The organism is Samsonia erythrinae, from assembly GCF_004342665.1.
GTDB lineage: Bacteria > Pseudomonadota > Gammaproteobacteria > Enterobacterales > Enterobacteriaceae > Samsonia > Samsonia erythrinae.
On the sequence record NZ_SMBY01000016.1, the window covers coordinates 1 to 57671 of the forward strand.

A 57671-nucleotide genomic window follows, 5' to 3' on the forward strand; every position below is an offset into this window, starting at 1 on the left:
GGCTTTGAGTTTCTTCTCGTCCATATTCTGCCTGTCTCCGCTATTGGCGTGAACATATCAAAAACAGGCAATTACACAATTTAAATTACAGTCTCCATCACGTCAGTCCTTCATTTACTGTGTTCGCTGAGGTAAATAAGGTTCCAGCAGCGTTAGCAGCATCTGTAATGCCCCCTGATTTTGGTGCAACACTTCTACCGCGTGTCGACCATAGTAGAGGCGATAGTCTTCGTCAGCGAGTAGTTTCCCTACTTCTTTTCCAAGTGTGTCTGCATCCGTCACGGTAATCAGCCCGTCAGCCTGAGCTAGCTTGTTGCAGATGTCTTTGAAATTGAAAGTGTGTGGCCCCATCAATACTGGAATCGCATGCGCTGCCGCTTCTAACGGATTATGTCCGCCTCGTTCAACCAGACTCCCGCCGACAAAAGCCAGATCGGCGATGCCGTACAACAGCATCAGCTCACCCATGGTATCTCCGATGACCACTTGAGTGTTTGCAGAAGGCAGTTCGCCACTGCTGCGTAGCGTGTAGGTGAATCCCAGATTTTCTGTCAATGCCTGCGTGGTGGAGAAACGTTCCGGGTGGCGGGGCACAAGAATCAGTAATAAGTCAGGATAAGTGGCCAGTAACTGCCGGTGAGCGGCCAGAACGATCGCTTCTTCACCTTCGTGCGTACTGGTGGCTATCCAGACCGGGCGATGCGGCGCCCATTGCCGGCGTAACGTCACGGCTCGGGCTGCCAGCTCCGGCGTCACGGAAATATCAAATTTGAGACTGCCTGTCACTTTCAGGCTGGAGCGCTTCAGGCCCAGATCGATAAATCGATTCCCATCTTCCTGATTTTGTGCAGCGACGAGGGTGATTCGCTGCAGGATATGCCGCATTAACTTCCCGATCTTTTTATAACCTGCGGCGGAGCGTTCCGACAGCCGGGCATTTGCAATGACCAGTGGAATCTCACGTTTATGCAACTCAGCGATCAGATTGGGCCATAATTCGGTTTCCATAATGATGACGATCTTCGGCCGCACCTGATCAAAGAAACGTTTCAGAGCGCAGGGTAAATCGTAGGGCAGATAAACGTGATCGACGGTATCGCCAAAAGCGGAGCGCACACGCTCGGACCCCGTTGGCGTCATGGTGGTAACGGTGATCGGCAAATTGGGGTAACGATGGCGCAGTGCTCTGACCAAAGGGATGGCAGCCAGCGTTTCGCCTACCGATACGGAATGCAGCATGATGCCATCAGGATTCACCTTCTCTGCACAAAAACCGTAGCGTTCACCCCAGCGCCGACGATAGGCTGGCGCCTTGCGGCCACGAAGCCACAGACGAAGCCAAATCAACGGCTGGATGAGGTACAGAATGAAGGTGTAGAGAGTTTGTAACATAATATCTACTATTATTAGTTATCGCTGGGGTAATTTTATCGGGTTCGTGGGGATAAGGCTATGGTTTGTTATATAAAGACTTTTATCAAAATATAGAATACGATTTTATATTTTTTTTCTGTATTAACTTCATTTTTATTTTATTGAAAAAACGATTTTTTTTCATTTTAAAAGGGAAGCTCTTTTTTATTTCTTTTTTTTTGCCACTATTTTTTTTAATTATTGATTCAGAAAATCTTAAATCACCGATCTCTGATTGAATAGAATGATCGCTAAGGTCTATACAATGAGGAATGACACCACGTAAGTTTATTATTCCATATTCTTTGAAAAGAAACCAATGATCTGCAATAGACCATGCTGGATAAAGGAATTTATATAAACTATGAGCGGCTGAGTTGTTTATGACATATCCGTGAGCAAGCGTTCCTGTCAGTCCATCGTATATATTATAAATTTTGTTAATTTGCTTTTTTTTGATATCAATGTATTTTGATATTGGAGACAATAATGTCACAGTAGGCTCCAACTCCTCTTCCTTTCCTAGGAAATTTACGACATCGACAATACCTTGACCTAGTAGAGCGTCATCTTCCAATATTAATGCTATTTTAATGTTTTCATCTATCATTTTTTTGTAGATAAAAATATGACTTAATGCACATCCTAATTCACCTGGTGTATTTAAAAGAGATATGGGAGCGAGGTGTTTTTTTTTATCCTCTTCTGTAAGAGCGCTTCCTCTTATTGCAGGGAAAAATTCAAAGTCAATATTTAAATCAGAACACTGTTTTATCATGTGCTCTCTTCTTTGGTGATTTTCTTTTAGATTGATAATAAATGTTTTCATAAATACACCAAAATAACTTAAGGTTAATGAAATATTCCCACAGGAACAATTTTTATAAAATAGATAATCTCTCTTACCAGTTGGTTATTCTTTTTTTTAATCGAAAATACTCCCTTATTATTTTCCCACGAATGCTCTTTTTCATGTAATACTTTAAGGCGTAGATTTTGTGGCTTTCATCTGCGGCTCTTATAATATATTTTTTATAATCGATGGGTTCAATTCCTGAAACTATTTCTATGGATAAATCAACAAAGCAGTCAATGAGATATTTTTTGCGAGACTCAAAAAGATGAAGGAAGGAGTTATTGTATATTGTAAATAATCCATAGATATATTTATCACCTAATAACCATTTTGGTACCGCTGAGTGAGAGGGATACGCCATTTCTATGTTAATACCTTTTTGTGCCGCAATTGATGTCATACGGCCTCCAACATCGAAATTCTCATCTGCTTGCAGTGATGGGCATCCTAACGATTGCCAGGTTTTAGCTTTGATTGCACAGAACATAGGAGCTGCATATATATAACGATAATCGATATGGTTGGCTGATTGAGCACATCCAAAAATACCACCATTATCTGCTATAGCTATCGCTTTTTGTACGGCTTCTAAGTTCAGTGGAATACAATCAATATCGACGATAATGATAATTTCATTTTCTTCTGCTGAATTTAAAACCTCTTCAATCCATAACCCATGATCCATACCATGACGATGATGTTGTTCAATTTTAAATCCAAATGATTCAAAAACTTTTCGTTGTGCATCAACTAATCTGAGATCTATATTATCCCAATAAAAAGAATATATTTTTATATTCTCATTTTTAAATTTATTTGATTTTTTCAACTGCTATCCTCTAAATATTATTAGATTTCATAGCTAAATCTTCATGTATTTTATTTCTTTATTAAGTAATTTAATCTACTGATTATCGATGATATTAATTTCCTCTTTCTGAATTCATGTTTTGATTTTTTCTTCCATTGTAGTGGCGTGTTTGCACCAATAAGGGGGATGTCACACCAGGTTGACTGGTTGTAAGCATGAGTGAAATAAATTGTAGAAGGATATTGACCCCATTCATTCCAGGGTTTCGTCGTGCCGACATAATGGATAAAAACACTTTCATCGTTAATTATTTCTTTGTAATCTTGGTGTGTTTTATCTTTCAGTTCACTTTTGATGCTGTAGATACAGTTGAATTTACGAGGTAGAATATAATTTTCATTTATAAGTAAAATATTTAATGCATCTTGATCTGGGTATTTTAAGTTTTTATTTTTTAATATGAATGAAATAACTTTATATGTTAGTTTTTTTAGATTCCAGTTTTTTAAATTCACTAACATAACACCAGAGTTAAAATAAACCCCATTAAGTTCTGGGGTATTTAATCTTTCAACTGCTTTTGGCTGCATTTCTTCTATATCTGGAACAACAGCACAGGTGTAACTATCCAGATTTAAATCATGGAGTTCATTGATACTTCCTTTACATATTATATCTGCATCGAGATATAATAATTTTTCAATGTCTTTTCCGAGATAATCGAATGCAATGAGACGATAGTAAGCTGAATACGGCCAGTTTTTGGTAGGGAGTTTTTCTAGTGGTTTATTATCAATATGATATATTGTGATATCAATATGAAATCTCTCTGCCATTCTTTTAAATCTGAGCGTTTTTTCATTATCAATACTATCAGTAAAAATATGTAGATAAATAGTAATATTGTTATTTATTAATAATGATGTAGAGGAAATAGCCGCTCCAAATAAGAAGTTATCATCAACGCCGTATGCTACGTGTAATTTTTTTTCTTCTAAACGTTCTTTTTCAGAGTAATGTAAATCTATTTTATTTTTTACGATATTCTCTTTAAAGTACATGGTATTTTAATACCTTAATAGTTAAATGTTTTTCTTATAAAATAGTGAAGATAACTCTTTAAACCGGAGATTATTTCCCCATTATGGAGATTATGTTTTGCACGATAGCGTAGTTGGCTTGTGGAATGTGCTTTTAATAAATTACAGCCTGACCAGGGAGAGTTTTGTTTTGCTTCTTGAAAAAAATTTGAGCAAATATAATTACGGGCCCAATCATGCCACGGCTTAGTTGGTCCTATATAATGAATTAAAATAGCGTTTTGTAAAATTGAAAGTTTATTATTTTTTGTTTTTTTCAACTCGTAATTTATGCTATATTGTGCATTATAAACCTTTCCTAAGAAAACAGTCCTTTCCACTAAAAGGATGTTTAGTATGTCCTGATCTAGAAAAGATATTTTTCTCTGGATTTCATCATTTGAAAGAAGCCTCATGGCCGAGGTGCTAATATCTTCTTTCCCCCACTGAGTAATGTTTATAAGTAGAAAACCAGCATTAAAATAGCCGTTACTTATTTTTTCATCGTCTAATGCTGTCGCACGTTTATCCCACCACTCTTTTTCGCCTTCAGTCACCACAGCAGCAATATGATCCCCTAGCTGAAAATCAGCTAAAGAAGATAGTTTACCTTTACAGATTATATCTGCGTCTAAATAAAGTAGAGTTTCTAACTCTCCATAGAAAAAATCAGCAATGATAAATCTGAAATATGTCGCGTAGGACCAGTTTTTTGTACTGGGAAGTGATTTTAATTCTTCACAATTAACAATATAAATTATAATTTGAGTATTATACTGTTGGCATAATTCTTTAAATTCGGTTATGTCTTTTTTGGTGAACTCATCAGTAAAAATATGAAATGTAAATTCCATATCCTTGTTATTCATTAAAATTGAGGCGATGGATATCCCGCAACCAAATATAAAGTTTTTATCGATGCCGTAAGAAATATGAAAAGTGCTATGGTTCTTAGGTAATGTTCCAGACTCATTGAGTACGGTCTTACTATTTATAACTGAATTTTTATTAAAATACATATTTAGGCACTCTTATCTAGGGGAGTGTTTTTATGGTGAAGAGAAATATTTATGGTGAATTTTTTATAGTAAGTTTCGTCATAAAACGTTTCTATAGATGATTTTATCTGTGCTGCTGAAGGCATGGGATCCTGTTCGACAATCGCTTGCAGTGCATTACGAAGGGAATCGACGGAGCCCGTCGGATAAAGTTGCCCATTTACGCCATTTTTGATGATATCCGCAGGTCCGGCGGGACAATCACTACTGACACAATAGATGCCATAAGACATGGCTTCGGCTAAAACCATTCCAAATCCTTCAAAGGAAGAGGTTAATAATAGAGCAGTTACGGCAGGTATATACTGTTGAACATATTCCCATGGTTTTTCTTGCCACCCGTGCCAGTGTAAATGATCCGTAATACCCAGTTGTTGCGCGTAGGACTGGCACACGTTGGCATCGGAACCATCACCGATAAAATGGCATTCCCAATCGCCGTCCAGCCCAGAAAAAGCATCCAACATATCTTTGAGACGCTTCTGCCCCTCAAACTTCAGACGCCCTATATAGATAAACACGGCTTTTTTCGCTGGACGCGGGATGGTGATGCTCTGTGGCGTAACCGGGTTGAAAACAACAGAAATGCGATCGGAAGGCACGCCACGTTTTATTAATTGCTGCTTAATACCGGAACTGATGGCCAGATGGTGATCTGCCACTAATACCTGTTCTGAATGCTTTTTATGGTCAAGCGAGTAGTGCATCCAGGAAATCAGCGGTACTGTTTTTTTACTCCTCCGAATCGCCTGTGCCGCGATGCGGCAAGAGGGGGAGTCAAAGGCGATAACCGTATCGGGTTGGTCTTGCTTTATAAAGCGTGCCAATGCGCTGGCATGACTCAGACGGCGAAGAAACGAGATCTTAATAGGTGAGCGATAGCAAACGTAGCGTTTCCCCGCCAGCCATGTTTTATCCATGCGGTCATCGCGACATAGAAAATATAAGGTGTAACTGTTTTTGGCTTCGCGATCTTCTTCCAGAAAGCGGGTCACTTTTTTCAGTACGGTTTCAATACCGCCGAATCCGGATGTGGCTTCACCAACAAAAAGTATATTCATAGAATAGTATGGGCTCAGGTTATAACGCTTTGCGTTCCGTTCTCTCGCGAATTTTTTCTGCTTTAATGTTTGCTTCACGAAATAGGGGGTGTTCCTGACGCAGCGTGGTGCGCAACGATTGACGATCAAAGTAGATCTTCAGGAAATACAGACGATCTTTTGCCGTCAAACCAATATTCAAAGTCGAAAAATAAAGGCCGATAAGATCCTTATTCCGCCAGCGCAGGGGAACGCGCTCGCGGATTTGTGCCCGGTGTAAGTCAATCACTGAAATTTTAAATTGTGTATCCGCTGGCTGATACGGCAAGTGCAGTAAAAAATGACAAATATAACAATCCCGGTGATTGACGCCGCCCGCGTGCATGTCACGTACCATTTCCGCAACGCGACGGATCAGACGGCGTTTCTCTTTTATCGTCGGGGGATTATCTAACCAGGCTGCGCAGTAATCTTCCAGGCTGATCGTCGGATTGAGATCTTCCGTAATAATGAAGGAATGGCGGCGCAGCGGGTTGATGCCCCGTTGCCCGAAACCGACCCCTTTCATTGTATCCACCCCTAATTCTGTCAGGCGGTGGATCGCTTTCCATTCTCGATCGGCACCGAGCACGGGGAGTCTGAATGACACTAAATTTTTCAGCGCTTCTTTGAGCGCTGTGCCACGATGTATTTTGATAAAATAGGAATGTTCTTTCAGCGTAAAACGTAACGTGCGACGGCTTTCCAATGCGCGAAATACTTCGCCGTCCAATTTTTCCACCTCAACGAAGGGATCTTTATTTTTCCACAAAGAGGTGAAGGGTTCGCGTAATTCGATCATATTTGCTCACCTGTAATCAGGGCAGCGGCTTTTTCTGGCAGGCTGTAAATATCCGCGGTATCGGCAAAATGGCGAGCATTCTTCGCCCATTGCGATAGCGTATCCGGCTGGCTCAGCGTATCGTGCAAGGCACCGTTCAGTGTGTTTTGGCTGAAGGGCGAAGGGATAACGCGTCCGGCCTGTGCTTTATCAATATAAAAGGCGTAACCGCAGACGTCGGTGACAAATACCGGTAGTCCTGCTGCGATGGCCTCAAGTAAGACGATGCCGGCAGCCTCCTGATGGGCCGGGTGCATTAACAAATCCGCCGCGGCCATAAAATCGGGAATATCATTGCGCCCCGCGAAAAAGCGCACCTGTTTCCCTATCCCCTGTTTTTCCGCAACAGAGTGGAAATAGTCAGGTTTATCCTGGCCGACCACCAGAAAAACCAGATTTTCACGTAAGTGCGCTGGCAAGCTGGCAATGGCTATAATGCTGCGCTCCACGCCCTTGCGTTTAAAATCGGAGCCGACCTGAAGCAGGACGATAGCATTGTCGTCGATGCCTTGCGCACGGCGAAAGATTTGTCGAACGTCAGGTGCTTGGCAGTCGTATTTTCTGTCGAGGGCGATGCCCGGTGGCAGAATAAAAAAGCGCTCGTCTTGTGTGTTGTAGTGCTTTTTGAAATCTGCGATTTGGCGCTGCGTTAGCATGAGCATTTTTGTACTGCTATCACGCTTGAATACGGCTTTTTCAAAGGCGGCATAGTGCTTATATCGTGGTGTCAGGCGATAAAAAAAACCTTTCTCCCGCTCGACTTTTTCCGCGTAACACACGTCGGCAGCGTAATAAAAATCCAGTCCCGGCATTTTATTAAAACCGACCACGCGATCGACAGGATGTTGTTGGAGGTGATGTTGAACCCATTGACTATAACGTTGATTACGTAGGTTATTGCTCATGCCTGATACGGGAACGAAAATAATCTCAAGGTTATCTGGCTGTTCACCTTGCCATGACAAGACATAAACGCGGACATGGTGCCCTAGCTTTACGCAAGCCTGCGCAATACTGTAAAAGTCGCGTTGCAGTCCACCGAAAGGGAAATACTTATACAGGCAGATGGCAATATTCATTGCGCTTCCTCGTGTGCAGAACGACCTGCCAATAGGCTATTTACCGCTTGAATGACGTCTTGTGCAGGGATGCAGGAAAGGTATTTTTGATTTCTATCGAGATTTTTTCTTTCCGGCATCGGCTGATAGTCTCCGGCCCAAATCACAACGCTGTTATCAGACCATGGTCGCCATTTTTTATGGTCCGTCGGCCCAAATAAACACACCAGCGGCGTATCGAGTGCGGCAGCCATATGCATTGGTGCAGAATCAACACCGATGTAAAGCGCGGCGTTATCAATAAGCGCAGCCAGTTCTAAAAAACTGGTTTTACCCGCTAATAAGGTATTCGGTTGATGAGTGCATTGGGCGCAAATATCTTGTACAACCTTGAGATCTTCCTGAGAAGGGCCACAAGTTAGAACAACGTCTAACCCTCTCTCTTTCAAATAATCAATGACGACTGCAAACTTGTCGGTATCCCAGCATTTGAAACCCTGCCTTGCCGTTGGCTGGATGACGATGTAGGTTTGTTGGCGTAGTTGTGGGGCAATGCTGAATACATGTTCCGCATCCTCCATATTGTAATAGAGCGACATGCGATCTTTGGGCTGGGCATCAGAAAGGCCGAGTGGGGCAAGTATCGAGCGATTTTGCTCAATGATGTGTAGTCCTTGTGGACTGACGCAATCACTGAAAAATAAACGCCATATTTTGCCTTTAAAACTATTCCCGCGATCGAGAGTAATGCTACGCCCACCTAATGATTTAACTAACAACGCAATAGGCCACTGGTCAGCAAGATTAACGATCAGATCGTAATTGTTTTTCTTAAGCGTTTTTTGCATCGCTGCGAAATCTTTGATCTTTTCCGATAGCGTTGCTGTTTTTCTCTTGAGCCCGTAAAGATGGTGTATTTCTGGATTGGCAGAGAGAATCGGCATCGTATCCTGATACAGTAATACGTCGATTTTAGCGTCAGGATAATTGGCTTTCAGCGTGCTGATGAGCGGAGTAGTCAGCAGCATATCGCCATGAAAGCGTAATTTTATAATTAAAATTCCTGATGGGTTTTTATGAACCATTTTCACAGTAATCTCTTTCTTATTTTTTATCCATTAATAAATAACATGTTTAATTTTCATGATGCTTTTTTTGTTTGGCTAAGGTGATGCTAAGACAAAAAATAATAATCCATATGGCAGTCGGACTTTTCCCATAAAAAATCACATCGCTTAGCCCATAAATTATTAGAGAAAGTGACAATGCCGTGACAGCATAATCTTTTATAATAAATAGAGAAAAATAGAACAAAGAATAATAAAAAAATAAAATAATTATACCGCCGAAGATCCCCTTTAGTGAAAGGGACTCAATGAAATCATTATGTAAATGGATGCCTGTGTACGGACTTGCTCCAGCAAGTGAAGGATCTTTTTCAATTTGCTCTTTTATATTGATCTCTCTTGACTCTGCAGATTGTCCCATCGGGGCATTTAGAAAACTGTATACGCCACTTTTATACATAGCTAAGCGCGCACCAACAGAAGAAGAACTGTTTTGTTGATTGTATTTTTGAAGATCAGAAAGAAGTTCTTCGGTTCTTGATGACACTGTTTTGTTGCATAGAATCAAACTAAAAAATGTAACTGCTATAAAAATAGATATTAATTTGTAGTCAATTTTTTTATCTTTAAGAATGAACGGGAAAAGAGTGATAATATTTAGTACTGGATAGGCGAGAATAGCTGCACGAGTTCCAGTTGTTACTATTAATATAAAAAAGACACTATGGTTTAGAAAATAGAAGAGTAATTTTTTTCTACCGGAGTTTAATAAAATTAACTGAGATAACAGAATCCCTATAAAACTTAATATATAAGCAGAACTGGTGGCTACGTTGTTTGAGATAGTAAATCTGGCAGCCTCTGTAAAAGTAGAATAATAATATATTATAAGTATAGCAGGGATGCTGTAAATTAAAACATACATTTTCCTAAAAATTGTTTCCTTTAATGAGGAAGTTATGGTGAATAAAAAAATTGATGACCCAAGGAATAATATCTTTGTAACATTATGATAGGAGTAATATAAGCCTATTAACTCACTACTCTCAGAGCGATATGTTTTTTCCCATATAAAATTTATCGTACTTAATAAAATAATACTTAGAGGTAGTATGATCCTTGCTTGTTTTAAATTATCTATTTTGACTATAAATAAAATAGACAAAAGGGTAATTATACCAATGGTATTAAATATTTTAACAGATAGCTTAAGATCAAAAATCATCGTAATTAACGAAGTAATAAGACCTATGTATACAATTATGGAGAGAATTTCTTTTTTATTTGAATTGTGTAATATATTCATATTTTCTAATGGTTTTTTATTTTACTCTGACACCAACATTTGGCATGCCCCGGATTATATAAATGTATATATACCCTGAATAATTCGAGTTGCGTGAAGGCGGCAACCGAGCGAATCACTAGGAGCTTACTCAGGTAAGTGACTGGAGTGAGTAAGGGCAGCCAGCGCTCAAGCAGCTTGAAGTATGACGGGGTAGCTGCCACTCATTATTTTGTCCACAATATCATGTGCAATGTTAATAATTTCTATATGTGAACATAGTTTACTTCAATGTGTCATACCGTCTTTTAGGTTTGGATAAGCTATCGCGGGATTTTAATTAGAATGCTTAAGCAAACATTCAATAATTTTTTGAATACCATAAAGGTACATTGTATGAGAAATTAGCGTAACTCCTCCGTGATTGTGGTAGAAATCATATTTTTTATATTAAAATCAGGGTGTTATTTATTTTTTCGCAATGCTACCGCCCCTGGCTCGACAGCTACCAGTTAACTGCACTGCTCCGTATGGCTTGCCCAATGGCTTGGGTCTGCCAATTTTCCCGCTATGGTACTAAAACCCGTCCCCCTCTCACAGAGGGAAATATCCGCGTCACACGCTTATTATAACAGGGTTAATCTGTCAGCCATTTCCCGGTCAGGGTTGTGCCAAGGCAAAATGTCATCAGCCACGCAATCAGCATGTCTCGCGAATAGAGAATGACATCGCTAAGCCCATACATCAGCAAAGCAAAAAGCAATGCGGCGGAAAGATGGCTTCGTAGAACGAAAAATGAAAAATAAAATAAGGCGGCGTAGAACAATATGAGCAATATCGCACCCGGCAGCCCTTTCAGGGAAAAGGCATCAATCACTTCATTATGAAGATGGACATTCAGATATTCCACGGCGCCTGCTAAGTTCGGTTTTTGTTCCGCTTGTGCCACGATCCGTTCGGCACGCTGTTCGGCAGATTGTCCGAGCAGCGCTTCTTCTCCTGCCTCAACACCGGATTGGTACATCGCGATCCGAGCACCGACTGATGTTCTGCTGTTGTTCATGCTGTAGCTGTGTACGTCGTTGATCAGGTCGTTGATTCGCTGATGAATCGTCTCCTGAAAAAGGAATGAACATAAAAGAAGCGTGGCGGCTGAACCGATGAATGCTTTGATGAACAAACGCTTATTGTGCCTGACTTCTGACAATAAAATCTTTGCGCCAACAATAGGATAGACGAATATGGCTGCCCGGGTTTCCGTCAGGAGGATCGCGGCAGTCACGAATAGAAAATGCCCCAGATAGAGGTAATACTTGTAGGATGAATCAAGCTTCAGCAGCGCCTGTGCGCTTAACGCACCCAGAAAGGTAAGAAAATAGGCCGCGCTGGTCGCGGTACCAAATACCAATCCGATACGGTGTACCCCACTGAACAAGGACTGGTAGAACGCATAGCCCAGTACCACCACACAGATGACGATAATGTAAAAGGGCGGCTGCTTTTGCTTTTTTTGCGAGACATGCAGGGCTGTCAGCAGGATGAATGCGCCCAGAATACCCGCATGTGCGGATGTTCTGTAGGCGTTATACACGTAAGGGAAAAGGCTATCGGGTTGATAATAGTGGTGATACCAAATGAGATTGGTTAAGCCGATAGCCAGCAGGCAAAGAGGTATCAATAATAGCCGTTTAGCAGCGATTACGGCTCTCAGGTGTGTCACCACATAGAAAACGGATAGCGAACCGGTGAGATAAAAAAGCCATCCGGCAAGAATGCTACTAAATGGCATGACGGCTAATGTGAGTAAACAGCCCGGGAAGACGGCTTTAAGCGCGACAGCCGAGCTGATGCTGGGCGTTTTGCCCAGTTCGTACCTTAATTCATTAAGCATGTATTTATTCATTAAGCATGTATTTGTTCACAGTCGGGAGCGATATCACTCGCCTGATGCAGATAATTCTATCAGCTTCTCTAATTTCTGATGGACGAGGCTAGCGGGAATCGTCTCCATTTTCTGGCTTTCAGACATTTCCACCACCTGATTCATTCCGTAGCCACCAATCAACCCGGGGTCGGTTGGCCCGTATAAGGTGATGTTCGGGCGATCGAGCGCCGCCGTCAGGTGGCTGAGCCCGGTATCGACGGAAACAACGGCGCTGGCGCCCGCGAGGACCTCGGCGACCTGTTGCAGCGTGAGGCGCGGCAAGACGTCAACGTGCGGAAAGCCTTCCGCCAGCCGCAACGCGCGCTGATGCTCATGTTCCGTGCCCCAGGGGAGCTTGATGCGTAATCCACGCGGTGCCAATAGGGCAATCAGTTCCCGCCAGTGTGCTTCCGGCCAGTGTTTCTCATCACGGGTTGTGGCGTGGAGAAATACCAGATAAGGGGTAGCGTCTTTGGCTGGTTGGGAGAGAAAACGCGAAGCAATGGCATAGTCCCCGCGTTCGGTGGGTTCCCGGTAGTTTAAACTGGCGGCGAACAGCTTTCGCACGCGCTCGACGGCGTGCTGCTGACGGCTGACGGGGTGGCGATAGTTGTAAAACCAGCTTGCCAGCGGCTCCCGGGCGCTCTTGCAATCCAGTCCGTGTTTCTTCCCGTTGGCGAGCCGCGTAACCAGCAGCGCGCTTTTAATCAGCCCCTGAGCGTCGATCACGGCATCGTAACGGTACTGGCGCAGTTGGTGCTTAAACGCCGCTCGTTCCCGACGAATCGGCGCGCTGAACCAGTTTTTGCGCCAGCGGCGTATCGCCACTGGGATCACGCGGGAAACCGCCGGGTGCCAACTGGGTATCTGCGCGAAACCCTCTTCAACCACCCAATCGAACTGGATGCCGGGAATCGCCTGCATCGCGTCGGTCAATGCGGGCAAGGTATGCAGCACATCACCCATTGACGACGTTTTCACGACCAGCACTCTCATGCGTCTGCTCCCGGCACCCGGTTTTCTCCCTGAACGAGACTTCCTTTATGAGCGAGGTAGTTATCCAGTACGCTGAGCACGCGTTCGGGCTGAATGTCGATCAAGCTCTGGTGATAGCCTTGCTCTGCATCCCCTTTGCGCACGCGGTGATAGCCGGTGATCAGACGAATCACCTCGGCCTGATGGGACAGCGGCGGCGTAAAATCGGGGCTGCTCGGGCCATAAAGCGCGACAAGCGGACGTTGAAGCGCTGCCGCGATGTGCATGAGACCAGAATCGTTACTGACCACGGCATGACAGGCGGCAATCAGCACGACCGCCTGTTCCAGTGAGGTTTTTCCCGCCAGATTGGCGCAATGCTGCCGCGCATCCTCCGTTAAGCCCCGCAGGATATCGTCACAGGCCGGACGGTCGTTAGCCGAACCGAACAAGGCTACCTGATAGCCTCTGTCAATCAGCGTTTGCGCCAGCGCTGCATAGTGATAATGCGGCCAGCGTTTGGCCGGGCCGAATTCGGCGCCGGGACAAAAACCGACGATAGGGCGCGCATCGCTGAGGGAAAAAGCCTGCGTCATGTCCGCCATTTCGGTTTGATTAACCTGTAGTTGCGGCCAAAGCAGCGGCTGCGGCAAATCCTCGGCCCGGCGGATACGGCTACGGTCGTAGGCCAGTGCGACATAGCGCTGTACCATCAGCGGGAACGCCGTCTTATCCAGCACGCGTAAGTCGTTCAGCAGCCCGTAACGCATTTCGCCACGCCAGCCAATACGCTGCGGGATGTTGGCAAAAAAAGGCACCAGCGCGGATTTAAACGAGTTAGGCAACACGTAAGCGCGGTCATAGCCTGTATCGCGCAGGGAAACGCCAAGACGGCGACGTTCACCCAACGCCAGCGCGCCGTGTCCCAACGGCATGGCTAACGCCTGATTCACTTCCGGCATCCGCGCCAACAGCGGGCGACACCACGCCGGGGCCATCACGTCAATGACGGCCTCCGGATGTTCAGCCTTCAGTGTGCGATACAGACTGTGCGACATCATCATATCGCCGACCCATGAAGGGCCAATGACCAAAATTTTCATACCGCTTACGAATCCTTATCCGATTAAACGGTACGGTTCAGCCAGGCCATATACTCCGCCACGCCTTCGGCGACGGTTTTGAACGGCTTGTCATAGCCTGCCGCGCGCAGTTTAGTGAGATCGGCCTGCGTATAGGCCTGATAGCGGCCTTTCAGCTTCTCAGGAAACTCGATGTATTCCACGCTGCCTTTTTTATGGAACGCCAGCGTGGCGTCGGCGATAGCCTGGAAGGATTCTGCGCGACCCGTGCCGCAGTTGAAAATGCCGGAAGCCCCGTTCTGCCAGAACCACAGATTAACGGCAGCCACATCACCGACGTAGATAAAGTCACGTTTGAAGTTCTCGCTGCCGGAAAACAGCTTCGGATTTTCGCCCTGATTGATCTGGTTATTCAGGTGAAATGCCACGCTCGCCATACTGCCTTTGTGGCCTTCTCTCGGTCCGTAGACATTGAAATAACGGAAGCCGCAGATCTGCGATTCTGCTTGCGGCAGAATCTCACGCACATACTGATCGAACAGGAACTTGGAGTAGCCATAGACGTTCAGCGGCTGCTCGTATTGACGCTCTTCGATAAAGTTATCGTTGCGGCCGCCATAGGTGGCGGCGGAAGAGGCGTACAGGAATGGAATACTGCGATCGAGGCAGTAGTGCAGCACGTCTTTGGAGTACTGATAGTTGTTGTCCATCATGTACTTGCCATCCCACTCGGTAGTCGAAGAGCAGGCGCCTTCATGGAAGACGGCATCGATGTCGCCCAGATCGTCGCCTGCAACGATGCTGGCGATAAAGTCTTCCTTATCCATGTAATCCGCGATATCCAGATCGACCAGATTGACGAACTTGGTGCCGTCTTTCAGGTTATCGACCACCAGAATGTCCCGGTAGCCGATGTCGTTCAGAGATTTTACGATATTGCTGCCGATAAAACCGGCACCGCCAGTAACGATAATCATGGGCGTGACCTTTGTTAATCTTGTTGGTGAAGCACCGCGCCTCACTCTGTCTATGACCGCTATAATAGCATTTCATTTTATTGCAAACAGCCAGAGGTTATTTTATCCCGTGTTGGCCCGGGTTTACCCCCTCTCTTTAATCGCGTGATGGCGATGAACAGCGTTTGACGCCATGCGTTCAGAGCGGCCGCATGCGGCCATTCTCTGTTGAGTCAGCGCGATGGCTGAGAACGGCGTGCCTGAAATTACGGCTGCTTGCGTGTGTCGACCCCGTCTGGGGCAACCCAGGTTTGCCAGCGCTGCTGGATAAACCTCACCGGTGCGCTTTCCTGAATGCTGCTGCTCAATAGTCTGAGGAATACATCATTTTTCACCGGTGCCGGCGGCTGCTTGGCCCGACATTGCGGTATACCGCGGAACGGATGACGCGGTTTGACGGGCGGCTGTGGTTGAGGCTCATATTGCCGCGTCGGTTCATTCAGCAACTGACTGGGGCGAACCAAGACGATATCGGCGCCCAGCGTGGGCAGCATCTGCTGTAAGACGCGGATGGTTGAAGGATGCGGATGGCCGATGGCAATGGCGGAACCGCTACGGCGGGCGATTTGCACCGCGCGCGAAAACTGTTTACGGATCTCGGCTTCGTTTTGCGAATCGTCCAGAAAGACTTTGCGTTTGATGACCTTGACGCCTGTTCCCGCTGCGGCCTGACTCGATTGGCTGCTGCCGATTGTCATGCTATCGAGGAAATAGAGTTGATAGGCGCTCAGCGCCTGCATGACTTTTTGCATGCCGGGCAGGCTCGCGGTCATGGCGCTGCCCATATGGTTATTCATCCCTACGGCGTAAGGCACTTTGTTGACCGCCTGGCGAATAATGCGTTGCACCTCGTCGCCGCTCATGTCCGGACGCAGCGTGTCTCGCTCCAGTGGCTGCTTGCTCAGCGGTGCCATCGGTAGGTGAATCAGCACCTCTCTCCCTTGCTGGTGGGCTTTGGTCGCCATTTCACGGGCGTAAGGCGCATTGGGTAAAACCGCGACGGAAATCGCGGTTGGCATGGCCAGAATCTGGTTCTCATTATGCGGACGATAGCCGAAATCGTCGATCACGATGGCGAGTTTGCCCGCCAACGCCAAAGGGGAAAGGAGGAGCAGGCTCAACGCCAAGAGCGGTTTTTGGGTTAAATAAGGCAAGACTATTTCCCTAGCCAAGGTTGTGGATTGACCGCCTGACCCTGACGACGGATTTCAAAATACAGCGCGGGCTGGCTCTGCCCGCCGCTGGTGCCGACCAGCGCGATAGGCTGGCCCGCTTTAACCTGCGCGCCAACGGAAACCAGTGCGCTCTGGTTATAGCCATACAGACTCATGTCGCCTTTACCATGCTGCACAACCACTACCAGACCATAGCCCTGAAGCCAGTCGGCCATGAGTACGTTGCCATCGGCAATGGCTTTAACTTCGGTTCCCTCCGGGGCGGCGATAACCAACCCCTTCCAGCGTAACTCGCCTTGCAGTGGTTCGCCGAAGCGGTGTTCGATGCGTCCGCGTACCGGCCATACCGCCTGACCGGAAGGCCGCCCTAAACCGCCCGTTCGCGCCATCAATGAGCGCTCGCTTTCCGTGGGTTTATAACGACTGCCGCTACGTTTGGCCTGTTCTTCTTTCGCGCGCACTTTGGCGGCTTCACGGGCTTCCCGTTCGGCGCGCGCCTTGGCTTCCCGCTCGGCGCGTGCAATCTGATCGCGCAGTCGGGCTTCGTTCTGACGCAGTTCCGTCAGCTGCTGTTGATCTTTTTCCAGCGAGCTTTCCAGCGTAGAGAGCGTTTTCTTTCGTTCCGATTGCGCCTGTTCCAGCGCTTGCTGTTGTTGCTGTTGGTCACTCAGCAGCGTTTTTTGCTGCGTTTGCTTCTGTTCTAACTGTTGCCGCTGGCTGGCGAGCTCCGTGCGCGTTTGCTGCAAGTCGTTAATGGATTTCTGTCGGGACTCGTTCAGGTAACCAAAATAGGCGAGGATGCGTTCGCTACGCTGGCTTTCCTCTCCGTTCAACAGGAGCTGTAATGCGCTGTGCTGCCCCTGCCGGAAGGCGGCATCAAGCTGACGGGAGAGCAGCGCTTGCTGTGCTTCCTGCTGCGATTGCAGTTTGGCGATAGAGGCGCTGAGGCTGGATAATTCTTTATTGAGCTTGGACAACGTATTCCGCGTTTCATGCAGTTGACGGCTGGCCTGAGAGATGGATTGCTCCTGCTTTTTCAACTGCTGGACGAGGACGCTGCGCTGCTTTTGCTGCTGCTGGACGCGTTTTTCTTTTGCGGCGATATCTTGTTGCAGGGTTTTGAGCTGCGTCTGATTGTCTTCCGCCTGGCTGATGACGGGCAACAGCAAGACGCCAACGCAGAGCACGCTGACGCAGCGGGAGAGCAGCCTGTGTAATGCGGATACATGACGATCGGCGCAACATGCCACTCGATTCTGTACAAAGAACGCGTTTTTACTCATAGCGATGAATTATTCCACGATGAACAGCCACTTACCAGTCGTCTCTGGCGGGATTTCTATTTCCAGACGTGACAAGCATGGCACAAAGGCCGGGAGTTCGGCGTATCAACATCAATAAATGGAAAGCGCCGCGCATAAAAGGGTTGAATGATGGTATTTGACGCGTCATCTTTAACGGCGCGCTGTCGCGGTTGTCTTCTTCGCGATCCGTTACGGGTAGGGCGTTAAACATTTTCCCAGAAATTTTGGGTATCGCACCGCAGATTCGATACGCTATGTTGGCTTACAGGCTGTAATTGCCGTATCGCGCAGGTATACTCAGGAACCTTTATTTTTGTTGATTAACTAATCCGGGAGTCGTTACACCCCATGCAAGAGATTATGCCATTCGTTAGCAAGCACCCTATTTTGAGCATTGCCTGGGTTGCGCTGTTGGTCGCGGTAATTGTGCTGACTGTTAAGAGTAAACTGTCAAAAGTGAAAGAAGTCGTCCGCGGTGAAGCGATCCGACTGATTAACAAAGAAGATGCCGTTGTTGTGGATATTCGTAACCGTGACGACTATCGCCGTGGCCATATTGCCAGCGCATTTAACCTACAGGCGAGCGACATTAAGAACGGCAGTATCGGTGAACTGGAAAAACACAAGTCGCAGCCGATTATTGTGGTATGCGCCAACGGCCTCTCCTCTCGTGAGGCGGCTGAGCACTTGCACAAAGCGGGTTTTGAACGAGTGCAAATACTGAAAGACGGCCTGGCCGGCTGGAGTGGCGAGAATCTGCCTTTAGTTCGCGGTAAATAAACCGGTTTGTGGTAAAACTATCCGCGACGCGTCATGCGCAGTCGGCGACGTGTAACAAAAAGCGTTGATGATTTTGACCGGATAACCGACAGGCTGATTGCAGTACGACAATGATATTAATGTGCTGATGTCCGCCTCCTTATGACGACGGAAGACGTCAAGCAAATCTAACAAAAGGGTATTACTTATATGTCTGAACAAAACAACACAGAAATGGCTTTCCAGATCCAACGCATTTACACCAAAGACATCTCTTTTGAAGCGCCGAATGCGCCGCAGGTGTTTCAACAGGAATGGCAGCCTGAGGTGAAACTGGATTTGGATACGGCTTCCAGCCAACTGGCTGAAGACATCTATGAGGTTGTGCTGCGAGTGACCGTGACGGCTTCTTTAGGTGAAGAAACGGCCTTTCTGTGCGAAGTTCAACAAGGTGGTATCTTTACCGTTGGCGGTATCGAAGGAACTCAACTGGCGCACTGTCTGGGCGCATATTGCCCGAACATTCTGTTCCCTTACGCGCGTGAGTGCATTACCAGTCTGGTTTCTCGCGGCACCTTCCCGCAGTTGAATCTGGCTCCGGTTAACTTTGATGCGCTGTTTATGAATTATCTGCAACAGCAGGCCGAAGGTGAAAGCGCCGCGCAGAATCAGGATGCCTGATGAACGCGTCTGACGCTTCTATGACCGTTATTGGTGCGGGTTCATACGGCACCGCACTGGCCATTACGCTGGCGCGCAATGGCCTCCGGGTCGTGCTGTGGGGCCATAACCCTGAACATATCCGGGCGTTGCAGGCCAGCCGATGTAATCAGGCCTTCTTGCCCGATGTGCCGTTTCCCGATTCGCTCCAACTGGAAACCGATCTGGCGCAGGCGCTTGCAGACAGCCGCGATGTGCTGGTTGTGGTGCCAAGTCATGTGTTTGGCGATGTTCTGCGTCAGCTGAAACCTTATTTGCGTGCCGATGCGCGTATCGTGTGGGCGACAAAAGGGTTGGAAGCGGAAACCGGACGTCTGCTACAGGACGTTGCGCGTGAAGCGTTAGGCGAAACTATCCCGTTGGCGGTGGTGTCCGGGCCGACCTTTGCCAAAGAGCTGGCCGCCGGCCTGCCGACGGCCATCGCGCTGGCGTCGACGGACAAACAATTTGCCGACGATCTGCAACGGCGCCTGCATTGCGGGAAAAGTTTCCGCGTTTACAGTAACCCGGATTTCATCGGTGTCCAACTGGGCGGGGCGGTGAAAAACGTCATCGCTATCGGTGCGGGGATGTCCGACGGAATTGGGTTTGGCGCCAATGCGCGCACGGCGCTGATCACGCGCGGGTTGGCGGAGATGACCCGGCTAGGCGTTGCACTGGGAGCGGATCCCACCACCTTCATGGGGATGGCCGGGCTTGGCGATCTGGTGTTGACCTGTACCGATAATCAGTCCCGTAACCGACGTTTTGGCATGATGCTGGGACAAGGGATGGATGTGCAGAGCGCGCAGGACAGCATTGGTCAGGTTGTTGAAGGGTATCGTAATACGAAAGAAGTCCTGGCGTTGGCGCAGCGTTACGGCGTTGAAATGCCGATTACAGAGCAACTCTGGTTGGTTTTGTATTGCGGTAAAGATGCCAGAGAGGCCGCGTTAAGCCTGCTAGGGCGCACGCGTAAAGACGAAACCGCCAAATTATAAAACACGCCATTCTATACGCTGAATAATCCGGGTTTCGTGCAGCACCCTTTAGGGCGAGGCCCACGACGGGCCGAGTATTTGAACACAGTCAGCTTGCACGCAACCTTGGCATATGACGGGTATAGGCTGGGCTTCCTAATCTGGGAAGCGCATAGTATCTTCGTTTTTATGTGCGAACGACGGCGCAGATAAGTCTGTCGTTTGGAAGAACGGATATGTGTTGCGGCGTGTGGTATCTCGGAGAGTAAGGCAATGTCGACAGAAGAATTGGAACTGGTCTGGAACAATATTAAGGCGGAAGCGCGCAGTCTGGCGGACTGTGAGCCGATGCTGGCCAGCTTTTTTCATGCGACATTGCTCAAACATGAGAATCTGGGGAGCGCACTGAGCTACATGCTGGCGAATAAGCTGGCTAATGCCATTATGCCTGCGATTGCCATTCGTGAGGTGGTGGAAGAAGCTTATCGCGCCGATGCGCAGATGATTGTTTCTGCCGCACGGGATATTCAGGCCGTCTGCCTGCGCGATCCGGCGGTGGATAAATACTCTACGCCGCTGCTTTACCTGAAAGGATTTCATGCATTACAGGCTTATCGTATTGGCCATTGGCTTTGGTCGCAGGATCGTAAAGCGCTGGCGGTCTATTTCCAGAATCAGATCTCGGTGTCTTTCGGCGTTGATATTCACCCGGCGGCGAGAATCGGTTGCGGGATTATGCTCGATCATGCAACCGGTATTGTGATCGGTGAAACCGCCGTTGTGGAAAACGATGTCTCCATCCTGCAATCTGTTACGCTGGGCGGTACCGGTAAAACCAGTGGCGATCGCCATCCTAAAATTCGTGAAGGCGTGATGATAGGCGCCGGCGCTAAAATTCTGGGAAATATCGAGGTGGGTTGCGGAGCGAAAATTGGTGCGGGTTCCGTTGTGTTGCAGCCTGTACCGGCTCACACGACAGCGGCGGGTGTTCCTGCACGCATTGTTGGTCGTCCCGAAAGCGATAAGCCAGCAATGGATATGAATCAATATTTTAACGGTGTGAACCGCGGCTTTGAATATGGCGACGGTATATAATCCGTTGCGATCTCCCTGCTTTGGTCTGAGCAAAAACCGCCGATAAATAAGGCGGAATTTTATTCTTTTGGCTCAGATATATCTGAAATGATGCCTGAATGGCATCCCATTTAACTATTGCTGCTTTATTCATTCATGATAGAAAGCGCTGATTTTCCGTTTACATAGGCAAGTTGTCGAAATTAGCCTATATATTGTTTGGGTAGCGGGCAGAAATAATTTTTAAATCACCTGGGTTTGAATAAAATCGTGACGAGGTAGCAGAGAATCTTTATATGTATTTGAAGAAGACTTTAATCACATTGAGTTTGATTACGCCGTCTGTGGTGCCTTTTTTAAGCTATGCGGCAGGGAACATAAATCATATTGAGGCGAGTGATGCCGGCAATCAGACATATCACCCGCAGAGTGTGAATGATAGCGATATATTGATCCGCGATTCTTTAGCGGATGATAACGGTGCTGCCAGTCATCCCGCCGACGCAGACTCTCATCCGGCGTCGGAAAAGAAGGATGAAAGCTGGTGGCAGCGGAGTAAAAATAATCTATCTACCACCTGGAATGCGCCGCAAAATCACGATATCTATATTCCGGCAATCACCTGGCATAACCGCTGGACATACGATAAAGATAAGACCGATAGATATAATGAAAGTCCGTGGGGCGCGGGCTATGGTGTTTCCCGTCTGGATAAGGATGGGGATTGGCATGGGCTTTATATCATGGCATTCAAAGACTCCTATAATAAATGGGAGCCTATCGGTGGTTATGGCTATGAAAAACGCTGGCGACCAACCAGCGATCAGGATTTCCAACTAGGACTGGGTTTTACGGCGGGCGTAACGATGCGTGATAACTGGAAGTATATCCCGATCCCTGTGTTGTTGCCTCTGGCATCAATAAGCTATAACAAGCTCTCTTTCCAGGCGACATATATTCCCGGCACATACAATAACGGTAATGTTTTCTTCGCCTGGTTCAGATGGCAGATTTAATTCTTAGGTCACCGGGCCTCTTTTATTTTACCAAAAAGAGGCCCCGTTTTTCCGGTAAAACGCAGTATTCATCGGCGATATTTAATGGCAAAAATGCCATTTTGCTAGCAGTTATTTTACGTCACGTTTCTTTACTATTGCATTTACTTCTCTATTGGTTGTTTTTTAATCTTATGTAAACCATATTTGATAAAATCCATTCAACCATATCAGTTACAATGACAATACTTTTTCCTGAACGGGTGTTGTCGTGCCATTACTTACGATTACTACTATCTTGTGGGCATTTTCATTCAGCCTGATTGGCGAATATCTGGCGGGGCAGGTCGATAGCTGGTTTTCTGCGATGTTTCGCCTGACGGCGGCGGCAGTGGTGTTCTTGCCGTTCTTACGCTTTCGCGGCTACGCGTCGCGCGTCATTTTCTTGTATCTGATAGTTGGCGCTTGCCAACTGGGTATCATGTACCTGTTCGTCTTCCAGGCTTACCTGTATCTGACCGTGCCTGAGTTTTTACTCTTTACGGTGATGACGCCGCTGTACGTCACGCTGGTTTACGATTTGCTCGCCCGCCAGTCTCTGCGTTGGGGCTACGCGATGAGTGCGCTGCTGGCGGTGGTTGGGGCTGCCGTCATTCATTATCACGGCGTGAGTGAGCATTTCTGGTGGGGGTTCTTGCTGGTGCAGGCCGCTAACCTGTGTTTTGCCGCGGGACAGGTGGGCTATAAGCGCCTGATGGAGCGTTATCCGGTACCGCAGCACTGCGCATTTTCCTGGTTTTATCTGGGGGCGGCAATCGTGACGATAGTCGCATGGCTGCTCTTCGGTAATCTGGATAAATTGCCCACGACGACTTTGCAGTGGGGCGTGCTGCTATGGCTGGGGATCGGCGCTTCCGGTCTCGGTTATTTTATGTGGAACTATGGCGCGACTCAGGTGGATGCCGGAACGCTGAGTATTATGAATAACTTTCACGTGCCGGCAGGCCTTTTGGTCAACTTTGCTATCTGGCATAAGACGCCGGACTGGCTGAGCTTCATTGTGGGCACGACGATCATTACGTCTTCACTGTGGGTGCACCGGCGTTGGGTCGTGAAGCGTCCTTCACGAACGGTAAGTGCTCACAAGCGTGCTGACGCGCCGAACGAATAAATGCATCAATCACCGGTTGGCGCTGTTCTCCGTCACGGACGGCAGCGTACAACCGGCTCCAAAGCCCATCTCCCAGCGATTTGGTCACCACCAGCCCCTGACGCTCGAAGCTTTCCACCACCCAGTGCGGCAGCGCCGCAATCCCCATCCGGGCGGCGACCATCTGAATCAGCAGCAGCGTGTTGTCCACGCTTTTCAGCGCAGGGCTGATGCCTGCGGGCTGCAAAAAGTGACGCCAGACGTCCAGTCGTTGCCGCTGTACCGGATAGATCATCAGGGTTTCGGCGCTGAAATCCTCCGGTTCGATTTTCTCTTTTCCCGCCAGCGGATGTTCAGGAGCCAGCACCAGCCTGACTTCAAAATCAAACAGGGGCGAATAGTGCAGACCGCTGCGCGGCATGATGTCGGAAGTCATGACTAAATCCAGCTCGCCTTGCTGAAGCGCGGGTTGAGGATCGAATGTCACGCCCGATTTGAAATCCATCACCACCTGCGGCCAGTTCTGATGAAATTCATTCAGCGCCGGCGTCAGCCACTGAATACAGCTATGACACTCAATGGCCAGACGCAGCGTGGTTTGGTGCGGCTCATGGCAGGCCTGCAACGCCTGCTGGATTTGCGGCAGCACCTGCTCTGCCAATTGCAACAGAATTTCTCCCTGAGGCGTAAAGCGCAGCGGCTGACTTTTACGCACGAATAGCCTGAATCCAAGGCGCTGTTCCAAATCACTGAACTGATGGGATAGCGCTGACTGAGTCTGATGAAGCGCAGCGGCAGCGGCGGCTAACGATCCGGTATTGCGCAGTGCTTGCAGCGTTCGCAGGTGTTTAAATTCGATCATGAGAGTCCTTCACAGTGACAGTGAATAAATTGCGCTTGTGATTACTACACTACCTGCGGATTATGGATGTGTAAACATCTGGACGGCTAAATGAGGAATTAACGATGGCGATTTTGAATCACACACTGGGTTTTCCGCGCGTTGGACTCCGCCGCGAACTGAAAAAAGCGCAGGAAAGCTACTGGGCAGGTAACGCGACACAGGACGAGTTGCTGGCCGTTGGGCGCGAGCTACGGGCGCGTCATTGGCAACAACAGAAGGATGCTGGCGTTGATCTGCTGCCAGTGGGTGATTTCGCCTGGTATGACCATGTGCTGACCACCAGTCTGCTGCTGGGAAACGTACCGACGCGCCATCAGAATGAAGACGGTTCCGTCAATCTGGACACGCTGTTCCGCATTGGCCGTGGACGTGCGCCCACCGGGGAACCGGCTGCGGCGGCAGAAATGACCAAATGGTTTAATACAAACTATCACTACATGGTGCCGGAATTCACCAAGGGACAGCAGTTTAAGCTGACCTGGACGCAACTGCTGGATGAAGTGGATGAAGCGCTGGCGCTGGGTCACAAGGTTAAACCTGTTCTGCTGGGGCCGGTGACCTACCTCTGGCTGGGCAAAGTGAAGGGTGAACAGTTTGATCGCCTGTCGCTGTTGCAGGACATTCTGCCGGTGTATCAGCAGGTGCTGGCTGAACTGGCGAAACGCGGCATTGAGTGGGTACAAATTGATGAACCCGCACTGGCGCTGGAATTGCCGCAAGAGTGGCTGGCGGCGTTTAAACCCGCTTACGATAAGTTACAGGGACAGGTGAAACTGCTGCTGACGACCTATTTCGATAGCGTGAGTCAGAATCTGGAAACCATCAAAGCGCTGCCGGTTCAGGGGCTGCATGTCGATCTGGTTCACGGCAAGGACGATGCCGCGACGCTGAACGCTCAGTTGCCTGCTCATTGGGTACTGTCTTTAGGGGTGATTAACGGGCGTAACGTCTGGCGCGCCGATCTGAGCCGCTGGTTCGAGCGCCTGCAACCACTGGTGGGAACGCGCGAACTGTGGCTGGGAAGTTCATGCTCACTGCTGCATAGCCCTATCGATCTGAGTGTGGAAGTGCGTCTGGATGATGAAGTGAAGAGCTGGTTTGCCTTTGCGATTCAGAAGTGTGCGGAACTGTCTCTGTTGTCTCAGGCGCTAAATAGCGGCAACGGTCAGGCGTTGGAAGCCTACAGCGCCCCGATCCGCGCGCGTCGTTCTTCGAGCCGTGTCAACAATGCGGCGGTTGCGCAGCGTCTGGCTGGCATTACCGCACGGGACAGCCAACGTCAGAATCCTTATCCGATCCGCGCCGCGGCTCAACGCAAGCGTTTTAACTTACCGGCATGGCCGACGACGACGATCGGTTCTTTCCCGCAGACCACCGAAATTCGCGGCCTGCGTCTGGATTTCAAACAGGGGCGTCTGGATAGCAACAATTACCGTACCGGCATTGCCGAGCACATCAAACAAGCCGTTGTTGAGCAGGAGCGTCTGGGGCTGGACGTGCTGGTGCATGGCGAAGCCGAGCGTAACGACATGGTCGAGTATTTCGGCGAACATCTGGAGGGGTTTGTCTTTACCCAAAACGGCTGGGTGCAGAGCTACGGCTCCCGCTGCGTGAAGCCGCCGGTCATTATTGGTGATGTCAGCCGTCCAGAAGCGATCACCGTTGAGTGGGCGAAATACGCGCAGTCTTTGACCGATAAGCCGATGAAAGGCATGCTGACAGGCCCGGTTACTATCCTGTGCTGGTCGTTCCCGCGTGAAGACGTGACGCGTGAAACCATCGCCAAGCAGATTGCGCTGGCGCTGCGTGATGAAGTGGCGGATCTGGAAGCCGCCGGCATTGGTATCATCCAGATTGACGAACCGGCGCTGCGTGAAGGTCTGCCGCTGCACCGCTCCGACTGGGATGCTTATCTGGCCTGGGCAGTGGAGGCTTTCCGCCTGAATGCCGCCGTGGCAAAAGATGACACGCAAATTCACACGCACATGTGTTATTGCGAGTTCAATGACATTATGGATTCCATCGCTGCGCTGGATGCGGACGTGATTACGATTGAAACCTCCCGTTCCGATATGGAATTGCTGGAGTCGTTTGAAGAGTTCGAATATCCCAATGAAATTGGCCCAGGCGTTTATGATATTCACTCCCCGAACGTGCCAAGCGTGGAATGGATGGAAACCCTGCTGAAGAAAGCGGCGCAGCGTATTCCCGCTGAACGCCTGTGGGTGAATCCGGACTGTGGTCTGAAAACCCGTGGTTGGACGGAAACGCGTCAGGCGCTGGCGAATATGGTTCAGGCAGCACAGCGTCTGCGTGAAACCCAGTAATTTCTGAGTATCGGGATATCAGGGAGGCTATGGCCTCCCTGATTTTTTTCACCTGTTACGCATCTGCCGGTTATCGATGCGAGCGGTGCGTAGGTTGGCTTTATTTCATACCTGACTCGTCTGGTGCTTTACCTTCAGGAAACCCGCCATGCGTTGTGTAAAATGCTAACGCTTGCCCTGCAATTTAAACTATTTAGCGTAGAGGGGAATACGTGTTATTTTTCTTCATTACGATGATTTATTATTTCCCCTTTAAATATCTTCTCTTATCGGAAATTAAAAATATTGTCTTTCTTTTAATAAAATCACCGCAGTATCTCCCTTGTTTTTTTGCCTCAATGAGTCTGTTATTTTTCTGTTTCTCGTATTTTCCTATCATCTAAATTTTTATTCTTCAAGTGCTTAGGTAATACGGTCTTAAAGCTAAGAAACATTGTGCCGATAAGGTAAATGGCAAAGAGACGGCTCGGTAGGTATCAAAAGAGCAACGCTTTTGTCTTTTTTAACGTGTTATTGATATTGAAATACACACGCAATTACTCCCTTGTGAGTATATTTTATTAACGATTAAGTATGATTATTTTTCCGGGGAAAACGATGGTTTCTCCGCGCTGCGCCGTTATTTGACGAGAACCGTGCGCAGTCATCATTATTAGGTGTTACCTAAAAGGAGTGAGATGTGAATTTAGTGAACTGGCGGATTGGCTATCGATTAGGTGGCGGGTTTGCCATCTTGATTCTGATGTTGTTTGCCGTGAGTTTTTTCTCGCTGTCTAAACTGTCCAGCTTTCAGGATAGCGCCAGCGATATTGTGAAAGAGGTGTACCCACAAACGGTAAATGCTAATGACCTTATCGATAACGTGAATGGGCATTTTGCCGCGTATTTGCAGATGGTCCTGGTATCCAATCAGGAAGAGCGCCAAAGATATGTCGATCGCATTATGGCTTACCGTAAGGAAATTGGCCGGCTGATGGATAATTTGGAAAATCATGCATCAGGCGAGCATTTTCAGCAACAGATCAGGCTTATTCGCGCGTTGCGTACCGAGTTTATACAATCTGGCGATAAAATAATCCGCGAAGCGATGTCGGGTAATAACGATTTGGCGATCGCGGAATTCAATAACAACCTGAACGTAGTGCAACGTAAATACCGCGATTCAGTAAAACAATTGGTGATGTCCCATAATGATGTGATGAATGCATCGGTTGATGACATGGCGGACGTTTATCGCCAGACTCGCATGATTCTGCTGTTTATTCTGCTGCTGGGTGCTGCATTGGGCGCGCTGGTTGCCTGGTGGATCACCCTTAGCGTAACCCGGCCGATACAACAGGCATTGCAGGTTGCCGACCGTGTGGCGCAGGGCGATCTGACTTCACGTATCGCGGTTGCCAGCAAAGATGAAACCGGGTTATTGCTGCAAGCGTTGGATCGCATGAATACCAGCCTGAGTTCGATTGTCGGGCAGGTGCGTGATGGCGCGGAAACGATCTCAACGGCGGCGTCACAAATTGCAGCGGGGAATCAGGATTTATCCTCCCGTACTGAAGAGCAGGCTAGCTCTCTGGAAGAAACGGCGTCGTCAATGGAACAGCTCGCTTCCACCATTAAAAATACGGCGGAAAACACGCTTCAGGCGACGGACGTTGCGAATAAAGCCTCAGGGGCGGCGAAACAAAGCGGTGATGTCATGGTTTCCGTGACACAAAAAATGCACGGGATCCATGATTCATCTCAGCGTATGGCGGAGATCATTGGCGTGATTGACGGCATCGCCTTCCAGACCAATATTCTCGCGCTTAACGCGGCGGTTGAAGCGGCACGCGCCGGTGAACAAGGGCGCGGTTTTGCGGTGGTCGCAGGAGAAGTCCGTTCTCTGGCGCAGCGCAGTGCGACAGCCGCACGTGAAATCAAAGATTTGATCGATGACTCCGTGAGTAAAGTCCGCGAAGGTATGGCGCTTGTCGATACGGCTGAAGAGACGATGGGCGGATTAACGGCTCACGTGCAGAATGTACACGATATCATCAGTGAAATTGCACAGGCCAGCCGTGAACAGAGCGACGGGATTAACCAGATGAATCTGGCGATTGGGCAGATTGATACCACGACCCAACAGAATGCCGCTCTGGTTGAGGAATCCGCCGCTGCGGCCCAGTCTCTGCAAGCGCAGGCTTCTACTCTGGCGGAAGCGGTGAGCGCGTTTAAGCTTTTGTCCTATGACAACGGTAAAGCCGCCTCTTATGCACCGGTTTCGACGCCTGCGCCAACACTGTCTTTAGCGCCGGTGAAGGTGGAGAAAGAGCCGCGCAACAACGGCGACTGGACGACGTTCTAACACCCGCGCAGGAACGTCACATGGAAACGCCACCGCTGCCGGTGGCGTTTTTACATGATTCATTTCACCCTGCGTAAAACAGCGTGAATGTACGCTATGCCACCCCGTTTTTCTGAAACCACGCCAGCATTCGCTGCCAGCCGTCGCGCGCGGATTCTTCATGGTAGTTGGGGCGATAATCGGCATGGAATGCATGCCCGGCATCCGGATAGACGATGATGTCTGCCGTTGCGTTCGCAGCGCGCAGCGCCTGACGCATGGTATCGACCTGTGTCAGCGGGATACTTTCGTCTTTCGCGCCGTACAACCCCAGCACCGGGGCTTCTAATTCCGTTGCAATATCGACCGGATGTTTGGGGCTATTCAGCGTCTTCTCACCCGTAAACTTGCCATACCAGGCAACGGCGGCTTTGAGCTGCGGGTTGTGCGCGGCGTAGAGCCAGGCAATACGGCCCCCCCAACAGAAACCCGTGATCGCCAGCTTACCGGCGTCGCCGCCCTGTTTAATCGCCCAGTTGGCAGTGTGATCGAGATCGGACAGCACCTGCGTATCCGGCACCTGATAAACCAGTTCGTTCAGGATTTGCTGAATGTCGTTATAGCGGCTGGGGTCGCCCTGACGAAAATACAGCTCTGGCGCAATGGCCATATAGCCCTGTTTGGCTAATCTGCGGCACACATCCTGAATGTGTTGATGAACGCCGAAAATTTCCTGCACCACCAGAACGATAGGGAGCGAGCCATTATGATCTGCCGGTCTGGCGAGATAAGCGGGGAGTTGTTCACCCTGAGAAGGGATCGTCGTCTCGTTGGCGATGATACCGGCAGAATCCGTGGTAATGATGGAGGCGGTCTGCGGCTCCACCGCCGGGGACAGCCCCGGCTGGATACGTGTGAGGATTGTCTGTTCATCTGTCTTCATTACGCGCTCTCCTGCTACCGGCCTGCCGGTTTTCATGTGCAAGGGGGATTTGTCATAAATCCAGTCGATGATGAAAGAATCTACACTAGAAGACAATTCATCGGCAAAAATGAATTTTTTGCCGGAGAAATGGTGATTTAAATCACAATTATTATGTATGTTGATTGTCGTTTCTTTTTTGTGAGTGATTTTCATCACTTAAAAGTGCGCAGTGATGCGCTAGAGTCATGAATTCGGCGGACGCGGCAGACGATGAGTAACTGAGTTTCTGACGCCTCCGACGTGATTTTACTGAATACCCAACTGATTGCCCGGGAGGCAGTTATGTCTACATCTGATGTGTTCCATCTTGGTCTGGTCAAGAACGATTTACAGGGCGCGACGCTGGCTATCGTGCCCGGCGACCCTGAGCGTGTTGAGAAAATTGCCCGACTGATGGATAACCCGGTACATCTGGCATCACACCGTGAATTTACCTCCTGGCGTGCAGAGCTGGAAGGAAAAGCCGTTATTGTCTGTTCGACCGGTATTGGTGGTCCGTCAACGTCCATTGCCGTGGAGGAACTGGCGCAACTTGGCATCCGTACTTTTCTGCGCGTTGGCACGACCGGGGCCATTCAGCCAGGGATCAACGTCGGGGATATCTTAGTGACGACCGCCGCCGTCCGTCTTGACGGCGCGAGCCTGCATTTCGCGCCGATGGAATTCCCGGCCGTGGCCGATTTCGGCTGTACTACCGCGCTGGTGGAGGCGGCGAAGGCGTCGGGTGCGGCGTTGCATGTGGGCATCACGGCGTCTTCCGATACGTTCTATCCCGGTCAGGAACGTTATGACACCTACTCTGGACGCGTGGTGCGCCGCTTCCGCGGATCGATGGAAGAATGGCAGAGCATGGGCGTGCTGAACTATGAAATGGAATCCGCCACCTTGTTGACCATGTGCGCCAGTCAGGGATTAAAAGCCGGTATGATTGCCGGCGTGATCGTGAACCGTACTCAACAGGAAATTCCGGATGCAGCCACCATGAAACTGGCGGAAACCACCGTGATTAAGGTGCTGCTGGATGCCACGCGTCGTTTGTTAGCCGCGGAATAAGCAAGAATTGAGGGTATTTGGGGCTGGTCATCAAGGGAACCAGCCCGTATCCTGATAACCTCTTCAGGTTCATCGGGTTAACCTGTACCGTGCTTAGCGCGTGTAATACGGTTGCCTTGCTCGCCTTTCAACCTCGCAAGGAGATGTATGACCGAATCAACGTTGCTTCATTCCTCTTTACTGCCGCTGGACGGCGGAATCAACTTCCGCGATTTGGGCGGTAACCGCGCTGCTGATGGGCGATTTATCCGACACGGCAAACTTTTTCGCTCCGGTTCGCTGGATCAACTGAGTCAGGCCGACTGTGAACACCTTGCGGGTGTGCCTGTTTCCCATGTGGTGGACTATCGGGATGCGGAGGAAATCGCGCAGAAGCCCGATATACTATGGACCGGAGCCCATTATCACGCCTATCCGGCCAATCCTTTGCGCCATGAAGTCACCGCTAATCTGGACTCATTGGGGTCTGATGTGCTGGCGACGTTTGACTCGCGGGCATTCATGCTGGAGCTGTATCGCCGTTTGCCTTTTGCCAATTCCGCTTACCAGCAACTGGTGTCATTGCTCTTACAGCCGGATGAGGGCGGGTTGGTACAGCACTGCGCTGTGGGGAAAGATCGCACGGGTATCGGCTCGGCGCTGATCATGTTTGCGTTGGGGGCCGATGAACAAACGGTAATGGAAGATTACCTGCTGACCGACACAACGCTGGCGCCTTTTCGCCAACGGCTGCTGGCGCATTTGTCAGAAACGCTGAATGAGAAAGCGTTGACGCAGTTTTCCTATGTGCTGTCGGTGCAGGAAGAGTTTATCGCGACGGCGTTGCAGGCGATTTACGAACGACACGGTTCGATCGACAGCTGGCTTGAAGTGGAATACGGTCTGGATAATCGTGCGCGGAATTATTTGCAGGATAAATATCTGGTGTAAGGTTTCTTCATCTTATTGGCGAATCTCTTTACAGGACAGAAACGGTGATAATGGAATGGAAGAGTAAAGCGTCCTCGCCAGGGATGGCGCGGTTCGAGCTTACAGGGGCGTACTTGCTGCGTCTTTACGATCCATCCATTATCACCGCCGCGTGTAGGACTTTGTCAGCAAACTCAGCCGGTCAACTGACCGGCTTTTGTTTTGCTGTGTGTAGCTTTGCTACTTGGGTGTTTAACCCGTATTACGCATCCCCGCTGCGACGCCGGCGATCGTGACCATCAGCGCCAGTTCCAGCTCGGCATCCGGTTGTTCCTGTTGGCGTGAACGGTGCAGCAGTTCGGCCTGCAACACGTTCAGGGGGTCGGTATAGACGTTACGCAGTGCGATCGATTCGGCAATCCACGGCAGATCCGCCATCAGGTGATCGTCGTTGGAGATCGCCAGCACGACCTTAATGTCGGCGCTCAGCTGGTCGCGCAACTGCTTTCCTAACGGCCACAGTTTTTCCTCGACCAGACGCTGATCGTAATACTCCGCCAGCCACAAATCGGCTTTAGCGAACACCATCTCCAGCATGCCGATACGCGTCGAGAAGAACGGCCAGTCGCGGCACATGGCTTCCAACTGTTCCTGTTTGCCGTCATCCACCACTTTCTGCAACGCGGCACCGGCACCCAGCCATGCCGGCAGCATCAGGCGATTCTGCGTCCAGGCGAAAATCCACGGGATGGCGCGCAGGCTTTCCACGCCGCCGTTCGGACGGCGTTTGGCCGGGCGTGAACCCAGCGGCAGTTTACCCAGTTCCAGCTCCGGCGTCGCGGCGCGGAAGTAAGGGACGAAATCGGGGTTCTCACGCACATACCCGCGGTACATATCGCAGGACACGCGGGACAGCTCATCCATGACCTCATGCCATTCCTGTTTCGGCTCCGGCGGCGGCAGCAGGTTTGCTTCGAGTATCGCGCCGGTATACAGCGCCAGACTGCTGATGGTGACTTCCGGCAGGCCATATTTAAAGCGGATCATCTCGCCCTGTTCGGTCACGCGCAGGCCGCCTTTCAGGCTGCCCGGTGGTTGTGACAGCAGCGCGGCATGAGCCGGTGCGCCACCGCGACCGATAGAACCGCCGCGTCCGTGGAACAGCGTCAGTGCGATACCTGCTTTCTCACAGGTTTTGATCAGAGCGTCCTGTGCGCGGTACTGCGCCCAGGACGCCGCCATCACGCCCGCGTCTTTTGCGGAGTCGGAATAACCGATCATCACCATCTGTTTACCCTGGATAAAGCCGCGATACCAGTCGATGTTCAGGAGCTGAGTCATGACATCATCGGCGTTGTTCAGGTCGTCCAGCGTTTCGAACAGCGGCGCGACCGGCAGGGCAAACGGACAGCCAGCCTCTTTGAGCAGCAGGTGGACGGCCAGCACGTCGGAAGGCGTGCGCGCCATCGAAATCACATAGGCGGCAATGGATCCTTGCGGCGCTTTGGCGATCACTTTGCAGGTGTCGAGGACTTCTTTGGTGTCCGCGCTCGGTTCCCAGTTGCGTGGCAGGAGCGGGCGCTTGGAGCTGAGTTCACGGATCAGGAAAGCCTGTTTATCCGATTCTGACCAGCTTTCATAATCGCCGAGTCCCAGATAGCGGGTGATCTCGGCCAACGCTTCGGTATGACGGGTGCTCTCCTGACGCACGTCGATGCGTACCAACGGTACGCCGAAACAGCGCACGCGGCGCAGCGTATCCAACAACGAACCGTCGGCGATAATGCCCATGCCGCAGGCATGCAGAGACTGGTAGCAGGCGTACAGGGGATCCCAGAGCTGTTCGTTGGTCATCAACAGATCTTTGGGGGGCAGGCGTTCTTCGTCTTTAAGACGGGCTTCCAGATAGCTCAGCGTACTGTTCAACTGGGTACGCAGCGATTTCATGATGGCGCGGTACGGCTCCTGTACCTCGCTGCCGCCAGCCAGTTCCAGCAGTTCCGGCGTGCATTCGGACATCGACAGTTCGGAAACCAGCACCTGGATATCACGCAGGAACAGGTCGGCGGCCTTCCAACGGCTGAGCAGCAGTACGTGGCGGGTGACTTCCGCCGTCACATTCGGGTTGCCGTCGCGGTCGCCGCCCATCCAGGACGTAAAACGTACCGGTACGGCATCGACGGGCAGACGGTAACCGAACGCCTGTTCCAACTGTTCATCCAGCTCGCGTAAAAACGCGGGCACGCCTTCCCACAGGCTGTTTTCCACCACGGCGAAGCCCCATTTGGCCTCTTCCACCGGGGTGGGGCGGATTTTGCGGATCTCATCGGTATGCCAGGACTGCGCAATCAACTGGCGCAGACGACGCATGATTTGATTGCGTTCATAATCGGCCAGATCGTTATGGTCGAGCTGTTTAAGGCAGGTATTCACCTCGACCAGTTTGTGGATCAGCGTGCGACGGGTGATCTCGGTCGGGTGTGCGGTCAGCACCAGCTCGATCGACAGGGATTCCACGGCATCGCGGATATCACGTTCGGTCAGGGCATTATTTTCCTTCAGGCGCGCAAACGTGTTGGAAAGTAGTACCGGGTTACTCGCTGCCTCACCGTGTGGTGAAATCGTATGGTATTGCTCAGCGGTATTCGTCAAATTAAGGAATTGGCTGAAAGCGCGGGCAACCGGCAAGAGTTCATCGTTTGACAGGTTTTGCAGCGTAGTCAGTAGCTCCTGACGATGTTTTTCATGACCTGCGCGGGAGGATTTTGACAACTTACGGATTGTTTCGACTTTATCGAGGATGCTTTCACCCTGAGCATCTTTGATGGTATCGCCGAGTAGTTTGCCGAGCATACTGACGTTACTGCGCATTGCGGAATATTGTTCGTTCATAATTACCCTGACCCACCCCTACCATTTTTGTAAGTTTATTTCACTTGACATATTTTGACGCACTGCCTTCATCTAGCCATGATAAGGCCAATTCGTCAATTGGCGATTCTTTATTCTCCTTATTCTTTGTACTTGAATTAATGCAGAGTTAGCAATCTGTGAAATTTAATTACAAAGGCGCGGATATTAGGGCAGCTAATTAGAGAGGGAAAATAGCGGGGAGCAACGTCCCCGCAGGGGTTATGCCGCTCTGGATGCTCGGACGACCAGGATGTAGGTCAGCGTAAAAGAAAGCAGTATGGCGATAGCCATGCCGGAGATCGCGTAGCTAAAGTACGGACCGATGTAAGCAGGCAGGCTGAAAATACTCGACAGAATGTAGCCGTACAGCCGGACGCCGAAGAAAGCGATAAACGCCGAGGCGATGGAGCTGGCGACGGTGGCGGCGATAAACGCTTTTTTATACTTCGTCAGCACGCCGAACAGCGCGGGTTCCGTAATACCGAGCAGCGCAGAGACTCCGGCGGACAGCACGACGGACTTGTCCTGACGGTTTTTGGCGTGAAAGTAGATGGCAAACGTGGCGCCGGCAATCGCCATATTGGCCATACACATCATCGGCATCAGCATATCAAAACCCTGATCGGCGAAGTTTTGCAGGGCAATCGGTGTCATCGCGTGGTGCATCCCGGTCAGGATGGCGACAGGGCGGATCGCGCCGACCACCAAACCGGCAAAGCTGGCGGACAGATCGAACAGACTCTGGATAAACAGTGCCAGCAGTTTGCCGAGGTAGATCCCGAATGGCCCGATGATCGTGAGCGATACCAGCGCGGCGATGAACAGCGTCAGCGTCGGGGTAAACACGGTTTTCAGCACCGAAGGCATAATGCGATCGACCCAGCGGTGGATATAGCTCAACGCCAGTACGGAGAAAATCACCGGAATGACGCTGGCGGAGTAGTTAAACACCGAAATGGGTAATACGCCCATGAAGTAAAAAGCACTGACGGCGTCAGCGCTGTGGTTGGCTAAGGCCTTTGCGGCGTCTATCAGCGAAGGGTACATCAGGCAGGCCGCAACGGCTGCCGCCAGATATTCGTTCGTTTTAAATATTCTGGCGGCGGACACCGCGAGAAAGAACGGCAGGAAATAGAAGACGCCGCTGGCGATCAGATCGAGCACGATCACGGTGTCGGTTTTGGCGGAGATCACTTTCAGGGCGATCAACCCGGCGAGCAGCCCTTTGATCATCCCGGCGCCCGCAATCGCCGGAACGATAGGGCCGAATACGCCGGAAACCGTATCCATGAACAGCGAAACCAGCCCTTTTTTCGCTTTCTGCTCGTCTGGCTGCGCTGTCGTTGCGGCGGTAAGCCGGGCGCTCAACTGCTCGTAATATTCATTGACCTGCGGTCCAATAATAATCTGAAATTGATCGCTCTGGTGTTGGGCGCCTAATATTCCTGGCAGGCTCTTGATGGCGTCAGTTTGTACTTTACTTTCATCAATTAAATCAAACCGAAGCCGCGTCATGCAGTGCCAGACTTTATTAATATTTTCGTTTCCGCCAACCAGATTAATGATTGACTGAATAACGTCATTTTTTCCCATGAAATAAACTCCCGCGGCGCCTGATGTTATTTTTGGCTGAATTCTTTCCTTCGATAGTAAAAACTTAAAGAATGAAAAACAAACCAATAAAATATGAAGTTCATCACAGGATTACTGTTTAAAGAGGGTTTTCCTGCCAGTATCTGACAATTGGTCTGGTTTTTTTATCAATTCGGCGGCTTTTCCAAACCAAAATTATTCTTTTAAATAAGAGGTTTACAATAAAAGAAAAAATAAGTAGAAAACAAAAAAGAACCTGATTTCAGACTGTGTTTTTGCCGGGGGTAACGATGCCGGTAAAACGCCGGAGGATATTTTTTTGTTGCCGACAATCATTACTGATATTGAATGTCTTGTTAGCCGTCCCGACCGCCATAATTTAGTGACGGTGGTGGTTCGCACGGATAAAGGTGTTACGGGTTATGGCTGTGCGACTTTTCAGCAGCGCCCGCTGGCCGTAAAAGCGATGGTGGATGAATACCTCAAACCGCTTCTGCTTGGCCGGGATGCCAACCACATCGAAGATCTGTGGCATATGATGATGGTCAACGCCTACTGGCGTAACGGGCCGGTGATCAATAATGCGGTCGCAGGCGTCGATATGGCGCTGTGGGACATCAAAGGCAAGCTGGCGGATATGCCGCTTTACCACCTGTTTGGCGGGAAATCCCGCGATGCCATCGCCGCATACAGCCATGCCGCCAGCGATACGCTGGACGGGCTGTATCAGGACGTGGAACGGCTGTATGCGCAGGGCTACCGTCATATCCGCTGCCAGTTAGGGTTTTACGGCGGCAATCCCGACGCGCTGCACAGCACGCGCCAGCCAACGGAGGGGGCCTATTACGATCAGGACCAGTACATGGCCAACACGCTCGCCATGTTCCGTGCGTTACGCGAGAAATACGGCGATCGTTTTCACATCCTGCATGATGTTCATGAGCGTCTGTTCCCGAATCAGGCCGTGCAGTTCGCTAAAGCGATAGAAGCCTACCGCCCCTATTTCATCGAAGATATTTTGCCGCCCGCGCAAAATGCGTGGCTGGCGCAGATCCGCAGCCAGAGCGCGGTGCCGCTGGCGACCGGCGAGTTGTTCAACAATCCCGCCGAGTGGCAGCATCTGGTGATTAACCGGCAGGTTGATTTCATTCGCTGCCATGTCTCACAGATTGGCGGCATTACGCCGGCGCTGAAGCTGGGCGCGTTCTGCCAGAACTTTGGCGTGCGGCTGGCGTGGCACTGTCCGCCGGACATGACGCCTATCGGCGCGGCGGTCAACATCCACCTGAATATCCACCTGCACAACGCCGCCATTCAGGAGTTTGTCGCGTATCCGGAAAATACCCGCAAGGTCTTTCCGCAGGCGGTGGAGCCGGAGAATGGCTATCTGTATCCGATTGAACGCCCCGGCATTGGCGTGGGGATCGATCTGGACGCGGCACGGCAGTTCCCCGTCGTCTATCGCCCGCATGAGTGGACGCAGAGTCGCCTGCCGGATGGCACGATGCACACGCCCTGAGCGAAAGTTACGGCGACTGGCGGAAGGTCAGATTATCGCGGTTGAAGGGGATGACGTAGGTGCAGGCGTAGTTGATGTCGATGATATCGCTCGATTCGTACACGCGACCGCCCTGTAAAATGCCGCGATTAAGGATATGCATCGCCGCCGTGCCTTTCTTGCAGCCCAGCAGCTCAGCCTGTGCTTTGGTGACGTTCACCGCCTGATAGCGCGTCAGGTAGTGTGAAATCGCATAGCCCTTGCTGAGTACATACTGCTGAATCGAGCTTTCAATAATCTTCTGGTTGATATCAGGGAAGTCTGCGGCAGGCATTTTTGATGTTTCAATCTGCACCTTACGCCCGTCAACATAGCGCAATCGGCTGAATTCCCAGATAAACTCACTGTCGCTGATAGCAAAGACCTGCTGTTCTTCGCGGTTTGGCAGGCGTCTACGCAGGCTTAGCAGGCGGAATGAAATCTGATTAAATTTCTTTTCGGTAATCGAGTTATACACCAGCGGATTGCTGCGCACGCCTTGATTAATAAAGTTGCCGGAGCCTTGCACCATGTGGATCGCGCCGATGCTGGCGAGCTTCTCCAGCGCCTGACGAAGGGTGAAGCGCGACACACCGTATTCTTCCGCCAACCGGCGTTCCGGCGGCAGCTTTTCCGGCAGCGGATCGGCGTGCTGATAGATTTTGCTCAGTAAATCCTGCGCGATGAAATCTTTCTTTTTCATGGACTGCCTCAAAATAGCCTTGCCAGCGTGACTGACAAGGCCGTTTGCATCGGATCAGTGGTGGCAGAAGCGATGAATAACCTGCGAAATCAGTTCCCGCGTCGGTTTGATAAACGCGGTATCAATGTATTCATCCGGCTGATGCGCCTGTTCAATCGAACCCGGTCCCAGAACCAGCGTCGGGCACAGCGTCTGAATAAACGGCGCTTCGGTGCAGTAATTCACGATTTCCGTTTTCGTCCCCAGCAGATTCTCCACGACCGAGACCAGACGGTGATCCGGTGGGCACTCATAGCCGGGGATCGGCGGATGCAGTTCGCTGATGGTCAGACGCCCCGGCCAGCGCTGGCTGACGGGGGCAAGCGCTTCTGACAGCAGCCCGTTCAGATCGTTAAGGGTAATGCCCGGCAGCGGACGGATATCCATATGCAGCTCGCAGCAGCCGCAGATACGGTTAGCGGCATCGCCGCCGTGAATGTGGCCGAGATTCATGGTGGGGTGGGGAATGTGGAAAATCGGATTGTGATAGCGTTCCTGTAGGGTATTGCGCAGTACCAGCAGGTGGGAAATCGCCTCATGCATCAGCTCTATCGCATTCACGCCGCGCGAAGGGTCGCTGGAATGGCCGGACTGCCCCTGAATACGGATCGCGTTGGACATATGGCCTTTGTGGGCCCGCACCGGTTGCAGCGAGGTCGGCTCGCCGATGATGGCGCAGTCTGGGCGGATCTGGGTGGATTCGGAGAAATACTGGGCGCCGGCCATCGTCGTCTCTTCATCCGCCGTCGCCAGCACATAGAGCGGCTTCGTCAGTTTGGTCGGGTCGATATCGCGCAGGGCATCCAGAATAAAGGCAAAGAACCCTTTCATATCCGCGGTGCCCAGACCGTACAGCTTGTTGTCGTGTTCGGTCAGCGTGAAGGGATCGCGCGTCCAGCGGCCATCGTCGAACGGCACGGTGTCGGTGTGCCCCGCCAGTAATAAACCGCCTTTTCCTTCCCCCATTCGCGCCAGCAGATTAAATTTATTGCGCGTGCCGGGCACCGGCTGAACCTCCACATGGAAGCCGAGATCGCCGAACCAGCCTGCCAGCAGGTTGATTAACGCCTGATTACTTTGATCGAGCGCGCTGTCGGTGGCACTGATGGACGGTGTCGCGATTAGTGCCCGATATAGCTCAATAAAAGGGGGTAAATTCATCTTCACTGTTGACAGCCTCTGGTTAGGATAGTATCAATATTCATGCATTTATTGTGAATAAAAATACAGTAATGCTCGGTGAAAGCAAACCAAAGGTACGGCGATGGCGATTCGTCACTTTCACTGAGCTTGGCGGGTGAACTGCGTACCGACGCTGGTGAGCCCTGTTACCTGTTTCATCGATAAGTAAGAAGGTATACGGATCCCATGCTGAATACGCTGATTGTTGGTGCAAGTGGTTATACCGGCGCTGAGCTGGCGCTCTACCTGAACCGTCACCCACAGATGAACATAACCGCTTTGATGGTTTCTGCGCAAAGTCTCGATGCAGGAAAATCGATTTCCGATTTACATCCGCAGCTCAAAGGCATCATTGATGTGCCGGTAAAACCGCTGACTGATGCGGAAGACGCGGCGAAAGGCGTGGATGTCGTGTTTCTGGCGACCGACCACAAAGTCAGCCACGATCTGGCCCCGGTTTTTCTGGCGGCAGGCTGCACCGTTTTTGATTTATCCGGCGCGTTTCGCGTACAGGATGCCGAATTTTATCGTCGCTACTATGGCTTTGAGCATCAGCACCCTGACTGGCTGGCAAAGGCGGTTTACGGGCTGGCCGAATGGCGTGCGGAAAGCGTGAAACAGGCGCAACTCATTGCCGTGCCGGGCTGTTATCCTACCGCCGCGCAGCTGGCGCTGAAGCCGCTGCTGGACACGCAATTGCTGAATCCGGCCCAGTGGCCGGTGATTAATGCCGTGAGCGGCGTGAGTGGGGCGGGGCGTAAAGCGTCGCTGACCAGCAGCTTCTGCGAAGTCAGCCTGCAACCCTACGGCATTTTCAACCACCGCCATGCGCCTGAAATTTCAACCCATCTTGGCACGCCAGTGATCTTCACGCCGCATTTGGGCAACTTCGCCCGCGGCATTCTGGAAACCATCACCTGTCGCCTGCAACCGGGCGTGACCCGGCAGGATGTCGCCGAAGCCTATCACAATGCCTATCACGATAAGCCGTTGGTGCGTCTGTATGATAAGGGCGTTCCGGCGCTGAAATCCGTGGTCGGCCTGCCGTTCTGCGATATCGGTTTCTCCGTTGACGGCGAGCACCTCATCGTGGTGGCGACCGAAGATAACCTGCTGAAAGGCGCAGCGGCGCAGGCCGTGCAATGCATGAACATTCGTTTTGGTTTCCCTGAAACCCAATCGTTACTGTAATCCACTATTTGTCCCCGACATTCCGAGGCGCGAAGCATAATGAATCCGTTAATTATCAAGTTAGGTGGCGTTTTACTGGATAGCGAAGAAGCGCTGGAACGTCTGTTTACCGCGCTGGTGACTTACCGGCAGGCGCATCAGCGCCCGCTGGTGATTGTGCACGGCGGCGGCTGTCTGGTCGATGACCTGATGAAAAAACTGGCGCTGCCTGTCGTGAAGAAAAACGGCCTGCGCGTGACGCCTGCCGATCAGATCGACATCATCACCGGCGCGTTGGCGGGTTCCGCCAACAAGACGCTGCTGTCATGGGCGAAGAAGCATGACATTAACGCCGTTGGCCTGTGTCTGGGCGATGGCGGCAGCACGACGGTCACGCAGCTAGACGAGGCGCTGGGCTTTGTGGGGAAAGCGGAAGCAGGGTCGCCAGCGCTGCTGAACACGTTGCTGTCTGCGGGCTACCTGCCGGTTGTCAGCTCCATCGGGATTACGGCGCAGGGCGACCTGATGAACGTCAACGCCGATCAGGCGGCGACAGCGCTGGCGCAAACGCTGGGCGCGGATTTGATTCTGTTGTCCGACGTCAGCGGTATTCTGGACGGTAAGGGCCAGCGCATTGCCGAAATGACGGCGGAGAAAGCCGAGCAGCTGATTGATCAGGGTATCATTACCGACGGCATGATCGTGAAGGTCAACGCCGCGCTGGATGCGGCCCGCGTGCTGGGGCGCCCGGTTGATATCGCCAGTTGGCGTCATGCCGAGCAGCTACCTGCGCTGTTCAACGGCGTGGCGATCGGTACACGTATTCTGGCGTAAGCCGTTTCTGGGTATGGCATGATGCGATACCAATATTCGTTCAATTCTGGGAGTAATCGTTATGGCTTTGTGGGGCGGTCGGTTTAGTCAGGCAGCAGATCAGCGGTTTAAACAATTTAATGACTCACTGCGGTTTGATTACCGTCTGGCGGAACAGGACATCGTTGGCTCGATCGGCTGGTCGAAAGCGCTGGTGACGGTCAATGTGCTCAGCGAGCAGGAACAGCAGCAGTTGGAACAGGCGCTGAATGCGCTGCTGGTTGAGGTGCAAGCGGACCCTGAGATGATCCTGCAAAGCGATGCGGAAGACATTCACAGCTGGGTTGAACAGCGCCTGATCGAGAAAGTCGGCGATTTAGGCAAGAAGCTGCATACCGGGCGTAGTCGCAACGATCAGGTCGCGACCGACCTGAAACTGTGGTGCAAGGCGCAGATTGCCGAGCTGCTGCTGTCGGTACGCCAACTGCGTCAGGCGCTGGTCACGACGGCGGAAGCGAATCAGGATGCGGTCATGCCGGGTTACACCCACTTGCAGCGCGCGCAGCCGGTGACGTTTGCACACTGGTGTCTCGCTTACCACGAAATGCTGGCGCGTGATGAAAGCCGTCTGGAAGACACGCTGAAGCGTCTGGATGTCAGCCCGCTCGGCTGTGGCGCGCTGGCGGGAACGGCTTATCCGATCGATCGCGAACAACTGGCGGGCTGGCTGGGGTTTGCCTCCGCGACGCGCAACAGTCTGGACACGGTTTCCGATCGCGATCATGTACTGGAACTGCTGTCCGATGCCTCGATCGGCATGATCCACCTGTCGCGTTTTGCCGAAGATCTGATCTTTTTCAACAGTGGTGAAGCGGCGTTCGTTGAGCTGTCTGACCGTGTGACATCCGGCTCTTCCCTGATGCCGCAAAAGAAAAACCCGGATGCGCTGGAGCTGATTCGCGGCAAATGCGGCCGCGTACAGGGCGCGTTGACCGGCATGATGATGACGCTCAAAGGCCTGCCGCTGGCGTATAACAAAGACATGCAGGAAGACAAAGAAGGGCTGTTTGACGCGCTGGATACCTGGCACGACTGCCTGATGATGGCGAGTCTGGTGCTGGAAGGCATTCAGGTGAAACGCCCGCGCTGTAAAGAGGCCGCTGAGCAGGGCTATGCGAACGCGACGGAGTTGGCGGACTATCTGGTGGCGAAAGGCGTGCCGTTCCGTGAAGCGCACCACATCGTCGGTGAAGCGGTGGTGGAAGCCATTCGTCAGGGCAAAGCGCTGGAAGCGCTACCGTTGGCTGAGCTGCAAAAATTCAGCGCGGTCATTGGTGAGGATGTCTATCCGATTCTGGCCCTGCAATCCTGCCTGGATAAGCGGGCAGCGCAAGGCGGCGTGTCGCCGCAGCAGGTCGCCAACGCGATTAGGGATGCGAAACAGCGTTTAGCCTAAGTCGCACCCTCTGCTTCATTTCCCCCAGCGTGAGCGTTTCGCGTTGGGGGATTTCGACGTCGCCCCTCTGATTCTCCTGTAACTTGTCGTCTGACGAGGACCCCACGACGACCGCGATCGCGGACATATGGAATGCGGCGCGCATTTTTCTACTCGGTTTATCCCCCGCCAGAATTGTTTCTGGACATCTATACAGTATCATTTTACCTTGACCGACAGCGTGAAAGGCCTGCGGAGGCAAAGTGGATATCAGCATCGTTTATGGTTTAGGCGGCAGCGTGGTTGGCCTGTTGGTGGGCTGGCTGGTCGCCAGTCTTTTTCATCAGCAGAAGCTGTCGCAATATGACACCGAACAGCGGCTGCTGGCGCAGACATTACAGCAAACGCAACAGTCGCTTAGCGAACAGCAGCAGGCGAAGCAGCAGGACGAACAACGGCTGCGGCAAAATGAACTGGAACTGCGCACGGTTCACGCTCAGCTCTCCGCCAGTCACGAAAAGTTGCAACAGTTGAGTGAGCTCCGCGCAGAGTGCGGGCAGTTAAATCAGGAATTGCGAACGCTGCGTGAAATAAACACCGCGCAGGAAGCAGAACTACGGGAAGTCACCATCCGGCTGGAAGAAACCCGAATGGCCGCGGAGGAAAAACAGCGGCTGCTGACAAACAGCGAACAGCGGTTGACGACGCAATTTGAAAATCTGGCGAACCGCATTTTTGAACACAGCGGGCGCAAGGTGGATGAGCAGAATAAACAGAGTCTGGATAAGCTGCTGATGCCGCTGCGTGAGCAGTTGGACGGGTTCCGCCGTCAGGTACAGGATAGCTTTGGTGCGGAAGCCCGCGAGCGCCACACGCTGGCGCATGAAATCCGCAACCTGCAACAGCTGAACGCGCAAATGGCGCGTGAGGCTATCAACCTGACAAACGCGCTGAAAGGCGATAACAAAACGCAGGGAAACTGGGGCGAAGTGGTATTAAGTCGCGTGCTGGAAGCTTCCGGACTGCGTGAAGGGTATGAGTATCAAACACAGGTGAGCGTGCAAACAGGGGCGAATAGCCGTTTGCAACCCGATGTTATCGTGCGGCTGCCGCAGGGAAAGGATGTGGTGATTGATGCCAAGATGTCGCTGGTGGCCTACGAGCGCTATTTTAATAGTGATGATGACGCTGAGCGCGCCACGGCGTTAAATGACCACTTGCTCTCGGTACGCAGCCATATCCGGCAGTTAAGCAGCAAAGATTACCAACAGCTTCCGGGGTTGCGTTCACTAGACTACGTGCTGATGTTTATTCCGGTCGAACCCGCTTTTCTGGTTGCTATCGATCGCCAGCCCGAATTGATCAATGAGGCGCTAAAGCACAATATTATGCTGGTCAGCCCGACCACACTGCTGGTGGCGTTACGGACGATCAACAATTTGTGGCGCTATGAGCAGCAAAGTCGCAATGCGCAGCAGATCGCAGAAAAAGCTTCTCGCCTGTACGATAAGCTGCGGCTGTTTGTGGATGACATGGAAACGCTGGGACAGAGTCTGGATAAAGCGCAGGGCACTTATCGTCAGGCGATGAATAAACTTTCCTCCGGGCGTGGTAACCTTATCGGCCAGGCTGAGGGGTTCCGTGCGCTGGGTGTCGAAATTAAACGGGCGATCAGCCCATCATTGGCAGAAAAAGCGACGGCCGATGAGCATATTGAACGTGATGAATTAACGGTTGCTGCCGCGCCTGAAATCGCCTCTCCGGTGTTAAAAACGGAGAATGGCGAGGAGGGTGATAATGCCTTCGCTACCCATACCCAATAGGCATGGATTGCGCGGGATGGATACCCACGCGATGGAAATAAGTGCGGTTGGGTTTTTATCCGGGTCTGGTACACTCTCACCATTAATGGGTAGACCCGAAATTTGACTGAAATAGTAGGCGGATAAGATGGCAAGTGAGCAGGAGAAAACGGCCGACTTTGGTTTTCGGACTGTCGCCAAGGATGAAAAAGAAGTCATGGTGGCTGAGGTTTTTCATTCTGTAGCAGCAAAATATGACCTGATGAATGACCTGATGTCTTTTGGTATTCACCGCATCTGGAAGCGTTTTACCATTGAATGCAGTGGGATACGACGTAACCAATGCGTGCTCGACCTGGCTGGCGGAACCGGAGATTTAACCGCCCGGTTTTCTCGCATGGTTGGCGAAGGCGGTGAAGTCATTTTGGCGGATATCAACGCGTCAATGCTGAAAGTGGGCCGCGAAAAACTGCGTAACAAAGGCATTATTGACAACATCAACTACGTGCAGGCTAATGCAGAGGCGCTGCCGTTCCCGGATAACACGTTCGACTGCATTACCATCTCTTTTGGGTTGCGTAACGTGACAGACAAAAACAAAGCGCTGCGTTCGATGTACCGTGTTCTGAAGCCCGGCGGACGGTTGTTGGTACTGGAATTTTCCAAGCCAGTGGTTAAGCCGCTGAGTAAAGTTTACGACGCCTATTCATTTCATATTCTGCCAAAGATTGGTGAAGTGGTGGCAAGTGATGCCGGGAGCTACCGTTATCTGGCGGAATCTATCCGCATGCACCCCGATCAGGAAACATTAAAAGGGATGATGAGTGATGCCGGTTTTGACAGCGTTAACTATTTCAACCTTACCGGTGGGATCGTTGCGCTACATCGTGGATTTAAATTCTGATTGGAAATGCCAATGCTGATAACGTCTTTTCTGACAGCTACGCTGGAAACCGCGCTGAATCAGCTACTTTTTCACGATACCGTTTCTGGCGATCGTCGCTTTTCCTGCGATCGCAGCATGAAGTCAGCCCGCCTGCGTTTACAGGGAAAAACGCTACAGATTGAATTGGCTGAACTGGATGCGCCCTTGGTGCTGGTGTTCAACGAGCAGAGACTGGACGTCGTCAGCCAGTGGGGAGAGCCGGCGGATTGCCGACTGAAAACTCGCCTCCCGGTCTTGATGACATTGCGCGATCGCCAACAGCTATCTCCGCTGATGCGTAGCGGTGAACTGGTCATTGAAGGCGATATTCAGGTCGTTCAGCAGCTTATCGTGCTGCTTGATCTGGTGGAGTTCGATCCGGCGGAATGGCTGTCCCCTTATATGGGGGATATCGTCGCTCAGGGGCTGAGTCAGACGGTGCAGAAAACGTTGAGTTTGCTGAGAGGAGCGCTACGCCAACAGCAACATTTTCTCTCAGAGACGTTAACTGAAGAGTGGCGACTGGCGCCGGGAAAGCTGGAAAACGCCTGGTTCCATGAAGAAATCATCGCGTTGGGTGAATCCGTCGATATGTTGTCCGAACGGCTGGCAAAACTGGAGGCTTTACGATGATGCCCGGCGAATTGCGCCGTCTTTACAGCATTGTTCGTGTGTTGTTGAGCTATGGCCTTGATGAACTTATCCCCAGAATGCGCCTGACATTGCCGTTGCGCATTGGCCGCCGTTTGTTGTTCTGGTTACCCAATCGCCACCGCAAGATGCCGTTAGGTGAACGCCTGCGTTTGGCGCTTCAGGAACTCGGGCCGGTGTGGATTAAGTTTGGACAAATGATGTCAACCCGTCGTGATCTGTTCCCACCGGCGATTGCCGATCAACTGGCGATGTTACAGGATCAGGTTGAGCCTTTTGACGGTAAACTGGCGCGTAAGCAGATTGAACAGTCAATGGGGGGGATCCCTCTTGAAGAGTGGTTTGATGATTTTGACATTAAACCGCTGGCCTCTGCTTCTATCGCCCAGGTTCACACCGCGCGCCTGAAAAGCACGGGAAAAGAGATTGTCATCAAGGTTATCCGCCCGGATATTTTACCGGTCATCAAGGCGGATATGCGCCTGATGAAACGTCTGGCCGGTTGGTTGCCCCGACTGTTGCCTGATGGTCGCCGCCTGCGTCCGCGTGAAGTGGTGCTGGAGTACGAAAAGACGTTGCTTGACGAACTGAATTTGCTGCGCGAAGCGGCAAACGCCATTCAACTGCGGCGTAATTTTGATAAAAGTCCAATGCTGTATGTACCCGAAGTGTATTCGGATTATTGCAGTGAACGTATGTTGGTGATGGAGCGTATCTATGGCATTCCCGTCTCCGATGTCGAGGCGTTGAAGGCCAATGGAACGAATATGAAGTTGCTGGCGGAGCGCGGTGTTCAGGTGTTTTTTACGCAGGTATTTCGCGACAGTTTCTTTCATGCGGATATGCATCCGGGCAACATTTTTATCAACGATGAGCACCCGGAAGATCCCCAATATATCGGTATTGACTGCGGGATTGTCGGTTCGCTGAATAAAGAAGATAAACGCTATCTGGCTGAGAATTTCATCGCATTTTTCAACCGTGATTATCGTAAGGTCGCCGAACTGCATGTGGATTCCGGTTGGGTGCCTGCGGACACGAATGTCGAAGATTTTGAGTTTGCGATTCGTACGGTCTGTGAGCCGATCTTCGAAAAACCGTTAGCGGAAATTTCATTCGGTCACGTATTATTGAATTTGTTTAATACCGCGCGTCGCTTCAATATGGAAGTGCAGCCCCAGTTGGTTTTGCTGCAAAAGACCTTGTTGTACATTGAAGGCGTGGGGCGGCAACTCTATCCGCAGCTCGATCTTTGGAAAACGGCCAAGCCGTTTCTGGAAAACTGGTTACGACAACAGGTCGGGCTGCCCGCCGTTTTTCGCGCATTAAAAGAAAAAGCACCGTTCTGGGCTGAAAAGTTGCCCGAAGTGCCTGAACTGTTTTATGACGGGCTGCGCCAGCATAAGATGTTGAGGCAAAGTGTCGATAAGCTGTCAGATCAACTGCGGACACAGTATGTGCGCCAAGGTCAGTCTCGATATCTTTTTGGCATTGGCGCAACCCTGTTGATCAGTGGTACGTTGCTATTGGTCAGCCGCGTTGAAGCCGATATCGTCCCTGCCGGGCTGATGGCGGCAGGGATCGTCGTCTGGATTATCGGTTGGCGTCGAACTCGTTGAAGCAGATCATGATGCACGCCGGGATTACCCGATATAATGACGATAATTCTGGCGCTCCCTTTTTTGAAAGAGGTAAATGTTATGGGTGGTATTAGTATCTGGAATCTGCTGATTATCGCAGCCATTGTCATATTGCTGTTCGGTACCAACAAATTGAGAACTCTGGGTTCAGACCTGGGGGCATCAATCAAAGGCTTCAAGAAAGCGATGGGTGACGATCAACCCGCCGATGGTGCCAATAAAACGCAGCAAGATGCGGATTTTGCGACAAAATCTATTACTGACAATCAGCCAAACGCCAAACCGGACGATATTAAGAATCAGCACAAAGAGCGGGTATAATCTGTGTTTGATATCGGTTTTGGTGAGCTGATGCTGGTGATGGTTCTCGGCCTTGTTGTTCTGGGGCCAGAGCGTTTACCGGTGGCAGTCAGGACGGTCGCAAGCTGGATCAGGACGCTGCGTTCGCTGGCGTCTACCGTTCAGAATGAACTGTCTCAGGAACTGAAACTTCAGGAGTTTCAGGAAAGCCTGAAAAAGGTCGAAAAAGCCGGCCTGCAAAATTTGTCGCCTGAGCTGAAAGCCTCAATGGATGAACTCAAAGAGGCCGCGGAAGCGATGAAGCGAGGCTACAGCGAGAAATCACCGGACGAAAACGCAGCCCAAGACGCTGCGGTAAAAACGCAGTATGGACGTCCGTTGGACGACCCCGAAGCAGCCTACGATGGGGTGATTGCCACAGAAACCGCCGCGCGTGCCGAAGGTCGTCAACATCAGCCTGAAAACGGCGGCGCAACGGATTATCACCGTGATGTTCATACCGTCATTGATGATAAGGCTGTCAGCAACGAGAGTGTCAAACCTGAGCAGTCGCAGCCTTCCGCTGTCGCTGCCCATCAACCGAGTGATAATCGTTAGTTTATGGCCGATGAAGAGACTCAACCGCTGATTAGCCACCTGATTGAGCTACGCAAGCGGTTACTGAACAGCATCATCTCGGTGCTGGTGGTTTTTATTGTGCTGGTGTTCTTTGCCAATGACATTTACCAGCTGGTTTCTGCCCCGCTCATCAAGCAATTGCCTGTTGGTGCCAGCATGATCGCGACAGATGTCGCGTCGCCCTTTTTTACGCCGATAAAGCTGACGCTGATGGTTTCCATATTCGTTGCCGCGCCGCTGGTGCTGTATCAGGTATGGGCCTTTGTGGCGCCGGCTTTGTATAAACATGAGCGACGTTTAATGATGCCGCTGCTGGTGTCCAGCAGTCTGCTGTTTTATGCGGGTATGGCGTTTGCGTATTTTGTCGTCTTCCCGTTGGCGTTTGGTTTTTTTGCCAAAACGGCGCCTGCCGGCGTGTTGATTGCAACCGACATTAATAACTACCTCGATTTTGTCATGGCGTTGTTCATGGCATTTGGCGTATCGTTCGAAGTCCCGGTGGCGATTGTGCTGCTCTGCTGGAGTGGCGTGGTGACGCCGGAAGATTTGAAAAAAAAGCGTCCTTATATTTTGGTGGGGGCATTTGTCGTCGGTATGCTGCTGACGCCTCCGGACGTTTTTTCACAGACGTTACTGGCCGTTCCCATGTACCTGCTCTTTGAAATCGGTGTGTTTTTCTCCCGGTTTTATGTTGGCAAAGGTCGGCGTGTCGACCCCGAAGAAACGCCGCAGTAACGAACCGGTTTCATGCGATAACGGTTCCCTGTGAAGTAAGGAAAATGACCTCTCTCTGAGAGGTCTTATTTTTTATTCGTCTGAACGGATGTTGAGTGGAGAATCATGTTTGATATCGGTGTCAACTTAACCAGCGCTCAATTTGAAAAGGACAGAGATCAGGTCATCACCCGTGCCAGACAGGCGGACGTCAGCGGCCTATTGATCACCGGGACAAACGTTCAGGAAAGCCGGCAGGCCATGATGCTGGCGCAGGCTCACCCCGATTATTGCTGGGCGACAGCGGGGGTTCACCCACATGATGCCAGCCAATGGAATGATTCCGTCTCCGAGCAGATTCACCAAATGGCAAGGGCTGTCTCTGTTGTTGCCGTGGGCGAATGCGGGTTGGATTTTAACCGTAACTTTTCGACGCGGGAAGAACAGGAGAGGGCGTTCAGCGCGCAGCTGGCGATAGCCGCCGAACTCTCTATGCCGGTATTTCTGCACTGTCGCGAGGCGCATCAGCGTTTTATGGCGCTATTGGCACCGTGGTTGAATCAATTACCTGCCGCGGTGGTTCACTGTTTTACCGGCAATCGCCAGGAATTAGACGAGTGCCTGGCTGCGGGGTTGACAATCGGTATCACCGGCTGGGTGTGTGATGAGCGGCGTGGGCTTGAGTTGCGCGCTTTACTGCCGCATATTCCTGTCGAACGGCTGTTGGTGGAGACTGACGCCCCCTATCTGTTACCCCGGGACTTGCGCCCTAAACCGTCTTCCCGCCGTAACGAACCCTGTTATTTGCCTCATATTGTTCGCCAGATTGCGAAGTGGCGTGACGAGGACGCTGCATGGTTGGGGCAGAAAACAGATGATAATGCCCGCCGGGTTTTCCGGCTGGCCTGATTCAGGAGAATAATGATATGAGCAATGCTTTTCCCGGCACCTTCCCTGGCCGACGTATGCGCCGCCTGCGTCGCCATGATTTCAGCCGCCGCCTTGTTGCTGAAAATCAACTGACGGTAAACGATCTGATTTACCCTGTTTTCGTCATGGAGGGGACAAATCATCGTCAGGAGGTTCCCTCTATGCCGGGAGTCTATCGGATGACGATCGACTTGCTGCTGAAAGAAGCTGAGGCGATCGCTAAGCTTGGCGTTCCGGTGCTATCGCTGTTTCCCGTCATTGAAGCGGATAAAAAATCACTCTATGCCGCAGAAGCCTATAACCCGGATGGCCTCGTTCCACGCGCTGTTCGCGCGCTGAAGGATGCCGTCCCGGAACTGGGGCTGTTGACGGATGTAGCGCTCGATCCCTATACCACGCACGGGCAGGATGGGATTATTGATGATGATGGCTACGTGATTAACGATGTCACCAAGGAGATTCTGGTTCGTCAGGCGTTGTCTCATGCTGAAGCGGGAGCGGAAATCATCGCGCCTAGCGATATGATGGATGGCCGCATCGGGGCTATCCGCGAGGCTTTTGAAGCGCAAAGCCTGATCAATACGCAGATTATGGCGTATTCGGCTAAATATGCTTCGTGCTATTACGGGCCTTTCCGTGATGCGGTGGGGTCTTCCGGTAATCTAAAAGGCGGCAATAAAAAAACTTACCAGATGGATCCGGCCAACAGCGATGAAGCCTTGCAGGAAATTGCGCAGGATTTACAGGAAGGCGCAGATATGGTGATGGTCAAACCGGGTATGCCTTATCTGGACGTCGTGCGTCGCGTCAAGGACACGTTCGGCGTGCCGACGTTCGCCTATCAGGTCTCTGGCGAATATGCGATGCACATGGCGGCGATTCAGAACGGCTGGTTGCAGGAGCAGCCGGTGGTGATGGAGTCTCTGTTGTGCTTCAAACGCGCAGGCGCCGATGGGGTGCTGACCTATTTTGCCAAACGTGTCGCCCAGTGGCTGCACGATCAGCACCTGCAACGCTAAGCCCGTCTCATCCGGCGCGTCAGCGCGCCGGGTACGACAAACCGGCAGAGGTATTGGGGCAGAGGTATTGGATTAGGCTTTGCGAAACTCGCGGTTATCAATGCTCTGTCTGACCTGCTTGTTCAACATATTCAGCAGCAGCATGGAACGCGCTTCACCGTCGGGTTCGGTGTAAATCGCCTGAAGACCAGAGAAAATACCGTCGGTAATGACCACGCTATCGCCGGGTTGCGGCGTCAGCGGATCAATAATGCCCTGCATGGGGCGAAGCGATAATTCATCGACAACCTGTTGCGGAACGGTCGCGGGCTGTGCGCCAAACCGAACAAAATTACTGACACCACGCGTCGCGCTGATGGTCGTGGTATGGATGCGTTCAGGGTCGAATTCTACGAACAGATAATTCGGGAACAGCGGCTCGCACACCTCGGTCCGTTTGCCACGCACGATTTTATCCAGCGTGATCATCGGGCTCACGCAGATAACGTCCTGGCGTTCCAGGTGTTCTTTCGCTCGCAGCAGTTGGCCGCGTTTACAATACAGTAAGTACCAGGCTTCCATAATTTCGCAGACTCATGATTCCAATCAGCAAGCATAACAAAAGCGGACCCGGATAAAAAATTTTCGGCGGATCTTTTTGTTGCGCATGGCGGCGCTGGGCGGGAAGCATAAATTGGATGTCTGCCATAAATCGACGCGACGGGAAGCGACAGGCTGGTGAAGAGACTTTATAATGGCCGTTACGATAGACTGCCTCGATGATTAGCATGAAATACCGTGACTTACGCGAATTTCTCTCGCTGCTGGAAGAGAGAGGGGAGTTAAAACGCATTACCCAACCCGTCGATCCTTACCTTGAAATGACAGAGATTGCCGACCGGACGCTGCGTGCGGAAGGGCCTGCTCTCCTGTTTGAGAACCCTAAAGGCTACGACATACCCGTGCTGTGCAACCTGTTTGGCACGCCGAAGCGCGTTGCATTGGGTATGGGGCAAGAAGATGTCAGCGCGCTGCGCGAGGTCGGTAAACTATTGGCTTTTCTGAAAGAGCCGGATCCACCCAAAGGATTCCGGGATTTAGTGGATAAAATGCCGAAGTTCCGTCAGGTGCTGAATATGCCAACAAAACGGCTGTCTTCTGCGCCTTGTCAGGAACAGGTCTGGCAGGGTGATGATGTCGACCTGCGCCGGATACCGGTGATGCAGTGTTGGCCGGAAGATGCCGCGCCGCTCATTACCTGGGGCTTAACCGTAACGAGTGGGCCGCATAAGGCACGTCAAAATCTGGGGATCTATCGTCAGCAGGTGCTGGGCAAAAACAAACTGATCATGCGCTGGCTATCTCATCGCGGCGGCGCGCTGGATTTTCAGGAGTGGTGTCAGGAAAATCCGGGCCAGCGTTTTCCGGTGGCCGTTGCGCTAGGTGCCGATCCGGCGACGATTCTCGGCGCGGTCACGCCAGTGCCTGATACGCTGTCGGAATATGCGTTTGCCGGTTTGCTACGAGGGCATAAGACGGAAGTGGTGAAGTGCCTGTCAAACGATCTGGATGTCCCTGCGAGTGCGGAGATCGTTCTGGAAGGCTATATTGAGCCCGGTGAAATGGCGGCGGAAGGGCCTTACGGCGACCATACTGGCTATTATAACGAAGTCGATCGCTTCCCGGTTTTCACCGTGACACACATTACCCAACGTCAGAACGCCATTTACCATTCGACTTACACGGGCAGACCGCCCGATGAGCCTGCGGTACTCGGCGTCGCGCTAAACGAAGTTTTCGTTCCGATCCTGCAAAAGCAGTTTCCTGAGATTGTCGATTTTTATTTGCCGCCAGAGGGTTGCTCTTACCGTCTGGCGGTCGTTACCATGAAGAAACAGTACGCGGGACATGCTAAGCGCGTCATGATGGGCGTCTGGTCTTTTTTGCGGCAGTTCATGTATACGAAATTTGTCATTGTTTGCGACGATGACGTTAACGCGCGTGACTGGAAAGACGTGATATGGGCGATCACCACGCGTATGGATCCGGCGCGCGATACGGTTTTAGTCGAGAATACGCCGATAGACTATCTTGATTTCGCCTCGCCGGTGTCTGGTCTGGGGTCCAAAATGGGTCTGGACGCGACGAATAAATGGCCTGGTGAAACGCAGCGTGAGTGGGGCCATCCCATTAAGAAAGATCCGCAGGTTTGTGCCCGCATTGATGAGATATGGGATGAACTGGCCATTTTTAGCGACGGAGAACCTCGTCGTTAGCGGCCGTTGCGCTGTTCTCCGTTTTGCTTTTATGACCCTATAGAGGGAATGCATGACAACATTGAGCTGTAAAGTGACTTCAGTCGAAGCCATAACCGATACGGTCTATCGCGTTCGTTTATTACCTGAAGCGCCGTTTTCCTTTCGGGCTGGCCAGTATTTGATGGTGGTGATGGAGGAGCGGGACAAACGACCTTTTTCACTGGCTTCAACCCCCATGGATAAAAATTTTATCGAACTGCATATTGGGGCGTCCGAGCTGAATCTTTACGCGATGGCGGTGATGGAGCGCATTCACAAGGAAAAATCACTAACGGTGGATATCCCGCACGGTGAAGCGTGGTTACGAGAGGAGAGCTTGCGTCCATTGGTGTTGATTGCAGGGGGTACCGGATTTTCGTATGTACGTTCTATCTTGCTGACGGCGCTGGCGCAGCAGCCAGAGCGTGATATCTCCATTTATTGGGGAGGGCGGGAGTCCCGACACCTGTACGATTTGACGGAGCTTGAAGGCTTTGCGGCCAAGTATCCCAATCTCCGGGTCGTCCCGGTCGTAGAGCAGCCTGAAGAGGGATGGAATGGCCGCACCGGTACGGTTCTGAGCGCGGTATTACAGGATTACGGTTCGCTGGCGGAACAGGATATCTATATCGCTGGTCGTTTCGAAATGGCGAAAATCGCGCGCGAACGTTTCTGTAATGAGCGTGGTGCGCTGGCGTCCCATATGTTCAGCGATGCGTTTTCGTTTATTTAAAACGATCGCGGCAGTAAGCCGTTCGCCTAAGAGTAAAAATCCCACCACGGTGGGATTTTGGGTTTCTGACGCGGCTTGTCTCTGTTCAGGCTCGCTCGAATACCGTCGCAATACCTTGTCCTAGCCCGATACACATCGTTGCGACGCCAAACTGAACGTCGCGGTTTTCCATCAGGTTCATTAATGTGGTAGAGATGCGCGCGCCCGAGCAGCCGAGCGGGTGGCCTAGTGCAATCGCGCCGCCGTTGAGGTTAACCTTTTCATCGAGCTGTTCCAGTAGCCCCAGATCTTTAATGCAAGGCAGCGTCTGGGCGGCGAACGCCTCATTGAATTCAAACACGCCGATATCCGTCAGGCTCAATCCAGCCCGTTGCAACGCCAGTTTCGTCGCCGGGACAGGGCCGTAGCCCATAATCGACGGATCGCAGCCAACCACGGCCATCGCCCGGATGCGGGCCCGTATGGGTAAGCCTAACGATGTTGCTCGGGATTCGCTCATGATCAGCATAGCTGCCGCGCCATCGGACAACGCGGAAGATGACCCGGCCGTTACCGTGCCGTTAACCGGATCGAATGCCGGTTTGAGGGCGGCAAGGCTGTCGACGGTGGTGTCCGGGCGAATGACTTCATCGTAGTCGAAACGTTGTAGCGCCCCGTCTGCGTCATGGCCCGCGGTGGGGATGATTTCATTACGGAAAGCTCCTGATTGGGTAGCGTGATGTGCCCGCTGGTGTGAACGGGCGGCGAACTGATCCTGCATCTCGCGACCGATATTGTGCATACGCGCCAGCATCTCCGCCGTCAGTCCCATCATCCCCGCCGCTTTCGCCGTGGTGCGGCTCAGCCCCGGATGAAAATCGACGCCGTGATTCATCGGCACATGCCCCATATGTTCAACACCGCCAATGAGGCAGACATTGGCGTCGCCGACCATAATAGCGCGAGCGGCATCGTGAAGCGCCTGCATGGAAGAGCCGCACAGCCGGTTAACCGTGGTGGCAGGAACGCTCATCGGGATTTCTGCCAGCAAAGCGGCATTACGGGCGACGTTGAAGCCCTGCTCCAGCGTTTGTTGCACACATCCCCAATAGATATCGTCGATCTCATGGGCGTCCAGTGCCGCATTGCGGCTCAATAGGCTACGCATCAGGTGTGCGGACAGATCTTCTGCTCTTACCTGACGGAAGGCGCCGCCTTTGGATCGCCCCATTGGTGTACGTATGGCATCAACAATGACTACCTTTTCCATCTTTCCTGCCCTCATGCCGGTTGACCGTGAGAAAGGCCCGCGTGCGGCGTGACCGGTGGATAATAGCTCTCGTTGTTTCGCGCTTTTTGCCGTAAGCCCTCAGGCACCTGATAAATCGGACTGAGAGTGGTCAACGGTTGAGCCATCTCGACATAACGGGCGCTGCCCAAGGTGTCCAGATAGCGGCAGGCGCCACCGTGGAAAGGAGGGAAGCCTAACCCGTATACCAGCGCCATGTCCGCCTCGGCAGGGCTGGCGACGATGCCTTCTTCCAGACAGCGAGCCACTTCATTAATCATTGGAATCATCATGCGAGCGATAATCTCTTCCGCGCTGAACGCTTTTTTCGGCTGGCTGATGTCCTTAAGGAGCGTATCTACAACGTCATCCCGCTCTTTACGCGGTTTTCCTTTGTTATCGGTTTGATAACGGTAGAAGCCCTGACCATTTTTCTGCCCAAGGCGCTGATGTTCAAACAAGACGTCAATCGCATCGCGATAGTCTTTCGCCATACGCTGCGGGAAACCTTCGGCCATCACTGCCTGCGCATGATGCGCGGTATCTATGCCGACGACATCCAGCAGATAGGCCGGTCCCATTGGCCAACCGAATGTCTTCTCCATGACGTTATCGAGCTCGCGGAAGTCGGCGCCGTCTCTGAGCAGTAAGCTGAATGCGGCAAAGTAGGGGAACAGTACCCGATTGACGAAGAATCCGGGGCAGTCGTTCACGACAATCGGCGTTTTGCCCATTTTACTGGCGTAGGCCACCACGCTGGCGATGGTGTGGTCGCTGGTTTTGGGGCCGCGAACAATTTCGACTAGCGGCATACGATGCACCGGGTTGAAGAAGTGCATACCGCAGAAATTTTGTGGTCGTTTTAACGATGCGGCCAGCGAGGTAATCGGGATAGTTGAGGTGTTTGATACGAGGATCGTATTCTCGCTCACGTGTGATTCGGTTTCTGTGAGTACGCTGGCTTTAATTTTCGGGTTCTCAACCACGGCCTCAACCACGATGTCGGTACGCTCGAACCCGGCATAATCCAGTGTGGGGTGAATACTGGCCAGAATCGTCGCCATTTTCATTCCATCCAGCTTGCCTCGTTCCATCTGTTTATTCAGCAGCTTGGCCGCCTCATTCATCCCCAGCGCGAGCGGCTTTTCGTTGATATCTTTCATCCGAATCGGCACGCCCTTGAATGCGGATTGATAGGCAATACCGCCGCCCATAATGCCCGCACCCAGC

Annotated in this window: 50 protein-coding genes (1 of these 50 running past the window's edge); 25 read left to right on the forward strand and 25 right to left on the reverse strand. The window is 51.3% G+C overall.

The window, feature by feature from the left end; translation table 11 throughout:
• Window positions 1-114: 114 nt before the first annotated feature.
• From waaA to envC, 16 genes are all read right to left on the reverse strand, one after another.
• On the reverse strand, window positions 115-1392 hold the full coding sequence (gene waaA / locus EDC54_RS16590) for a lipid IV(A) 3-deoxy-D-manno-octulosonic acid transferase (RefSeq protein WP_132458920.1): 1278 nt from the start codon (window positions 1390-1392) through the stop codon (window positions 115-117).
• 85 nt (window positions 1393-1477) lie between these two features.
• A complete protein-coding gene (locus EDC54_RS16595; RefSeq protein WP_132458923.1) occupies window positions 1478-2242 on the reverse strand; it encodes a glycosyltransferase family 25 protein in 765 nt (254 codons plus the stop codon).
• A 73-nt stretch (window positions 2243-2315) separates the two neighbouring features.
• The gene (locus EDC54_RS16600; protein WP_132458926.1) at window positions 2316-3098 is read right to left on the reverse strand and encodes a hypothetical protein; all 783 of its coding nucleotides are present in this window, start codon (window positions 3096-3098) and stop codon (window positions 2316-2318) included.
• 50 nt (window positions 3099-3148) lie between these two features.
• A complete protein-coding gene (locus EDC54_RS16605) occupies window positions 3149-4141 on the reverse strand; it encodes a glycosyltransferase family 8 protein (protein WP_132458929.1) in 993 nt (330 codons plus the stop codon).
• A 14-nt stretch (window positions 4142-4155) separates the two neighbouring features.
• Window positions 4156-5178: a lipopolysaccharide 3-alpha-galactosyltransferase gene (waaO, locus tag EDC54_RS16610; protein ID WP_132458932.1), complete on the reverse strand. Its 1023-nt coding sequence runs from the start codon at window positions 5176-5178 to the stop codon at window positions 4156-4158.
• Window positions 5179-5180: 2 nt separating this feature from the next.
• Window positions 5181-6278, reverse strand: a complete 1098-nt coding sequence (gene waaB, locus EDC54_RS16615) for a lipopolysaccharide 1,6-galactosyltransferase (RefSeq protein ID WP_132458935.1) — start codon at window positions 6276-6278, stop codon at window positions 5181-5183.
• A 19-nt stretch (window positions 6279-6297) separates the two neighbouring features.
• Window positions 6298-7098 carry a lipopolysaccharide core heptose(I) kinase RfaP gene (gene rfaP, locus EDC54_RS16620; RefSeq protein WP_132458938.1) on the reverse strand — a complete coding sequence of 267 codons (801 nt, stop codon included), beginning with the start codon at window positions 7096-7098 and terminating at the stop codon, window positions 6298-6300.
• Window positions 7095-8216 (reverse strand): glycosyltransferase family 4 protein, encoded by a 1122-nt coding sequence (locus EDC54_RS16625; protein WP_132458941.1) that lies wholly within the window; start codon window positions 8214-8216, stop codon window positions 7095-7097. Before EDC54_RS16625 ends, rfaP begins: the two co-directional genes overlap by 4 nt.
• Window positions 8213-9280 (reverse strand): lipopolysaccharide core heptosyltransferase RfaQ, encoded by a 1068-nt coding sequence (gene rfaQ, locus EDC54_RS16630; protein WP_132459077.1) that lies wholly within the window; start codon window positions 9278-9280, stop codon window positions 8213-8215. Before rfaQ ends, EDC54_RS16625 begins: the two co-directional genes overlap by 4 nt.
• A gap of 49 nt (window positions 9281-9329) precedes the next feature.
• On the reverse strand, window positions 9330-10568 hold the full coding sequence (locus EDC54_RS16635; RefSeq protein ID WP_132458944.1) for an O-antigen ligase family protein: 1239 nt from the start codon (window positions 10566-10568) through the stop codon (window positions 9330-9332).
• A 616-nt stretch (window positions 10569-11184) separates the two neighbouring features.
• Complete coding sequence (locus EDC54_RS16640; RefSeq protein ID WP_132458947.1) at window positions 11185-12438, reverse strand: O-antigen ligase family protein; 1254 nt, start codon at window positions 12436-12438, stop codon at window positions 11185-11187.
• Window positions 12439-12483: 45 nt separating this feature from the next.
• Window positions 12484-13467 (reverse strand): lipopolysaccharide heptosyltransferase RfaC, encoded by a 984-nt coding sequence (rfaC, locus tag EDC54_RS16645; protein ID WP_132458950.1) that lies wholly within the window; start codon window positions 13465-13467, stop codon window positions 12484-12486.
• A complete protein-coding gene (gene rfaF / locus EDC54_RS16650) occupies window positions 13464-14549 on the reverse strand; it encodes an ADP-heptose--LPS heptosyltransferase RfaF (RefSeq protein WP_132458953.1) in 1086 nt (361 codons plus the stop codon). The genes rfaC and rfaF overlap by 4 nt, the downstream gene beginning before the upstream one ends.
• Before the next feature lie 23 nt (window positions 14550-14572).
• A complete protein-coding gene (gene rfaD, locus EDC54_RS16655; protein WP_132458956.1) occupies window positions 14573-15505 on the reverse strand; it encodes an ADP-glyceromanno-heptose 6-epimerase in 933 nt (310 codons plus the stop codon).
• A 245-nt stretch (window positions 15506-15750) separates the two neighbouring features.
• Window positions 15751-16698, reverse strand: a complete 948-nt coding sequence (locus EDC54_RS16660; protein ID WP_132458959.1) for a divergent polysaccharide deacetylase family protein — start codon at window positions 16696-16698, stop codon at window positions 15751-15753.
• A 2-nt stretch (window positions 16699-16700) separates the two neighbouring features.
• Entirely contained in the window at window positions 16701-18002 is a 1302-nt protein-coding gene (gene envC, locus EDC54_RS16665; protein WP_132458962.1) for a murein hydrolase activator EnvC, read from the reverse strand.
• A 369-nt stretch (window positions 18003-18371) separates the two neighbouring features.
• Between envC and EDC54_RS16670 the strand changes: the two genes are divergently transcribed.
• From EDC54_RS16670 to EDC54_RS16695, 6 genes are all read left to right on the forward strand, one after another.
• On the forward strand, window positions 18372-18803 hold the full coding sequence (locus tag EDC54_RS16670) for a rhodanese-like domain-containing protein (RefSeq protein ID WP_132458965.1): 432 nt from the start codon (window positions 18372-18374) through the stop codon (window positions 18801-18803).
• 189 nt (window positions 18804-18992) lie between these two features.
• Complete coding sequence (gene secB, locus EDC54_RS16675; protein ID WP_132458968.1) at window positions 18993-19463, forward strand: protein-export chaperone SecB; 471 nt, start codon at window positions 18993-18995, stop codon at window positions 19461-19463.
• Entirely contained in the window at window positions 19463-20482 is a 1020-nt protein-coding gene (gene gpsA, locus EDC54_RS16680; RefSeq protein ID WP_132458971.1) for an NAD(P)H-dependent glycerol-3-phosphate dehydrogenase, read from the forward strand. Before secB ends, gpsA begins: the two co-directional genes overlap by 1 nt.
• 252 nt (window positions 20483-20734) lie before the next feature.
• Window positions 20735-21556 (forward strand): serine O-acetyltransferase, encoded by an 822-nt coding sequence (gene cysE / locus EDC54_RS16685; protein WP_132458974.1) that lies wholly within the window; start codon window positions 20735-20737, stop codon window positions 21554-21556.
• A gap of 275 nt (window positions 21557-21831) precedes the next feature.
• Window positions 21832-22551, forward strand: coding sequence for a lipid IV(A) palmitoyltransferase PagP (pagP, locus tag EDC54_RS16690; protein ID WP_132458977.1), 720 nt, complete (start codon window positions 21832-21834; stop codon window positions 22549-22551).
• Window positions 22552-22801: 250 nt separating this feature from the next.
• Window positions 22802-23701 carry a carboxylate/amino acid/amine transporter gene (locus EDC54_RS16695; protein WP_132458980.1) on the forward strand — a complete coding sequence of 300 codons (900 nt, stop codon included), beginning with the start codon at window positions 22802-22804 and terminating at the stop codon, window positions 23699-23701.
• On the opposite strand, the gene metR is transcribed toward EDC54_RS16695, so the two are convergent.
• Window positions 23607-24542: an HTH-type transcriptional regulator MetR gene (gene metR, locus EDC54_RS16700; protein WP_132458983.1), complete on the reverse strand. Its 936-nt coding sequence runs from the start codon at window positions 24540-24542 to the stop codon at window positions 23607-23609. The two genes, EDC54_RS16695 and metR, sit on opposite strands and share 95 nt — an antisense overlap.
• Before the next feature lie 104 nt (window positions 24543-24646).
• Between metR and metE the strand changes: the two genes are divergently transcribed.
• Both metE and EDC54_RS16710 read left to right on the forward strand, forming a co-directional pair.
• Complete coding sequence (metE, locus tag EDC54_RS16705; protein ID WP_132458986.1) at window positions 24647-26911, forward strand: 5-methyltetrahydropteroyltriglutamate--homocysteine S-methyltransferase; 2265 nt, start codon at window positions 24647-24649, stop codon at window positions 26909-26911.
• A gap of 679 nt (window positions 26912-27590) precedes the next feature.
• A complete protein-coding gene (locus tag EDC54_RS16710; RefSeq protein ID WP_132458989.1) occupies window positions 27591-29255 on the forward strand; it encodes a methyl-accepting chemotaxis protein in 1665 nt (554 codons plus the stop codon).
• A gap of 94 nt (window positions 29256-29349) precedes the next feature.
• Here the strand turns inward: EDC54_RS16710 and EDC54_RS16715 are convergent, their stop codons facing one another.
• Window positions 29350-30177 carry a dienelactone hydrolase family protein gene (locus EDC54_RS16715; protein WP_132458992.1) on the reverse strand — a complete coding sequence of 276 codons (828 nt, stop codon included), beginning with the start codon at window positions 30175-30177 and terminating at the stop codon, window positions 29350-29352.
• 324 nt (window positions 30178-30501) lie between these two features.
• Here EDC54_RS16715 and udp point away from each other — a divergent pair, with 324 nt between their 5' ends.
• On the forward strand, window positions 30502-31272 hold the full coding sequence (gene udp / locus EDC54_RS16720) for a uridine phosphorylase (protein WP_132458995.1): 771 nt from the start codon (window positions 30502-30504) through the stop codon (window positions 31270-31272).
• Window positions 31273-31419: 147 nt separating this feature from the next.
• Window positions 31420-32202, forward strand: coding sequence for a tyrosine-protein phosphatase (locus EDC54_RS16725; RefSeq protein WP_132458998.1), 783 nt, complete (start codon window positions 31420-31422; stop codon window positions 32200-32202).
• A 231-nt stretch (window positions 32203-32433) separates the two neighbouring features.
• On the opposite strand, the gene ppc is transcribed toward EDC54_RS16725, so the two are convergent.
• Window positions 32434-35073: a phosphoenolpyruvate carboxylase gene (gene ppc, locus EDC54_RS16730; protein WP_132459001.1), complete on the reverse strand. Its 2640-nt coding sequence runs from the start codon at window positions 35071-35073 to the stop codon at window positions 32434-32436.
• Window positions 35074-35313: 240 nt separating this feature from the next.
• Window positions 35314-36687 carry a PTS transporter subunit EIIC gene (locus EDC54_RS16735; RefSeq protein WP_132459004.1) on the reverse strand — a complete coding sequence of 458 codons (1374 nt, stop codon included), beginning with the start codon at window positions 36685-36687 and terminating at the stop codon, window positions 35314-35316.
• Between the two features lie 319 nt (window positions 36688-37006).
• On the opposite strand from EDC54_RS16735, the gene EDC54_RS16740 reads away from it, so the two are divergent.
• Complete coding sequence (locus EDC54_RS16740) at window positions 37007-38206, forward strand: starvation-sensing protein RspA (RefSeq protein ID WP_132459007.1); 1200 nt, start codon at window positions 37007-37009, stop codon at window positions 38204-38206.
• 7 nt (window positions 38207-38213) lie between these two features.
• On the opposite strand, the gene EDC54_RS16745 is transcribed toward EDC54_RS16740, so the two are convergent.
• Both EDC54_RS16745 and argE read right to left on the reverse strand, forming a co-directional pair.
• A complete protein-coding gene (locus tag EDC54_RS16745; RefSeq protein WP_132459010.1) occupies window positions 38214-38927 on the reverse strand; it encodes a GntR family transcriptional regulator in 714 nt (237 codons plus the stop codon).
• A gap of 54 nt (window positions 38928-38981) precedes the next feature.
• The gene (argE, locus tag EDC54_RS16750; RefSeq protein ID WP_132459013.1) at window positions 38982-40133 is read right to left on the reverse strand and encodes an acetylornithine deacetylase; all 1152 of its coding nucleotides are present in this window, start codon (window positions 40131-40133) and stop codon (window positions 38982-38984) included.
• Between the two features lie 201 nt (window positions 40134-40334).
• On the opposite strand from argE, the gene argC reads away from it, so the two are divergent.
• The 12 genes from argC (at window position 40335) to hemB (ending at window position 52165) form a co-directional block, all read left to right on the forward strand.
• The gene (gene argC / locus EDC54_RS16755) at window positions 40335-41339 is read left to right on the forward strand and encodes an N-acetyl-gamma-glutamyl-phosphate reductase (protein ID WP_132459016.1); all 1005 of its coding nucleotides are present in this window, start codon (window positions 40335-40337) and stop codon (window positions 41337-41339) included.
• Window positions 41340-41378: 39 nt separating this feature from the next.
• Window positions 41379-42152 (forward strand): acetylglutamate kinase, encoded by a 774-nt coding sequence (argB, locus tag EDC54_RS16760; RefSeq protein WP_132459019.1) that lies wholly within the window; start codon window positions 41379-41381, stop codon window positions 42150-42152.
• Between the two features lie 61 nt (window positions 42153-42213).
• Window positions 42214-43587: an argininosuccinate lyase gene (gene argH, locus EDC54_RS16765; protein ID WP_132459022.1), complete on the forward strand. Its 1374-nt coding sequence runs from the start codon at window positions 42214-42216 to the stop codon at window positions 43585-43587.
• Between the two features lie 242 nt (window positions 43588-43829).
• Window positions 43830-45389, forward strand: coding sequence for a DNA recombination protein RmuC (gene rmuC / locus EDC54_RS16770; RefSeq protein WP_132459025.1), 1560 nt, complete (start codon window positions 43830-43832; stop codon window positions 45387-45389).
• 127 nt (window positions 45390-45516) lie between these two features.
• On the forward strand, window positions 45517-46272 hold the full coding sequence (gene ubiE / locus EDC54_RS16775) for a bifunctional demethylmenaquinone methyltransferase/2-methoxy-6-polyprenyl-1,4-benzoquinol methylase UbiE (RefSeq protein ID WP_132459028.1): 756 nt from the start codon (window positions 45517-45519) through the stop codon (window positions 46270-46272).
• Between the two features lie 12 nt (window positions 46273-46284).
• Entirely contained in the window at window positions 46285-46926 is a 642-nt protein-coding gene (ubiJ, locus tag EDC54_RS16780; protein WP_132459031.1) for a ubiquinone biosynthesis protein UbiJ, read from the forward strand.
• Window positions 46923-48563 carry a ubiquinone biosynthesis regulatory protein kinase UbiB gene (gene ubiB, locus EDC54_RS16785; RefSeq protein WP_132459034.1) on the forward strand — a complete coding sequence of 547 codons (1641 nt, stop codon included), beginning with the start codon at window positions 46923-46925 and terminating at the stop codon, window positions 48561-48563. Before ubiJ ends, ubiB begins: the two co-directional genes overlap by 4 nt.
• 81 nt (window positions 48564-48644) lie before the next feature.
• Window positions 48645-48905 (forward strand): Sec-independent protein translocase subunit TatA, encoded by a 261-nt coding sequence (gene tatA / locus EDC54_RS16790; protein WP_132459080.1) that lies wholly within the window; start codon window positions 48645-48647, stop codon window positions 48903-48905.
• 3 nt (window positions 48906-48908) lie between these two features.
• A complete protein-coding gene (gene tatB, locus EDC54_RS16795) occupies window positions 48909-49481 on the forward strand; it encodes a Sec-independent protein translocase protein TatB (protein ID WP_132459037.1) in 573 nt (190 codons plus the stop codon).
• Window positions 49482-49484: 3 nt separating this feature from the next.
• A complete protein-coding gene (gene tatC / locus EDC54_RS16800; RefSeq protein WP_132459040.1) occupies window positions 49485-50237 on the forward strand; it encodes a Sec-independent protein translocase subunit TatC in 753 nt (250 codons plus the stop codon).
• A gap of 105 nt (window positions 50238-50342) precedes the next feature.
• The gene (gene tatD, locus EDC54_RS16805; RefSeq protein WP_132459043.1) at window positions 50343-51125 is read left to right on the forward strand and encodes a 3'-5' ssDNA/RNA exonuclease TatD; all 783 of its coding nucleotides are present in this window, start codon (window positions 50343-50345) and stop codon (window positions 51123-51125) included.
• 17 nt (window positions 51126-51142) lie between these two features.
• Window positions 51143-52165: a porphobilinogen synthase gene (hemB, locus tag EDC54_RS16810; RefSeq protein WP_132459046.1), complete on the forward strand. Its 1023-nt coding sequence runs from the start codon at window positions 51143-51145 to the stop codon at window positions 52163-52165.
• A 72-nt stretch (window positions 52166-52237) separates the two neighbouring features.
• On the opposite strand, the gene rfaH is transcribed toward hemB, so the two are convergent.
• A complete protein-coding gene (gene rfaH / locus EDC54_RS16815; RefSeq protein ID WP_132459050.1) occupies window positions 52238-52726 on the reverse strand; it encodes a transcription/translation regulatory transformer protein RfaH in 489 nt (162 codons plus the stop codon).
• 197 nt (window positions 52727-52923) lie between these two features.
• Here rfaH and ubiD point away from each other — a divergent pair, with 197 nt between their 5' ends.
• Both ubiD and fre read left to right on the forward strand, forming a co-directional pair.
• Entirely contained in the window at window positions 52924-54420 is a 1497-nt protein-coding gene (ubiD, locus tag EDC54_RS16820; RefSeq protein ID WP_132459053.1) for a 4-hydroxy-3-polyprenylbenzoate decarboxylase, read from the forward strand.
• Window positions 54421-54472: 52 nt separating this feature from the next.
• Window positions 54473-55174, forward strand: coding sequence for an NAD(P)H-flavin reductase (gene fre / locus EDC54_RS16825; RefSeq protein ID WP_132459056.1), 702 nt, complete (start codon window positions 54473-54475; stop codon window positions 55172-55174).
• Between the two features lie 85 nt (window positions 55175-55259).
• Here the strand turns inward: fre and fadA are convergent, their stop codons facing one another.
• Window positions 55260-56423, reverse strand: coding sequence for an acetyl-CoA C-acyltransferase FadA (fadA, locus tag EDC54_RS16830; protein WP_132459059.1), 1164 nt, complete (start codon window positions 56421-56423; stop codon window positions 55260-55262).
• A gap of 11 nt (window positions 56424-56434) precedes the next feature.
• Window positions 56435-57671 carry the 3' portion of a fatty acid oxidation complex subunit alpha FadB gene (gene fadB, locus EDC54_RS16835; RefSeq protein ID WP_132459062.1) on the reverse strand. 953 nt of this gene lie beyond the right edge of the window, so 1237 of the gene's 2190 nt are visible here — the last part of the coding sequence; its start codon lies off the right edge, out of view — the gene reads right to left on this strand; it ends in the stop codon at window positions 56435-56437.

What these genes read in the sequence shown, in the direction of transcription:
- waaA (WP_132458920.1), bottom strand. Translation starts at nt 1,392, where the DNA reads ATGTTACAAACTCTCTACACCTTCATTCTGTACCTCATCCAGCCGTTG.
- EDC54_RS16595 (WP_132458923.1), bottom strand. Translation starts at nt 2,242, where the DNA reads ATGAAAACATTTATTATCAATCTAAAAGAAAATCACCAAAGAAGAGAG.
- EDC54_RS16605 (WP_132458929.1), bottom strand. Translation starts at nt 4,141, where the DNA reads ATGTACTTTAAAGAGAATATCGTAAAAAATAAAATAGATTTACATTAC.
- waaO (WP_132458932.1), bottom strand. Translation starts at nt 5,178, where the DNA reads ATGTATTTTAATAAAAATTCAGTTATAAATAGTAAGACCGTACTCAAT.
- waaB (WP_132458935.1), bottom strand. Translation starts at nt 6,278, where the DNA reads ATGAATATACTTTTTGTTGGTGAAGCCACATCCGGATTCGGCGGTATT.
- rfaP (WP_132458938.1), bottom strand. Translation starts at nt 7,098, where the DNA reads ATGATCGAATTACGCGAACCCTTCACCTCTTTGTGGAAAAATAAAGAT.
- EDC54_RS16625 (WP_132458941.1), bottom strand. Translation starts at nt 8,216, where the DNA reads ATGAATATTGCCATCTGCCTGTATAAGTATTTCCCTTTCGGTGGACTG.
- rfaQ (WP_132459077.1), bottom strand. Translation starts at nt 9,280, where the DNA reads ATGGTTCATAAAAACCCATCAGGAATTTTAATTATAAAATTACGCTTT.
- EDC54_RS16635 (WP_132458944.1), bottom strand. Translation starts at nt 10,568, where the DNA reads ATGAATATATTACACAATTCAAATAAAAAAGAAATTCTCTCCATAATT.
- EDC54_RS16640 (WP_132458947.1), bottom strand. Translation starts at nt 12,438, where the DNA reads ATGCTTAATGAATTAAGGTACGAACTGGGCAAAACGCCCAGCATCAGC.
- rfaC (WP_132458950.1), bottom strand. Translation starts at nt 13,467, where the DNA reads ATGAGAGTGCTGGTCGTGAAAACGTCGTCAATGGGTGATGTGCTGCAT.
- rfaF (WP_132458953.1), bottom strand. Translation starts at nt 14,549, where the DNA reads ATGAAAATTTTGGTCATTGGCCCTTCATGGGTCGGCGATATGATGATG.
- rfaD (WP_132458956.1), bottom strand. Translation starts at nt 15,505, where the DNA reads ATGATTATCGTTACTGGCGGTGCCGGTTTTATCGGCAGCAATATCGTA.
- envC (WP_132458962.1), bottom strand. Translation starts at nt 18,002, where the DNA reads ATGAGTAAAAACGCGTTCTTTGTACAGAATCGAGTGGCATGTTGCGCC.
- EDC54_RS16670 (WP_132458965.1), top strand. Translation starts at nt 18,372, where the DNA reads ATGCAAGAGATTATGCCATTCGTTAGCAAGCACCCTATTTTGAGCATT.
- secB (WP_132458968.1), top strand. Translation starts at nt 18,993, where the DNA reads ATGTCTGAACAAAACAACACAGAAATGGCTTTCCAGATCCAACGCATT.
- gpsA (WP_132458971.1), top strand. Translation starts at nt 19,463, where the DNA reads ATGAACGCGTCTGACGCTTCTATGACCGTTATTGGTGCGGGTTCATAC.
- cysE (WP_132458974.1), top strand. Translation starts at nt 20,735, where the DNA reads ATGTCGACAGAAGAATTGGAACTGGTCTGGAACAATATTAAGGCGGAA.
- pagP (WP_132458977.1), top strand. Translation starts at nt 21,832, where the DNA reads ATGTATTTGAAGAAGACTTTAATCACATTGAGTTTGATTACGCCGTCT.
- metR (WP_132458983.1), bottom strand. Translation starts at nt 24,542, where the DNA reads ATGATCGAATTTAAACACCTGCGAACGCTGCAAGCACTGCGCAATACC.
- metE (WP_132458986.1), top strand. Translation starts at nt 24,647, where the DNA reads ATGGCGATTTTGAATCACACACTGGGTTTTCCGCGCGTTGGACTCCGC.
- EDC54_RS16715 (WP_132458992.1), bottom strand. Translation starts at nt 30,177, where the DNA reads ATGAAGACAGATGAACAGACAATCCTCACACGTATCCAGCCGGGGCTG.
- udp (WP_132458995.1), top strand. Translation starts at nt 30,502, where the DNA reads ATGTCTACATCTGATGTGTTCCATCTTGGTCTGGTCAAGAACGATTTA.
- EDC54_RS16725 (WP_132458998.1), top strand. Translation starts at nt 31,420, where the DNA reads ATGACCGAATCAACGTTGCTTCATTCCTCTTTACTGCCGCTGGACGGC.
- ppc (WP_132459001.1), bottom strand. Translation starts at nt 35,073, where the DNA reads ATGAACGAACAATATTCCGCAATGCGCAGTAACGTCAGTATGCTCGGC.
- EDC54_RS16735 (WP_132459004.1), bottom strand. Translation starts at nt 36,687, where the DNA reads ATGGGAAAAAATGACGTTATTCAGTCAATCATTAATCTGGTTGGCGGA.
- EDC54_RS16745 (WP_132459010.1), bottom strand. Translation starts at nt 38,927, where the DNA reads ATGAAAAAGAAAGATTTCATCGCGCAGGATTTACTGAGCAAAATCTAT.
- argC (WP_132459016.1), top strand. Translation starts at nt 40,335, where the DNA reads ATGCTGAATACGCTGATTGTTGGTGCAAGTGGTTATACCGGCGCTGAG.
- argB (WP_132459019.1), top strand. Translation starts at nt 41,379, where the DNA reads ATGAATCCGTTAATTATCAAGTTAGGTGGCGTTTTACTGGATAGCGAA.
- argH (WP_132459022.1), top strand. Translation starts at nt 42,214, where the DNA reads ATGGCTTTGTGGGGCGGTCGGTTTAGTCAGGCAGCAGATCAGCGGTTT.
- ubiE (WP_132459028.1), top strand. Translation starts at nt 45,517, where the DNA reads ATGGCAAGTGAGCAGGAGAAAACGGCCGACTTTGGTTTTCGGACTGTC.
- ubiJ (WP_132459031.1), top strand. Translation starts at nt 46,285, where the DNA reads ATGCTGATAACGTCTTTTCTGACAGCTACGCTGGAAACCGCGCTGAAT.
- ubiB (WP_132459034.1), top strand. Translation starts at nt 46,923, where the DNA reads ATGATGCCCGGCGAATTGCGCCGTCTTTACAGCATTGTTCGTGTGTTG.
- tatA (WP_132459080.1), top strand. Translation starts at nt 48,645, where the DNA reads ATGGGTGGTATTAGTATCTGGAATCTGCTGATTATCGCAGCCATTGTC.
- tatC (WP_132459040.1), top strand. Translation starts at nt 49,485, where the DNA reads ATGGCCGATGAAGAGACTCAACCGCTGATTAGCCACCTGATTGAGCTA.
- tatD (WP_132459043.1), top strand. Translation starts at nt 50,343, where the DNA reads ATGTTTGATATCGGTGTCAACTTAACCAGCGCTCAATTTGAAAAGGAC.
- hemB (WP_132459046.1), top strand. Translation starts at nt 51,143, where the DNA reads ATGAGCAATGCTTTTCCCGGCACCTTCCCTGGCCGACGTATGCGCCGC.
- rfaH (WP_132459050.1), bottom strand. Translation starts at nt 52,726, where the DNA reads ATGGAAGCCTGGTACTTACTGTATTGTAAACGCGGCCAACTGCTGCGA.
- ubiD (WP_132459053.1), top strand. Translation starts at nt 52,924, where the DNA reads ATGATTAGCATGAAATACCGTGACTTACGCGAATTTCTCTCGCTGCTG.
- fre (WP_132459056.1), top strand. Translation starts at nt 54,473, where the DNA reads ATGACAACATTGAGCTGTAAAGTGACTTCAGTCGAAGCCATAACCGAT.
- fadA (WP_132459059.1), bottom strand. Translation starts at nt 56,423, where the DNA reads ATGGAAAAGGTAGTCATTGTTGATGCCATACGTACACCAATGGGGCGA.